Origin of the sequence: Citrobacter sp. Ce006 (assembly GCF_030336535.1) — a bacterium.
Lineage (GTDB): Bacteria > Pseudomonadota > Gammaproteobacteria > Enterobacterales > Enterobacteriaceae > Citrobacter > Citrobacter europaeus.
This window is the reverse complement of record NZ_JAOWDO010000070.1, coordinates 48,321-105,991: the sequence shown is the minus strand read 5'-3', so window position 1 is coordinate 105,991 and position 57,671 is coordinate 48,321. Positions and strand designations below refer to the sequence as shown.

The following is a 57,671-nucleotide window of genomic DNA, read 5'->3' as shown; positions in this document are numbered from 1 at the left end:
CTCAACACGATGACCATATTGTTATCCGTTGCGGCGTTAGCATTGGCGTGGGTTTACCCCTTTATGAAGCGCTATACGCATCTGCCGCAGGTGGTGCTGGGGGCGGCGTTTGGCTGGTCGATCCCGATGGCGTTTGCCGCCGTGAGCGAATCCGTACCGCTGAGCTGCTGGCTGATGTTCCTCGCCAATATCCTCTGGGCAGTGGCCTATGATACGCAATATGCCATGGTTGACCGGGATGATGACCTGAAGATAGGCATTAAATCGACCGCGATTCTGTTTGGTAAGAACGACAAGCTGATTATTGGTGTTTTGCAGGTTGGCGTGCTGGTGTTGATGGCGCTGGTGGGGTGGCTAAACGGGTTAGGGCTGGGTTATTACTGGTCTCTGCTGGTGGCGGGCGCGCTGTTTGTCTATCAGCAGAAACTGATCGTCAATCGCGAACGTGATGCCTGTTTTAAAGCGTTTATGAATAATAATTACGTCGGTCTGGTGTTGTTCTTAGGACTGGCGATGAGCTACTGGCATTTTTGAGTTTGGTCTAGTCTGCAAAATAAAAAACCGGTCAGTTCATTCCGACCGGTTTTTTTATGCTTACTCGCCTTGTGTAGCGCTCTCGATGGTCAGACGCACATCTGACGTGACCAGTTCGGCCAGCATCTGATAGATCTTCATCGTCTCTTCCGGTTCGGCATCTCCGGTGTCGCTGATGAATCCCTCGTCACGCAGCGTCAGCACCAGGGAGCTGAACACGGCTTTATCGAAGAATTCCGGCGCGTTAATGCCGTGCAGCACGGAGAGGCGTTGCGCCACGGTGCGGCTCTCTTTCTCCAGCGTACCACGGTTGATCGACGGATTGGCGCTCAGCAACCAGAAGGTAATGGCGTAGCGTTGCAACGTCTCGCGAGCGCCTGCCGCCAGCAGCTGTAGCGTACGGGAGCGGGCCGGATTGATATGCAGTTCGTCATCGGTCAGGGTGATAAGTCCCTGGCGCTGCATTTCGCTGGCCAGTTCGTCAATCACTCCGGCAAGTTCATCACGCTCCCAGCGTAAGAACAGCTCCGCTTTCAGCATCGGATACAGCGCATCAATATGCTGCTGTAGCGCGGCGCGTGAAATACGACGATGCTGAGTCACGATGGCTGCCATCAACGAAGGCAGAACCAGCATATGCGCAATGTTGTTGCGGTAGTAGGTCATCAATACCGCCTGCTCGCGCGGCAAAATGATGATGTCGCCGATGGTGTCTTTCTCGACCTCAAACTTGTTCATCTGTAAGGCGTGATCGATCAATTCACTGGCGCTCTGCGCAGGAACTGTAGCATCTGCCGCGTACGGCACATTGCGTAGCAGGCTGAGATAGCAGTCAAGCTGCTCGGTCAGCTGTTCACGGGTCAGAGAGCGCTGGCGGGAAGCCAGTAACGCAGTACAGCACAGGTTCATGGCGTTGGCCGCGCCTGCGTTGTTAATGCGCACCATTAGATCGGCGGCAATGTTATTCACCGTCGGCGTCAGCCAGGCCGGGCGGATAGACTCGATAGGATCAATCGATTCACGCCACTCCGGCACGTGCTGGTTAAGGTAAGTCATCAACGGCATTGGTTCACCAAAGTTGACATAGCCCTGACCCAGATTACGCAGCTTGCTTAAGCCACGCAGCATTTGCGGCAGACTCTCTTTTTCTTTCGTCGCGCCACGCAGCTCTTTGGCGTAGGTGCCTACTTCCATTACGTGCTCATAGCCGATGTAGATCGGTACGAGGGTAATCGGACGCGTTCCGCCACGCAGCATCGCCTGAATAGTCATCGACAGCGTGCCGGTTTTCGGGTCGAGCAAACGACCGGTACGTGAACGGCCACCTTCGACAAAATACTCAACCGAGTAGCCGCGGCTGAACAGTTCGCCCAGGTATTCGCGGAAAACGGTGGAATAGAGCTTGTTACCCTTGAAGGTGCGACGAATAAAGAATGCGCCCAGACGGCGGAAAATCGGACCCGCTGGCCAGAAGTTCAGGTTGATACCGGCAGCGATGTGCGGCGGAACCAGACCCTGGTGGTACAGAACGTACGACAGCAGCATATAGTCCATATGGCTGCGGTGGCACGGGACATACACGATTTCGTGCCCATCGTGCGCCAGTTGACGGACACGCTCCGCATTGTGAACGTTAATCCCCTGATACAGCCGGTTCCAGGTAAAGCCCAGAATACGGTCGGTCAGACGGATCATCTCGTAGGAGAAGTTGGCGGCAATCTCTTCCATCAGCGCAATGGCGTTTTGCTGCGCTTTTTCGTGGGAGATTTTTTTACTGCGCGCTTCGTCTTCTACCGCGCGAGCGATAGCTTTTGAGGCCAGCAGCTTATTAAACAGGTCCTGGCGGGCAGGGAGGCGCGGGCCAACTGCGGCCAGACGCTGACGAGCAAAGTGCATGCGCGCCACGCGAGCCAGCTTCTGAGCAATGATCTTATCCGTACCGTGTTCATCCGCCATGCGACGCAGGGAGACTGACGGGGAGAAGCGAACAAAACTGTCGCGTCCCAGCCAGGACACAGCAAAGAATTTCTGTACACCGTTCAGCATGCGCAGCGGCGGATTGACTTCGCCTTTTTCACGCCCTGGCGCACGGCCAAACATCACCGAAACCGGCACCATCTGCACATCCAGGTCTGGATTGCTGCGATGCAGATCGAGATAGTTATGGAACAGCTTGATGGACTCTTCTTTCGGCGTGTAATAGGTGAACACACGCGGGCCGCCGTGAATAAACACGTAGCGCGGCAGCAGAGTTCCGTCTATCTCCAGCGGTTCCAGGGGATCGGGGAGATCGTGCACCAGACATTGGGCACGCAGCGTCAGCAAGTCTGCTTTTGAATTGTACGGTAAGACGTACATAATGGGACGAGAAGTATCGAGTCCCAATTCCGGGGCAGGTTCTGCCGGAATAGACTTGCTTTTTACCAGGACGCTTAATGGTAAATTCAGTAATTTGTAGTAAATTCGTGGCCAGCCGGACATAAACGATGTAAAGCCTCTGGTTAATAATGCAAATGCGCTGCAAGGATATCAGAAAGTTTAGTTAATTTCTGTGGTATCCCGTCATACTTCGCGCTGCTTTGCCACACCCTGAAACAAACGGGGTAACGTTACAATGACATTGACGCTAATAATGTAAAAAGGTTCTTTTTGATGGCCAATAATACCACTGGATTCACCCGAATTATCAAAGCTGCAGGCTATTCCTGGAAAGGTTTTCGCGCCGCATGGATCAATGAGGCGGCATTCCGTCAGGAAAGCGTTGCCGTCCTGTTGGGCGTAGCCATCGCCTGCTGGCTGGACGTCGATGCGATTACCCGCGTGCTGTTGATTGGGTCCGTGATGCTGGTGATGATCGTTGAAATCCTCAACAGTGCGATTGAGGCGGTGGTTGACCGTATTGGCTCTGAGTATCACGAACTTTCCGGTCGGGCAAAAGATATGGGGTCGGCGGCGGTATTGCTGTCTATTTTTGTCGCTCTGATCACCTGGGGCATCCTGTTGTGGTCGCATTTGCGATAAAGATTCCACAACTGCATAAATCTCCTGTTTTTTGTGCAGTTTGCGGTTCCAAAATCACCTTTAGCTGTATATACTCACAGCATAACTGTATATACACCCAGGGGGCGGAATGAAAGCGTTAACGGCCAGGCAGCAAGAGGTGTTTGATCTCATTAGGGATCACATCAGCCAGACAGGTATGCCACCGACGCGTGCGGAGATCGCGCAGCGTTTGGGGTTCCGTTCCCCAAACGCTGCTGAAGAACATCTGAAAGCGCTGGCGCGTAAAGGGGTGCTGGAAATTGTATCCGGTGCATCGCGCGGTATTCGACTGCTGCAGGAAGAAGAAGAAGGGTTACCGCTTGTTGGGCGTGTGGCTGCAGGTGAGCCACTGCTGGCGCAGCAGCACATCGAAGGCCACTACCAGGTCGATCCTTCACTGTTCAAACCGAACGCCGATTTTCTGCTGCGCGTTAGTGGTATGTCGATGAAAGATATCGGTATTATGGACGGTGATTTACTCGCTGTGCATAAAACACAGGACGTGCGTAACGGTCAGGTCGTTGTTGCCCGTATCGATGACGAAGTCACCGTTAAGCGCCTGAAAAAACAGGGCAACAAGGTTGAACTCTTGCCAGAAAACAGCGAATTTAAACCCATCGTTGTCGACCTGCGTGAGCAAAACTTCACTATCGAAGGACTGGCGGTAGGCGTTATTCGTAACGGTGAATGGCTGTAATTTTCTGTTAATGCCCTGTAGGCCGGATAAGACGTTTATGTCGCCATCCGGCAACGTGCCCGATGGCGCTGCGCTTGTTGGGCATGGACAACATTTTTTTCAGTACCTCTAACTTCTTCCAGGCTCTCCTGTATGCCTTTCTTTACCTCTTCTGATAAAGCACTCTGGCACCTTGCCTTACCGATGATCTTTTCCAATATCACCGTTCCCCTGCTGGGACTGGTGGATACCGCTGTGATTGGTCATCTGGATAGCCCAGTCTATCTTGGCGGCGTTGCGGTTGGCGCCACGGCGACCAGTTTTCTCTTTATGTTGCTGCTTTTCCTGCGCATGAGTACCACAGGTCTTACCGCGCAGGCATTTGGCGCGAAAAATCCGCAGGCGCTGGCGCGCGCGCTGGTGCAGCCGCTAATGCTGGCGCTGGGAGCGGGGCTGCTTATCGCACTGTTTCGTACACCGATTATCGATCTGGCTCTGCATATTGTCGGGGGAAGTGAAGCGGTACTGGAGCAGGCCCGACGTTTCCTGGAAATTCGCTGGTTAAGCGCACCCGCGTCTCTGGCGAATCTGGTGCTGCTCGGCTGGCTGCTTGGCGTTCAGTATGCGCGTGCGCCGGTTATCCTGTTGATCGTCGGTAATATTCTCAACATCGTACTCGATTTATGGCTGGTGATGGGCCTGCATATGAACGTGCAGGGAGCGGCGCTGGCGACGGTGATTGCCGAATATGCCACCCTGCTGATTGGCCTGATGATGGTACGTAAAGTCCTGCATATGCGTGGCATTTCACTGGCAATGCTGAAGCAGGCGTGGCGTGGCAACTTCCGTCGTTTGTTGGCGCTCAACCGCGACATCATGCTGCGCTCGCTGCTGCTACAACTCTGTTTTGGCGCTATCACGGTGCTGGGTGCGCGTCTGGGAGGCGATATCATTGCGGTTAATGCCGTTCTGATGACCTTGCTGACTTTTACCGCCTACGCGCTGGACGGATTTGCCTATGCCGTGGAAGCGCATTCGGGTCAGGCCTATGGGGCGCGAGATGGTAGCCAGTTGCTGGACGTCTGGCGGGCGGCCTGTCGACAGTCCGGTATTGTGGCTATTTTGTTTTCGCTGGTTTATGCCCTGTTTGGCGAGCAGATTGTGGCGCTGCTGACCTCGCTGCCGCAGATCCAACTGCTGGCCGATCGCTATCTCTTCTGGCAGGTGGTTTTGCCGCTGGTGGGGGTGTGGTGTTATCTGCTCGACGGGATGTTTATTGGCGCGACGCGGGCTGCAGAAATGCGTAACAGTATGGCCGTTGCCGCAGTGGGATTCGCATTAACGCTGCTCGCTTTACCGTGGCTTGGAAATCATGGTTTGTGGCTGGCATTAAGCGTTTTCCTCACGTTGCGTGGGCTTTCACTGGCCATTATCTGGCGACGCCACTGGCGTAATGGAACCTGGTTCGCCTGAGCAGGATGGTTAAAAATTCCGAATAGTAAATAAAACCCAGAATCCCTGACTACACTTATTCTCACGTCCAGCAAAAACAGCATGTGTCTGGACATGGCACTCTCGCTATTCACAACCTAACGATGAGGACTTGATGATGAATAAAGACGAAGTCGGCGGCAACTGGAAGCAGTTTAAAGGTAAAGTGAAAGAGCAATGGGGCAAACTGACCGATGATGATATGACGGTCATTGAAGGTAAACGTGACCAACTGGTCGGTAAAGTCCAGGAGCGTTACGGTTACGCGAAAGATCAGGCGGAAAAAGAAGTTAATGATTGGGAAAAACGTAATGATTACCGCTGGTAATTAACCCCTCCCTCCTGAGAGTACAAGGATGTACGCTCTCCCCCTTATCTAGCGCCCAACTTTCTTCTTCACCTGAATCGTATGGTCATGCTGGCATTCGCCAGGATGACGGCATGACTCAACCTCCACACAGGCCGGGCACAGCCCGTGGGCTTCAATAACGTTATGCCGCAGGGCAAAGCCCATTTTTGCCGCCAGCGTATGCATGATGTCTTCCACGCCTTCCGCACACTCTTCTTTTACCACGCCACAGCGATCGCAAATGAACATTGCGGAACTGTGGGTTGGCTGATCGAACAGGTGGCAAAGCACATAGCTGTTGGTGGATTCCACCTTATGCACAAACCCTTGTTCCAGCAGAAAGTCGAGCGCACGATACACGGTCGGCGGTTTCGCCTGTGGCTCGGTTTCCCGCAGCAGGTCAAGCAGGTCATAGGCGCTAATTGCGCCTTCCTGCAGGCTCATCAGGCGCAGCACTTCGAGGCGTTGTGGCGTAAGTCGCACGTTGCGTTGCGCACAGAGTTTTTCAGCTTGAGCCAATAACTCCTGCGTAGTGGTTTTGTCCATTTGGCGCCTCGATTTGCGTGGAAGGTTAATCCCTTACTTTAACATGTTCTGCTTAAAACGCCGAGATCCACCGTGGTGTGCTATACCTGACGCATCGCAATACTGGAAAATAAACATGAAAAGACCCGATTGTATTCGCCACTGGCGAGAAGTTGAGGGGGCTGATGACGCCACTTATCCCGACAGCAATGAGTTGTTTTCGATTGGCGCGCCGCTTGCCCGCAAGCTCGGGTTAGGGCGGCTCGGTATTCATCATGAACGCCTGCCGCCGGGGCGGCGCACGTCGTACCCGCACGCTGAAAGCGATGAGGAAGAGTTTATCTATGTGCTGGAAGGATATCCTGAGGCCTGGATTAACGGTTATTTATGGAAGCTGGAACCGGGCGACAGCGTTGGTTTCCCGGCGGGCACCGGCGTGTGTCACACCTTTATCAATAACACCAGTGAAGAGGTGCGTCTGCTGGTCGTAGGTGAAGCGAATAAAAAACATAACCGCATATATTACCCGCTTAACCCTGTCTATGCGGCTACGCGCGAGGATCGCTGGGTCGACCATCCGCCGCAGTTTTTTGGCTCTCATGACGGAAAACCCGGGCGTAAATAGCGCGCGTGGGGGCTACGGAGGGATAACCGCGAGGATGTGGCTCACTATCGTAACGGTCTATGCTATAGTAGCGCCCCTTTTTTAACCGGATGCTTGAATATTCGCCATGCTGCCTGAATCTCAGTCTACCGCTTTTCCCGCTCATCGTTTTTCTATCGCGCCGATGCTCGACTGGACGGACAGACACTGTCGCTACTTTTTGCGTTTACTGTCCAGCCAGACGCTGCTCTATACGGAGATGGTAACCACCGGCGCGATCATTCATGGTAAAGGCGATTATCTGGCGTATAGCGAAGAAGAGCACCCAGTAGCATTACAATTGGGTGGGAGCGATCCGGCAGCGCTGGCGCAGTGTGCGAAGCTCGCTGAACAGCGGGGCTATGACGAAATTAACCTCAACGTGGGTTGTCCTTCCGACCGCGTACAGAATGGCATGTTTGGCGCCTGTCTGATGGGGAATGCACAACTGGTCGCCGATTGCGTCAAAGCAATGCGCGACGTGGTGTCGATTCCGGTTACGGTGAAAACGCGTATTGGTATTGATGATCAGGACAGCTACGAATTCCTGTGCAATTTCATCAACACGGTATCTGGCAACGGCGAATGTGAGATGTTTATTATTCACGCCCGCAAGGCCTGGCTATCCGGGTTAAGCCCGAAAGAAAACCGCGAGATCCCACCGCTGGATTACGACCGCGTTTATCAGCTAAAGCGTGATTTCCCGCATCTGACGATGTCGATCAACGGCGGCATTAAATCGCTGGAAGAAGCAAAAATTCATCTGCAACATATGGATGGCGTGATGGTGGGGCGTGAGGCTTACCAAAACCCAGGTATTCTGGCGTCCGTTGACCGTGAGATTTTTGCTGCCACCACCGAAGATGCCGATCCGGTTGCCGTGGTGCGCGCCATGTACCCGTACATTGAGCGTGAACTGAGTAAGGGAACCTATCTGGGGCATGTGACGCGCCATATGCTGGGGCTGTTTCAGGGGATTCCAGGGGCCCGTCAGTGGCGTCGCTATCTGAGCGAAAATGCGCATAAAGCTGGGGCAGATATTAACGTTCTGGAACATGCGCTGAAGCTGGTCGCTGACAAGCGTTAAGTTTTCGCCAAAAGTTAGTTAATTTCACCACGCCCTGCACTTTGTCGCGGGGCGTTTTCTTTATAAATCAACATATTAATTTTGGCATGTTTCTTGTAAAGCTATGGAGAGTACTTCATTTCGGGAGAGAGCCATGCTGGAACTACTTTTTGTGATTGGATTTTTTATCATGCTGATGGTCACCGGCGTATCTTTGCTGGGGGTGTTGGCCGCATTGGTGGTAGCTACGGCAGTGATGTTTTTAGGCGGACTATTTGCCTTGATGATTAAACTGCTTCCCTGGCTGCTGCTGGCCGTTGCCGTGGTGTGGGTTATTAAGGCGATAAAAGCGCCAAAAGTCCCACAGTATCAGCGCAATAACCGCCGATTTTACTAAGGTATTGAGCGGTGCGTCACAACCTGCAACATTGCCTTTAGAACCAAATAGGAATTGATTATCAAATCTGTCACTATTGCCAGGTTAACGAATTCATCGAGCTGTACCCTACATACAGCCGAACTAAAAAAAGAAAGGGCTTCCTGCGGGAAGCCCTAATTCTTTCTTTCCTCGTCATAATTCAAACTCCAGGTGTGTTGGCTGCTTTCATTCACCCCAGTCACTTACTCCAGTAAGCTCCTGGGGATTCACTCAATTGCCGCCGTCCTGGAGCTTAAATTATTTAGGGGAAAGTGATGGCGTTACGGAATGAGTAAACTCGATCCCTGCGTGGCGCGACTTTCCAGCACTTCATGGGCACGCTTTGCGTCGTGCAGCGCAAATGTCTGACCAGGTGCGACATCCACTTTTATTACCCCACTGGCAATCAATGAGAAAAGCTCATTACTGGCTTCGGTTAATTCGTTGTGGTTGGTGATGTAACCCTGCAGAGAGGGACGGGTCACGTACAGCGAACCTTTCTGATTCAGAATCCCTAAATTTACACCGGTCACTGGTCCGGACGCGTTGCCAAAACTGACCATCAGTCCGCGGCGCTGCAGACAATCCAACGAGGCTTCCCAGGTATCTTTCCCCACCGAGTCATACACCACCCGCACTTTTTTTCCGCCAGTTATCTCTTTTACTCGCTCAGCAATGCTCTCTTCACGATAGTTAATGACCTGCCATGCGCCGGCCTGCAGCGCAATTTGCGCTTTTTGCGCACTGCCGACGGTTCCAATCAGCTTCGCACCTAATGCTTTTGCCCACTGGCAGGCAATCATACCGACGCCGCCCGCAGCAGCATGGAACAAAAACGGTTCATCAGGCTGAATTTCATAGGTTTTACGTAACAGATAAAATACGGTAAGCCCTTTAAGAAATGAGGCGGCGGCTTGTTCAAACGAGATAGCGTTAGGCAGGATGGCGGCTTTATCAGCCGGAACGTTATGCACTGAGCTGTAGGCGCCCAGGGGGGACTGAGCGTAAACCACGCGATCGCCGGCTTTAATGTGCGTCACGTTGCTACCGACTTTGCTGACCACGCCTGCGGCTTCGGTTCCCAGACCGCTGGGCAGAGAAGGCGGTGGATAAAGACCACTGCGGATGTAGGTGTCGATATAGTTGATCCCAATCGCTTTGTTCTCGACCTGGATTTCGTTTTCCGCCGGGTCTACGGGCGTAAACTCCACAGCCTTGAGTACATCAGGGCCACCATGCTTGTGAAATTCAATACGTGTTGCCATGCTTCCTCCAAAAGAAATGTGGTAATCTTTCGACCCAATCATTATCTCGGTAACTCCATTCACTATGGCAGGAAATAAACCCTTCAACAAACAACAGACTGATGCTCGTGAGCGCGATCCCCAGGTCGCCGGGCTGAAAGTACCGCCGCACTCGATTGAAGCGGAACAGTCGGTGTTGGGCGGTTTAATGCTGGATAACGAACGCTGGGACGATGTCGCCGAGCGTGTGGTGGCGGAGGATTTTTATACCCGACCGCACCGGCATATCTTCACGGAAATGCATCGCCTGCAGGAGATGGGAAAACCCATCGATCTGATCACGCTCGCTGAATCGCTGGAGGTTCAGGGGCAACTGGACAGCGTCGGCGGTTTTGCTTATCTGGCTGAGTTATCTAAAAATACGCCAAGTGCGGCGAATATTAGCGCTTATGCTGATATCGTCCGCGAACGTGCCGTGGTTCGTGACATGATTTCGGTCGCGAATGAAATCGCGGAAGCTGGGTTTGATCCACAAGGCCGTTCCAGTGAAGATCTGCTGGACCTTGCGGAATCCCGCGTCTTTAAAATTGCAGAAAGCCGCGCCAACAAAGACGAAGGGCCGAAAAATATCACCGATGTGCTCGACGCAACCGTCGCGCGTATCGAGCAGTTATTCCAGCAGCCGCACGACGGCGTCACCGGGGTAAACACCGGTTATGACGACCTTAATAAAAAGACGGCTGGTTTGCAGCCGTCAGACTTAATTATTGTCGCCGCGCGTCCGTCGATGGGTAAAACGACATTTGCAATGAACCTCGTCGAAAATGCGGCGATGTTGCAGGATAAGCCGGTTCTTATCTTCAGTCTTGAAATGCCCTCAGAACAGATCATGATGCGTTCCCTGGCCTCGCTCTCACGCGTAGACCAAACCAAAATTCGTACTGGTCAACTGGATGATGAGGACTGGGCGCGAATTTCCGGAACAATGGGTATTTTGCTGGAGAAACGAAACATCTATATTGATGACTCCTCCGGCCTGACGCCAACGGAAGTGCGCTCGCGTGCTCGTCGTATCGCCCGTGAACACGGCGGCATCGGACTTATCATGATCGACTACCTGCAGCTGATGCGTGTGCCGTCGCTCTCCGACAACCGTACGCTGGAAATTGCAGAAATCTCCCGCTCGCTGAAAGCGTTAGCGAAAGAACTGCATGTGCCGGTGGTGGCGCTGTCGCAGCTTAACCGCTCTCTGGAACAGCGCGCCGACAAGCGCCCGGTTAACTCGGATCTGCGTGAGTCCGGCTCCATCGAGCAGGATGCCGACTTAATCATGTTTATTTATCGTGATGAGGTTTATCACGAAAACAGCGACCTGAAAGGGATCGCGGAAATCATTATTGGTAAGCAACGTAACGGCCCGATCGGTACGGTGCGCCTGACGTTTAACGGTCAGTGGTCGCGCTTCGATAACTATGCGGGCCCACAATACGACGACGAATAAATCTCCGTCATCCTTCATGCTGCAGATGCGTTGACTACGCCCGTTCATCCCGGTCACTTAGTTTACTGAGCTTCCGGGGATTCTCAGGCTTGTCGCCCTCCAGCAACACGAATGATTTAGAAGATTCTTTTATAAAGGAATACAAATGCAAGCGGCAACTGTAGTCATTAACCGCCGCGCTCTGCGACACAACCTGCAACGTCTGCGTGAACTGGCTCCCGCCAGCAAACTGGTTGCGGTCGTGAAAGCGAACGCCTACGGCCATGGTCTGTTAGAGACCGCGCGAACGCTCCCCGATGCGGACGCTTTTGGTGTCGCTCGTCTTGAAGAAGCCCTGCGCTTGCGAGCGGGAGGGATCACGCAGCCCATCCTGCTGCTGGAGGGATTTTTTGATGCCTCCGATCTGCCGACTATTTCTGCGCAGCGTCTGCATACTGCTGTCCATAACCAGGAGCAACTTGACGCTCTGGAAGCCGCTGAACTGGCTGAACCTGTCACTGTCTGGATGAAGCTCGACACGGGAATGCACCGCCTGGGCGTGCGTCCTGAGCAGGCCGAGGCGTTTTATCAGCGCTTAACGCAATGTGAAAACGTGCGCCAGCCGGTCAATATCGTCAGCCACTTTGCACGTGCGGACGAGCCTGAATGTGGCGCGACCGAAAAACAGCTCGATATCTTCAATAGTTTTTGCGCAGGCAAACCGGGGCAGCGTTCGATTGCCGCGTCGGGGGGGATTTTGCTGTGGCCGCAGTCTCACTTCGACTGGGCGCGTCCGGGGCTGATTTTGTATGGCGTATCGCCGTTGGAAAACCACTCTATCGGCGCCGATTTTGGCTGCCAGCCGGTGATGTCGCTGACCTCCAGCCTGATTGCGGTGCGTGAGCACAAAGCGGGCGAACCGGTTGGATACGGTGGAACCTGGCTGAGCGAGCGCGACACGCGTCTGGGCGTGGTGGCGATGGGCTATGGCGATGGTTATCCGCGCGCAGCGCCGTCCGGGACGCCAGTCCTGGTTAATGGCCGTGAAGTACCGATCGTCGGTCGCGTCGCGATGGATATGATCTGCGTCGATTTAGGCCCCGACGCGCAGGACAAAGCGGGTGATTCGGTGATTCTGTGGGGCGAGGGCCTGCCCGTTGAACGCATTGCTGAAATGACGAAAGTAAGTGCTTACGAACTTATTACGCGCCTGACCTCAAGGGTGGCGATGAAGTATATCGATTAACAGCATGAAGTGCCGGACAGGCGGTTACGCCGCCTTCCGGCAATATTCCTCTCAACATCCTCTCGATCTTCTCCCGCTTCCGGTTTATTGTGTTCTTAACCTCTGCCTGTAAACCTGGAGAACCACACGTGTTTCAAAAAGTTGACGCCTACGCCGGCGACCCGATTTTATCGCTCATGGAGCGTTTCAAAGAAGATTCACGTAGCGACAAAGTGAACCTCAGTATCGGCCTGTATTACAACGAAGACGGCATTATTCCTCAGCTTAAAGCGGTGGCGGAAGCCGAAGTCCGACTTAATGCCAAACCGCATGGCGCTTCGCTGTATCTGCCGATGGAAGGTCTGAACACGTATCGCCATACTATTGCGCCGCTGCTGTTTGGCGCAGATCATCCGGTTCTCCAGCAGCAGCGCGTCGCAACGATTCAGACGCTGGGCGGCTCCGGCGCGCTAAAAGTTGGCGCAGACTTCCTGAAACGCTATTTCCCTGATTCTGGCGTGTGGGTCAGCGACCCGACCTGGGAAAACCACATCGCGATTTTTGAAGGCGCAGGGTTCGAAGTAGGTACTTACCCCTGGTATGACGACACGACCAACGGTGTGCGTTTCAACGACCTGCTGACCACGCTGAATACCTTACCGGCGCGCAGCATCGTACTGCTGCATCCGTGCTGCCATAACCCGACGGGGGCGGATTTAACTCCCGCGCAGTGGGATGGCGTCATAGAGATCCTGAAAGCACGCGATCTGATCCCATTCCTGGATATTGCTTACCAGGGTTTCGGCGGTGGAATGGAAGACGATGCCTATGCGATCCGCGCCATTGCCAGTGCCGGATTGCCTGCTCTGGTCAGCAACTCATTCTCGAAGATTTTCTCTTTGTACGGCGAGCGTGTCGGCGGACTGTCAGTAGTATGTGAAGACGCTGATGCCGCCAGCCGCGTTTTAGGGCAGCTAAAAGCGACGGTGCGCCGTAACTACTCCAGCCCGCCAAACTTTGGTGCGCAGGTGGTTGCCGCGGTGTTGGGGGATGACGCGCTGAAAGCTAACTGGCTGGCGGAAGTCGAAGAGATGCGTACCCGCATTCTGGCGATGCGCCAGGAGCTGGTTAAGGTATTAAATGCGGAGATCCCTGGTCGCAACTTTGATTACCTGCTGCAACAACGCGGAATGTTCAGCTATACCGGGCTTAGCGCCGCTCAGGTCGATCGCCTGCGCGATGAGTTCGGTGTGTACCTGATAGCCAGCGGTCGTATGTGCGTGGCCGGGCTGAATCACGGTAACGTGCAGCGCGTGGCGAAGGCATTTGCCGCCGTCATGTAATTGGCTTTGTGTGTTGCCGGATGGCGGCGTGAACGCCTTATCCGGCCTACAAATGGATATGGATTTTCGTTTGTAGGCCGATAAGTGTAGTGCCATCAGGCGCACTTTCCTGTGTGATCGTGCTCCTTTTCCAGGACAAAACCAGAGAAAATCCTTCCTTTCCCTTCCCCTAAGGGGTAAGGTCAGATAGTTTTTTGACCAGTTGTTAATAAAAAAATGATAACTAACTGACTACTTAGGGAAAAATATGCGCAAGTTTACGTTGGCACTGAGTGCCGTTTGTTTATTGTTCACGCTAAATCAGCCAGCCCAGGCGTTAGTTTCCTCTCCCTCTCAGCTTAATCCAGGCACCAACGTTGCAAAACTCGCTGAGCAGGCACCCATTCACTGGGTCTCCGTGGCACAAATTGAAAACAGTCTGACCGGACGCCCGCCGATGGCCGTCGGGTTTGATATTGATGACACCGTCCTCTTTTCCAGCCCTGGCTTCTGGCGCGGTAAAAAAACGTATTCACCGGATAGTGAGGATTACCTGAAGAATCCGGCTTTCTGGGAAAAAATGAACAATGGCTGGGACGAATTCAGCATTCCAAAAGAGGTCGCTCGTCAGCTGATTGATATGCACGTGCGTCGCGGCGACAGCATTTTTTTCGTAACCGGGCGTAGCCAGACGAAAACGGAAACCGTGTCGAAAACGCTGTCCGATAACTTTCACATCCCGGCTGGTAATATGAATCCAGTCATTTTCGCCGGTGATAAGCCGGGTCAGAACACCAAAACGCAGTGGCTACAGGATAAAAATGTCCGCATGTTCTACGGTGACTCTGATAATGACATCACCGCCGCTCGCGACGTAGGTATTCGCGGTATTCGTATTTTGCGCGCCTCTAATTCCACGTATAAACCGCTGCCGCAGGCCGGTGCGTTTGGTGAAGAGGTGATCGTCAACTCGGAGTACTGAGACCATCGATTGCTGGTTTTTTAAACAAATTTACGTTCACGGCTTTTACCTTTTGCGGACTTGCTGCACACTGAATAAAAGATGTTCTCATTAGGCAATATGCTGGTAAGGGGAATAAAGATGACGAATTCGGAGTTGCTGCAATACTGCATGGCAAAAACGGGCGCGGAGCAGAGCGTTCACAGTGACTGGAAGGCCACCCAGATCAAAGTCGAAGATGTGCTCTTTGCCATGGTAAAAGAGGTGGAAGAACGCCCTGCGGTGTCTCTGAAAACCAGCCCTGAGCTGGCAGAGTTGTTACGTCAGCAGCATAGCGATGTACGACCAAGCCGACATCTCAATAAAGCGCACTGGAGTACGGTGTATCTGGATGGCTCGCTGCCGGATTCGCAAATCTACTATCTGGTAGACGCCTCCTATCAGCAGGCCGTCAACACGCTGCCGGAAGATAAACGCCGGATACTGGCGCAGCCCTGATCCGTTTCGCCGGATGCGGCGCAAGCGCCTTATCCGGCCTACAAGCAATTATGCATATTCTGTAGGCCAGACAAGTGTTGCGCAATTACAACAACGGTTTGAGGAAGCGTGCCGTGTGTGAGGCTTCACACTCAGCGACCGTTTCTGGCGTACCGGAGACGAGAATTTCTCCACCGCCGCTTCCGCCTTCCGGACCAAGATCGACAATCCAGTCTGCGGTCTTAATCACGTCCAGATTGTGCTCAATCACCACGATGGTGTTGCCCTGATCCCGGAGCTGGTGCAGCACGTCCAGCAGTTGCTGAATATCCGCAAAATGCAGACCGGTGGTCGGTTCGTCGAGAATATACAGCGTTTGCCCGGTACCGCGTTTGGAGAGCTCGCGCGCCAGCTTCACGCGCTGCGCCTCACCGCCTGAGAGCGTGGTAGCGGACTGACCCAGTCGAATGTACGTCAGGCCAACGTCCATCAGCGTTTGCAGCTTACGCGCCAGCGCCGGAACGGCATCGAAGAACTCACGCGCTTCTTCAATCGTCATATCCAGCACTTCGTGGATGGTCTTGCCCTTGTACTTAATCTCCAGCGTTTCGCGGTTATAGCGCTTGCCTTTGCACTGATCGCACGGCACATAGATATCCGGCAGAAAGTGCATTTCGACTTTGATCACCCCGTCGCCCTGACAGGCTTCACAGCGTCCGCCGCGAACGTTAAAGCTGAAACGACCCGGCGTATAACCGCGCGCACGCGACTCCGGGACACCGGCAAACAGTTCGCGCACTGGCGTAAACACACCGGTGTAGGTCGCCGGGTTAGAGCGCGGCGTACGGCCAATCGGGCTTTGGTCAATGTCGATCACTTTGTCGAAATGTTCCAGACCCTGAACGTCGCGATATGGCGCAGGTTCAGCCAGCGTAGCGCCGTTCAGCGCTGTCTGCGCAATCGGGAACAGTGTGTCGTTAATCAGCGTCGATTTACCCGAACCGGAAACCCCGGTAATGCAGGTAAATAAACCAACCGGCAGCGTCAGGGTGACATCTTTCAGGTTGTTGCCGCGCGCGCCGGTGAGCTTCAGCACTTTTTCCGGATCGGCTGCCACGCGCTGTTTCGGCACTTCAATTTTGCGCTTACCGCTCATGTACTGGCCGGTCAGCGACTCAGGCACCGCCATGATATCTTTCAGCGTACCTTCGGCAACCACCTGGCCGCCGTGAACGCCAGCACCGGGGCCGATATCGATAACGTGGTCAGCGGCGCGAATCGCGTCTTCATCGTGCTCGACCACAATAACGGTATTACCCAGATTACGCAGATGGATAAGCGTACCCAGCAGACGTTCGTTATCGCGCTGATGCAGACCAATAGACGGCTCATCCAGTACGTACATTACGCCGACCAGACCTGCGCCGATCTGGCTTGCCAGACGAATTCGCTGGGCTTCGCCGCCGGAGAGCGTTTCCGCTGAACGCGACAGCGTCAGGTAGTTGAGGCCGACGTTGACCAGGAATTTCAGACGATCGCCAATCTCTTTAAGAATTTTTTCTGCAATTTTCGCCCGCTGACCCGCAAGCTTCAGATTGTTGAAGAAATCCATCGCATGACCGATGCTCATGTCGGAAATCGCGGGCAGCGGCGTATTTTCAACAAATACGTGGCGGGCTTCCCGGCGTAAACGCGTCCCTTCACAGCTGGCGCATGGTCGGTTGCTGATGAATTTGGCGAGTTCTTCACGTACCGCGCTGGACTCCGTCTCTTTATAACGACGCTCCATGTTGTGCAATACGCCTTCAAACGGATGGCGACGTACGGATGTATCGCCGCGATCGTTCATATATTTAAATTCGATATTTTCTTTACCGGAACCGTACAGCACCACTTTATGCACGGCAGGGTTGAGGCTGGCCCATGGGGCTTCGACGTCGAACTTATAGTGTTCCGCCAGTGACTTAAGCATCTGGAAGTAATAGAAGTTACGACGATCCCAGCCGCGGATAGCACCGCCGGCCAGCGACAGTTCCGGATTTTGGATCACCCGGTCAGGATCGAAATACTGCTGCACGCCGAGACCGTCACAGGTCGGGCATGCGCCAGCCGGGTTATTAAACGAGAACAGACGAGGTTCCAGTTCGCGCATGCTGTAGCCGCAGATCGGGCAGGCGAAGTTGGCGGAGAACAGCAGTTCTTCCGCTTTTGGATCGTCCATATCGGCGACCACCGCCGTACCTCCGGACAGTTCCAGCGCGGTTTCAAAGGATTCCGCCAGGCGCTGGGTGAGATCGTCGCGTACTTTAAAGCGGTCAATCACCACTTCAATCGTGTGTTTCTTTTGCAACTCAAGCTTGGGCGGATCGGAAAGGTCGCACACTTCACCATCGATACGGGCGCGGATATAGCCCTGGCCTGCCAGGTTTTCCAGCGTTTTGGTGTGCTCCCCTTTACGCTCTTTAATTACCGGCGCCAGTAGCATCAGACGCTTGCCTTCCGGCTGCGACAGGACGTTGTCCACCATCTGGCTAACGGTTTGCGCCGCCAGGGGGACGTCGTGATCCGGGCAGCGCGGCTCGCCAACGCGGGCAAACAGCAGGCGCAGATAGTCGTGAATTTCGGTAATGGTACCTACCGTGGATCGCGGGTTGTGGGACGTCGATTTTTGTTCAATTGAGATGGCGGGAGACAGCCCCTCAATGTGGTCGACATCCGGCTTTTCCATCAGCGACAGAAACTGACGCGCGTACGCGGAAAGGGATTCAACGTAACGACGCTGCCCTTCGGCATACAAGGTGTCGAAAGCGAGCGAAGATTTGCCTGAGCCCGAAAGCCCGGTGACGACAATCAGCTTGTCGCGCGGGATGACGAGGTTGATGTTTTTGAGATTATGGGTGCGGGCGCCCCGAACTTCGATCTTATCCATTCATCTTTCCCGGATTAAACGCTTTTTTGCCTGGCTGCATGGTGCTACCGGCGATCACAAACGGTTAATTATGACACAACCTGACCTGAATGGATATACAGTATTGGAATGCAAAATGCAGATGCCTGTGCAACAATGTCCGTCCGGGGTTGTTTACTGGAATCGATCTCGCAACGTAGTAAAAGCGCTATTGGAAATGCTACAATCCCGCGCTTACACTTATTCAGTAACGTTTTTCAGGAGACACGATCATGGCCAGCAGAGGCGTAAACAAGGTGATTCTCGTCGGTAATCTGGGCCAGGACCCGGAAGTACGCTATATGCCGAATGGTGGCGCAGTCGCCAACATTACGCTGGCTACTTCCGAATCCTGGCGTGATAAAGCGACCGGCGAAATGAAAGAGCAGACTGAATGGCACCGTGTTGTGCTGTTTGGCAAACTGGCTGAAGTGGCCAGCGAATATCTGCGTAAAGGTTCCCAGGTCTATATCGAAGGTCAGCTGCGTACCCGCAAATGGACCGACCAATCCGGCGTAGAAAAGTACACCACTGAAGTTGTGGTGAACGTTGGCGGCACCATGCAAATGCTGGGCGGTCGTCAGGGTGGTGGTGCTCCGGCAGGTGGCGGCCAGCAGCAGGGTGGTTGGGGTCAGCCTCAGCAGCCTCAGGGCGGCAATCAGTTCAGCGGCGGCGCGCAGTCTCGTCCGCAGCAGTCAGCTCCGGCGGCGCCTTCTAACGAGCCACCGATGGATTTCGACGACGATATTCCGTTCTAATCCCTCTGCATTTCGCTGACAATTATGGCTACCTCAGGATTGGGGTAGCCATATGCAATTCCGTTATTAGTTCAACACCATCGGCCAGTCTGGCGGTGTATGGCTCATCACTTCAACCATCACGGTTTCAATGTTCTTCCAGATTGCGGACATATCCACCAGGGTTATGCCGAGTAATCCGGTTGCAAACCAGCAGGCAAAAACCAGCCCTAAACCGCTGCTAATGACGGCCAGGCCAATATAATCTGATTTACGAAAACGGATATTGAGCGTACTGGCTAAAAACATCAGCACCGCGCTGAGTAATTGCCACCGCAGTAGAACCACACCAGTTGTTATCGTTGCCATGAAAAACGTCCTCAGAAAGTCTGGATGCCCAGGACAGCGCGGGGGTGTTCACCGAGGGTGTAGTACTCTGGCTATCGACGGGCAATAACATGAATGAAACATTGTTTCTGTTACATAATTTTTGTGAACTATATCACATATGCTCGTTTGTTCACCAGTACTGGACGTGATTTTTGCAAGATGAAAACCATTCTTACTGTGTGGTTATATTCAACCAGGTAATGATACTAAATAACTAATCTTAAAGTTGCATTTACATTACCTGTTTAATTTATCCTAAATTAATCGTTAAAAAAATTTAATGAATTTCTTAAATCTTACCAGGATAATGCTCATAAAAAATTACTCCTTGGGGATAATAACGTTATGAAATAAGCATAACTTTAAGTTTGCCTTACGGAAAAATAATATCATCATCAACTATTATCAGACTTTTACATAGAGAAGTCTGTTGCTAATACTGATAGATTCATGCAACTTAATCAGTCGGTGTTTATTGCATCTTGCCTTAATGGGTTCTGGCATATACGAAACAGGGAAATTGGGCTGACATGAATCACAGTGCGCGTCGCAAGATGCTGAAGTTCCTGGGAACATTCATGGTGGTATTGCTCCCCGTGGTACTGGCGTTATGGTTTGCTCAAATCAGGGCAATGTCCGAAACCCGTAATCAACTTCGTTCTTTTGCTCAACTGGTGTTAAATAAAACTGAACTGGTGATCCAACAAGCCGATTTAGCGCGTGATATGGCCCAGTTGTATCAGGGTAAGATGTGTACCCCGGCACATCAGAAAAATATGCTAAATATTATTCGTGGCCGTTTATATATCAGCGAGCTAATTTATGCGCAGGGCGATCATTTTTTGTGCTCTACGTCGATGGTGCCGCCTGTCACCTATATTATGCCGACCGCCGACTATAAACGTACGCCGGATGTCTCCATCTATTACTATCGCGATACCCCCTTTTTCGCTGGCTACCGAATGACGTATATGCAACGTGGAAACTACGTTGTCGTCATCAACCCATTATCATACAGCGAAGTCATGTCAGAGGATCCGGATCTGTCCTGGGGCGTGTACGACACGGTAACGGATACCTTTTTCTCTACCAGTGAAGGGGCGCATATTGCGCAATTACTGCCGTTGGTGCGCGGTGAAGCCTCTACCTTCCAACTGGACGATCGCTTCTATACCATCGTGCATTCAGAAAAACGTCCGATTGCGATTATTGCCTCGACCTCAGATAAACGCATAAATTCGATTTTCTATCACGAGGCTGCAGTAACGATTCCTTTCGGGGTCATCTGCAGCATCCTGATGCTGTTAATATGGTGGCGCACGCGCCAGGAATACTTATCTCCTCGCCGCTTGTTAAAACGCGCAATCAAAAAACGTCAACTGCGTCTGCACTACCAGCCGATCATTGATATCAAAAACGGTCAGTGCGTTGGGGCTGAGGCTCTGCTGCGCTGGCCTGGCGGTAATGGTGAAGTGATGAGCCCGACCGAGTTTATTCCGCTGGCTGAACAAGAGGGAATGATTGAGCGGATCACGGATTATGTAGTTGAAGAGGTGTTCAACGATTTAGGATACTTTCTTGCCGCGCATCCTCAACTTTATATCTCGATAAATCTCTCGGCTTCTGACTTTCATTCATCCCGACTCATTGCCCTGATTACCGACAAAAACCGTGAGTACTCTGTGGCGCCCCGGCAAATTAAAGTCGAGGTAACGGAGCGCGGGTTTATTGATATAGATAAAATGACCCCGGTAATCCAGGCGTTTCGCCAGGCCGGTTATGAAGTGGCGTTTGATGATTTTGGCACGGGATATTCCAATCTACATAATTTATCCGCGTTGAATATCGATATCCTGAAGATCGACAAATCGTTTATTAGCACACTGTCCACTAACAGCACCAGTCACCTGATTGCCGAACATATCATCGAAATGGCGCAAAGCTTACATCTGAAGATGATTGCGGAAGGGGTAGAGACGAGTGAGCAAATCGAGTGGCTGCGCGAACACGGCGTACAGTATTGTCAGGGCTGGTATTTCGCGAAAGCACTGCCGTCGCAGGCGTTCATGCAGTGGATACAACGGTCGCCCGCTATACTGACGCAGAGCGGGCAATAATCTTACAGGCGATGGCGGTAATCGCTGGGGGTACGATCAAACTCGCGGCGAAACACGCGCGAGAAGGTTTGTTGCGATACATAACCAAGATCCATCGCGATATCGAAAATAGGTCGCTCAGTCGTTCGCAGTTCAACAGCGGCCAGTAAAAGTCGACGCTGACGGATGTAGTCACCCAACGTCTGGCGCATCACCGTGCGGAACATTCTCTGTAAATACCACTTCGAGTAACCTGATTTTTTCGCCACCGCCTCAATGTTCAGCGGCTGATCGATATGGTCGTCAATCCATTCAATAAGGGTCTGAATAATCTGCTGATGGGACATAGGGCTGCCTCTTTCTCAGTATTCGATTCGTCGTTTTGTCTGCGGGCGAGTATAATTCCTCAAGTTAACTTGAGGTAAAGCGATTTATGGAAAAGAAATTACCCCGGATAAAAGCGCTCCTCACGCCAGGTGAAGTCGCCAGGCGTAGCGGCGTGGCGGTATCAACCCTGCATTTCTATGAAAGCAAAGGGTTAATCAGCAGTATGCGCAACAGCGGCAATCAGCGCCGATATAAACGTGATGTGTTGCGTTATGTGGCGATTATCAAGATTGCTCAACGCATCGGGATCCCTCTGGCCACGATCGGTGACGCGCTCGGCGTATTACCTGAAGGACATTCACTCAGTGCTAAAGAGTGGAAGCAACTCTCTTCGCAATGGCGTGAAGAGTTGGACCGACGCATTCATACTTTGGTGGCGCTACGCGATGAGCTGGATGGGTGTATTGGTTGCGGTTGTTTGTCACGCAGTGATTGCCCGTTGCGTAACCCTGGCGATCAGCTTGGCGAGCAGGGGACCGGGGCGCGCCTGCTGGAAGATGATTGATTGGTTCAAAAATGTGACGGGTATAAAACTAAAGCGCCACAGAGGGCGCTTTAGTTTGGTTCCGGTCTTTGTCTTTCACTCTATCCCGCTGGTTCACGGGAGGGTTTCCCCCGACATCAACACCCCTCAGTCGAGCACATTAGGGGAGGTTCCGGCCTGTGTTGATAATGTAAGTGTAAGCCACCTCTCTCCATTTGCCAGTGAAATGCTGTTTTTTTAGCCAAAAAATTTCCCGCATCTTCACCGATTTTCTTGCGCAAGTTTGCGCGACAAAGGAACTCTGATGTTGTAATAACTCCGCGAAATTTGTTGCCAGATTGCGCATTGACGATAACGTTTGCGCATCGACTGATTATTTATTGCGCGTTATAAGAAGAAATGAGTAAAAAGCGGCAAAGTTCAGTTGAAAACCAGCGTATGATCGCTGGATAATCGTTTGCTTTTTTTTACCACCCGTTTTTTATGCGCGGAGCTAAACGTTTGCTTTTTTGCGACACCCCTATTGACGCAAACCTGGCACATGGAGAAAACGTTTAGCAGGCAGTGGATTGTCCAGCACGCATAATGACGAAAAAATAAACTCTCAGGGGATGTTTTCTATGTCTACGCCTTCAGCGCGTACCGGCGGTTCACTCGACGCCTGGTTTAAAATTTCGCTTCGCGGCAGTACCGTTCGTCAGGAAGTCGTTGCCGGATTAACGACGTTCCTGGCCATGGTTTACTCCGTTATCGTGGTTCCGGGGATGCTGGGTAAAGCCGGATTCCCGCCTGCCGCCGTATTTGTGGCGACCTGTCTGGTCGCGGGCGTCGGTTCTATTGTGATGGGCCTGTGGGCAAACCTGCCGCTGGCAATTGGCTGCGCCATTTCTCTGACGGCGTTTACCGCATTCAGCCTGGTGCTGGGGCAGCATATCAGCGTGCCCGTTGCGCTGGGCGCAGTGTTCCTGATGGGTGTCCTGTTTACCATTATTTCCGCGACCGGTATTCGTAGCTGGATCCTGCGCAATCTGCCGCAAGGTGTTGCGCACGGTACGGGGATTGGTATCGGCCTGTTCCTGCTGCTGATTGCGGCAAACGGTGTTGGTCTGGTGATTAAGAACCCGCTGGACGGCCTGCCGGTTGCGCTGGGCGACTTCGATACCTTCCCGGTGATTATGTCGCTGATTGGTCTGGCGGTGATTATTGGTCTCGAAAAATTGAAAGTGCCGGGCGGCATTCTGCTGACCATTATCGGTATTTCCATCGTCGGCCTGATTTTTGACCCAGCCGTGCATTTCTCCGGTATTTTTGCCATGCCGTCGCTGAGCGACGAGAACGGCAACTCGCTGATTGGCAGCCTGGATATTATGGGCGCACTGAACCCGATCGTACTGCCGAGCGTGCTGGCGCTGGTCATGACCGCTGTCTTCGATGCGACCGGAACCATCCGCGCGGTGGCTGGACAGGCGAACCTGCTGGATAAAGACGGACAGATTATTGATGGCGGCAAAGCGCTGACCACCGACTCACTGAGCAGCGTGTTCTCTGGTCTGGTGGGCGCTGCACCGGCTGCGGTTTATATTGAATCCGCAGCGGGTACGGCGGCAGGCGGTAAAACCGGCCTGACGGCGATCACCGTTGGCGTACTGTTCCTGCTGATCCTGTTCCTTTCTCCGCTCTCTTATCTTGTACCTGTGTACGCAACGGCGCCTGCGCTGATGTATGTGGGTCTGTTGATGCTGAGCAACGTCGCGAAAATCGACTTTGCTGACTTTGTTGACGCTATGGCTGGACTGGTAACAGCCGTATTTATCGTGCTGACCTGTAACATCGTTACCGGCATTATGATTGGCTTTGCTACCCTGGTGATTGGCCGTATCGTCTCTGGCGAATGGCGCAAACTGAACATCGGCACTGTGGTCATCGCCATCGCGCTGGTGGCCTTCTACGCAGGTGGTTGGGCTATCTGATCCTCATCCGCTGAAGATCCTTAAAACGGGTGGCTTTGGCCGCCCGTTTTTATTTTCAGAACACACTCGTTGTCTTTTGCGTTACTCTCAAGTAGATAGAATTAAGGCACGACGCCTTTATCACCAATCATAAGAAACATCGCAAACAGGGAACGCATGGAAATCTTTTTCACCATACTCATCATGACCCTTGTGGTCTCGCTGTCGGGGGTATTTACTCGCGTATTGCCCTTCCAACTCCCTTTACCCCTTATGCAGATCGCCATCGGCGCCTTGCTGGCGTGGCCGACGTTTGGTTTGCATGTGGAATTCGATCCTGAGCTGTTTTTGGTTCTGTTCATCCCGCCGTTGCTCTTTGCTGATGGCTGGAAGACGCCAACGCGTGAGTTTCTCGAGCACGGGCGAGAGATCTTCGGCCTTGCGCTGGCGCTGGTTCTGGTTACGGTGGTCGGGATTGGCTTTATGATTTACTGGCTGGTGCCGGGGATCCCTCTCATCCCGGCCTTTGCGCTGGCCGCCGTTCTGTCGCCAACCGATGCCGTGGCGTTATCCGGCATTGTGGGGGAGGGACGCATACCGAAGAAAATCATGGGCATCCTGCAGGGCGAAGCGTTGATGAACGATGCGTCCGGCCTGGTCTCGCTGAAATTTGCCGTAGCCGTGGCGATGGGCACGATGGTATTTACCGTCGGCGGCGCGACGGTTGAGTTCTTCAAAGTGGCGATTGGCGGCATCCTGGCCGGTTTTGTCGTCAGTTGGCTGTACGGGCGCTCCCTGCGTTTTCTTAGCCGCTGGGGCGGTGATGAGCCCGCAACGCAAATCGTTCTGCTGTTTCTGCTGCCGTTTGCGTCTTATCTGATTGCGGAACACATTGGTGTTTCAGGCATCCTCGCGGCGGTCGCTGCCGGGATGACGATTACCCGTTCTGGAGTAATGCGCCGTGCGCCGCTGGCGATGCGTTTGCGCGCTAACAGCACCTGGGCGATGCTGGAATTTGTGTTTAACGGCATGGTGTTCTTGCTTTTAGGGCTGCAGTTGCCGGGCATTCTGGAGTCATCTTTGGCGGCGGCAGAAGTCGACCCGAACGTTGAAATCTGGATGCTGTTTACCGATATCGTGCTGATTTACGTGGCGCTGATGCTGGTACGTTTTGGCTGGCTGTGGACCATGAAGAAGTTCAGCCTGCGCTTCCTGAAGAAAAAACCGATGGAGTTTGGATCCTGGACGACGCGTGAAATCCTGATTGCCTCCTTTGCGGGGGTGCGTGGGGCTATTACCCTTGCCGGTGTGCTCTCCATTCCGCTGCTGCTACCGGATGGTAGCGGCTTCCCGGCGCGCTATGAGCTGATCTTCCTGGCTGCGGGCGTGATTCTGTTCTCGCTGTTTGTTGGCGTGGTGATGCTGCCGATTCTGCTACAGCATCTGGAAGTGGCAGACCACTCGCAGCAGCAGAAAGAGGAACGTATTGCCCGCGCAGCTACGGCGGAAGTGGCGATTGTCGCCATCCAGAAAATGGAGGAACGTCTGGCTGCGGACAGCGAAGAGAACATCGACAACCAGTTGCTCACCGAGGTGAGTTCACGCGTCATCGGTAACCTGCGTCGACGTGCCGACGGACGCAATGACGTGGAAAGCTCGATGCAGGAAGAAAATCTCGAACGGCGTTTCCGCCTGGCAGCGCTGCGCTCAGAGCGCGCGGAACTTTATCATCTGCGCGCCACGCGGGAAATCAGCAATGAAACGCTGCAAAAACTGCTGCACGATCTGGATTTGCTGGAAGCGCTGTTGATCGAGAACCAGTAAACGAGCGTGCCTGATGCGCTACGCTTATCAGGCCTACAAAACCGGCAACAGCGATGTAGGCCGGATAAGGCGCTAGCCGCATCCGGCGAAGGGTGTGCCAAATGGCGCGCAACTGGCTGCAAGAAATTATTCATCGTGTAATTTGCGAGCGGCTTTCCTGAACGAATCCATCCCTCTTGTCGATTCCCTCTTTTCTCCATACGGTTGAGGAAAGGGGGAAACATGTCCAACTATCGACGAAATTACATTAATGGGGGAACCTGGTTTTTTACGGTAAATCTGCAGGACCGTCGAAGCCATCTTCTGACTGCCAACATTCACGCGCTTCGGTGTGCAATCGCTGCGGTCAAAAAGGTTAGGCCTTTTCGCATTAATGCGTGGGTCGTTTTACCCGAGCATATGCATTGCATATGGACGTTACCTGACAATGATGCGGATTATTCCTCTCGCTGGCGGGAAATTAAGAAGCATTTCACCCACTCATTGTCTTCCCGACATATCTGGCAATCTCGCTTTTGGGAGCACACCATCCGTGATGAACATGATTATCGCCAGCATGTTGATTATATTTACATTAACCCGGTGAAGCACGGCTGGGTAAAACAGGTACAGGACTGGCCTTTTTCAACATTTCATCGTGATGTGATGCATGGTTTGTACCCGCAAGATTGGGCAGGTGAAATCATGGATTTTAATGCGGGTGAACGTGCCTGATGCGCTACGCTTATCAGGCCTACAACACTGGCATACCGATGTAGGCCGGATAAGGCGTTAAGCCGCATCCGGCATTTTACACCTCTTGGGTTAGCCAAAACCCTTCACAGCATTTGAGCCACGCCTTGGCGCTGTGCGACAGATATACACCGTCGCGCCAAATCATACCCAACTGCCAGCGTAAATCGCTCTCCAGGGGGATCCAGCGCAGCGTCTGCTTATCCAGGCGCTGGCAAATCGGCTCCGGTAAAATAGCAATCCCGACACCGGCTTGCACCATCGCCGCCAGAAAATCCCACTGCCCGCTGCGAACCGCGATGCGGGGCTTGACGTTGTGTTGGCTAAACAGCTTAAGCAATTGGCGGCTCAATGCGAAATCTTCGTTATAGATAAGCAGCGGATGCTCCGCTAATGCCTCGGGGGAAATAGATTCGCACGTTGTCCACTGACCGGAGCGGGGGACCAGCACGCAGAGCGGATGACTAAAAAGCGGTAAGGTCGCCAGACCGCTCTCTTCCTCAACTGGCAACGCAGTCATCGCGACATCCAGATCGCCGTTTATCACCGCCTGCTGAACGGTTAAGCCGCCAAATTCAGATATCTTCAGCTCAACGCCGGGATAGCGCTGGCGAAACAGGCCGATCGGCCCGGCCATCAACATACCCACCATGGGCGGGATACCGAGGCGCAGCACGCCCTTGTTGAGATGATTAATGTCGCTAAGTTCGGCTTCGAGCTGGCGAAACTCGGCAAGGATCGCCAGGCCACGTTCGAAAACGACCTGCCCGGTGTCGGTTAACAGCAGCCGCCGACCGTCGCGGATTAACAGCGTGCAGTTAAGCTCGTCTTCAAGGTTCTTCAACATCTTGCTGATGGTGGGTTGGGTGACAAAAAGCTTCTCCGCTGCGCGGGTAAAGCTCTGCTGACGAACCACCTCAACAAAATAGCGCAGCGTTCTGATATCCATGATTATTCCTTAAGACTATGCCTGCAATGAGTTTAATTCATTTCAGTCCTGGATGGGGGCTCTCTATACTGGCGCTCTCTATTTTTTAAGGACATACCCTCATGGCTGTGGCGATAAGCCGCGTGACGCCTGCCGTTATTCATCGACTTCAGATACCCGTTCAGGTTCTGTTGTACGCAGGTCTATTTGTATTTGCTCAATATCTTGTCTCCTGGCTGCATTTGCCGCTTCCTGCCAACCTGGTGGGGATGGTGCTGATGTTGGCGTTGATTGTCTGTCGGGTTATCCCGCTGAACTGGATCCGCGCTGGGGCTCGCTGGTTACTGGCTGAAATGCTGCTATTTTTTGTCCCGGCGGTGGTGGCCGTCGTCAACTACACGCAGCTGTTGTTGGTCGATGGCTGGCGCATATTTTCCGTCATTGCGCTAAGTACGGTGATGGTGCTTGGCGCAACGGCGTGGGTGGTGGATAAAGTGTATCGCTATGAAATGAGCAGGCTAAACCGTGAGTAATTTCCAGCTAAGCGTGCTGTGTCTGGTGATTACGCTGGGCATCTATTTTGCCAACAAGCGCCTGTATCGCCGATTTCGTAAATTACCGCTGATGCCATTGGTGCTCACTCCGGCGCTGCTGGTGCTGATGCTGGTCTTTGGGCACATCTCCTGGCAAAACTATATTGGTGAATCGCACTGGCTGCTGTGGCTGCTGGGACCTGCAACCATCGCCTTTGCCGTGCCGGTTTATGACAACCTTGCGGTGATTAAGCGCCATTGGATGTCGCTGACGGCGGGCGTAGTGACGGCTACGCTGGTGGCTGTCACCAGTTCCGTTTGGTTGGCGCGTCTGTTTATGCTGCCTGATGAAATCCAGCGCAGTCTGGCGGTGCGCTCCGTCACTACGCCGTTTGCGCTGGCGGCGGCAGAGCCGTTGGGCGGGCAGCCGGACCTGGTGGCATTGTTCGTGGTGGTGACCGGTGTATTCGGTATGGCGGTCGGCGATGTGCTGTTTTTACGACTTTCCATTCGTGAAGGGATGGCGAAAGGCGCAGGATTTGGCGCCGCATCGCATGGCGCAGGCACGGCACGCTCATATGAGCTCGGCCAGCAGGAGGGCGTGGTTGCCAGCCTGGTGATGATGCTTTCTGGCGTGGTGATGGTGCTGGTAGCGCCGCTGGTCGCAAGGCTGATGTTCTGACCAGCGGCGGTGTGCTATTTCAAGCGTGAAATCAGCGAGAATTCTTTAAAATTCACCGGCCGCTGTTGCTGCATGGAAATATTCCCGGCGATACCGGTCAAAATCGACATGGCGCCGGCGCGATGGTCGGCGGCACGCTGCAACGGATCGTGCCGCGGCTCGCCAAACAGATCCGCCAGCATGGCGTTATCACCGCCACCGTGACCGCCTTCGCCGAGGGTAAAATCAGCCTGCCACGGCGCGGCAAACATCGGGAAAACAGTGATGTCACAGGCTTCAAGGCTGCCTTCGTTGTCCCGCTCCCCTCCGGCGTTGACGTAGGATTTCTCAACGATTTTCATCTCCAGGCGGCCTTCGCTACCGTTAAACACCACGTTCAAGCCTTCCCATGGCAGCCAGGTGTTCAGTGAATAGGTAAGCTGCACCTGATTCTGATATTTCACCAGCACCGACATGGTGTCTTCAATGGTGATACCGTCGCTGAACACGCTCTGGTCGCGAAAATAGTTATCTTCGTGTTCGGCATCCAGATAGAGCGCTTTAAGCTGAGGATTCTCGGCCATATGCAGCGCAAACGGATCGTCTTTGGCCTGCGCATAGCCGTGAGTGCGCGGGTAAAATTGCGTCACGCCCCGGCGTTCGGCGTTCTCTTTTCCGTAGAAACGCAGGCTACCTTCGGCATACACCCGCTCCGGATAACTGCCCAGCCAGAAGTTCATCAGATCAAAATGGTGAGTGGATTTATGTACTAATAAGCCGCCGCTATTCCGTTTTTCGCGATGCCAGCGGCGGAAATAATCGGCACCGTGCTCGGTATTGAGCAACCATTCAAAGTGAACCGAATAAACTTCGCCAATCGTACCGTTCATCAGCAGTTCGCGAACTTTGCTGTGGTGCGGCGCATAGCGATAGTTAAAGGCGACGCGTACCTGACGTCCGGTCTCTTCAATGGCGTCCAGAATCCGCAGGGCGCGTTGCTCATCGATGGTCATCGGTTTTTCGGTGATTACATCGCAGCCCGCGCGTAGCGCACGCACGATGTAGTCGTCGTGAGTCCGGTCCATGGTGGTTACAATGATGATATCCGGGCGAGTTTCTCGGATCATCTCTTCAAACTGCTGCGCTTTCCATGTGGAGACAGGGGCTGCGCCTTCGTTCTTCAGAAGCTGGTTAGCGTAATTCATACGCGTTTGATTGGTGTCGCAAAAGGCAACCAAACGAGCATTTTCCTTCCATTGCCCGCCAATCGCGCTGATGTAAAGTCCCGCGCGCCCGCCGGTTCCTACCAGGGCATATTTCTTCATAACATCCTCATCCTTCAAAAATGAATTGCAGTATCGATGTAATAAAAACAATGTTTCAATTTGATTTTTGTACAATAGCGCTAATGCGGAAGATGGATACAACGTAGAGGGAAAAATGTGATCCCGACCAAAATGATCGGCGGAGGGGGCGACATTCTTATTTTCTTAGAGGCTATGTTTAAATTTATATTCACGCCTTAGAATAGTGATAAATGTTACTCGCCATTGTAAGGACGCGCAGCGTGAAATATTTGTGGTTATCTGCTCTCTTGTTCAGTCATGCCGTTTTGGCCTGGTGTCCTGATGAAGACCAACGGGTGACATTGCAGGGAACATTAATACAACAGACGTTACCCGGTCCGCCAAATTACGAAAGCATTAAAGATGGCGATGAGGCGGTAACTTATGATTATCTTAAATTGGATCAACCGTTTGAGTGCGATGTTACTGGTGAGCGTGAAAGTGTGCCGCTAGTACAGCTTATTTTGATGGGCAAAAATAAGCCTGGTTACGCCGATCTTGCTCCTTCTCTGGGAAAAGATGTCATCCTGACCGGGAAAACGATGTATGCCCAGACAGGTCGTCACTTTACTTCTGTGCTGCTTATTCTTGATAGCGCCAAAAACGTTACTCCCATCACCACGCCAGAACAAAAGAAAAGCGCGCTAATTCAGTTTCAACAGTTCCAACAGGCGTTGCGAGAGAAAAATGTTGTCGCGTTGAAAACATATTTTGTCTTTCCTTTGCAGGGGACGCTATTTGACTTTATTGCTTATGACGAAAATCGTCAGGAAGAAGTACTTACCGAGGCTGTATTTGACCAAAATTCGCAGCAGATTATGGCGCATCTGCAGATGCTGACCAATATCGGCGTTGATGCTGAATCACTGATGATAAACGAGTACAGAATTAACACACTTTCGGAACGTGAGCAGCAACGTCGCTATTTTCCAGCTGATGAAGATGGCATGTTTTATTATGAAGAAAACGGTAAACGTCATACCGTTACAGGAACATGCGATACCATCGCTCAAGGGGAACTTACAGACGGTATTCTTTTTACTTCGCAGGGGACAAGTGCAAATGAGCAACTCCCCGGTCTTTCAGAAAATTGTGACGGCGCGACGTCATATATGTTCAAGCTGGTTGATGGCAAACTGCGACTGACGGGGAGTTTTACTGCAGACTAATGACGTATTACAGATGGAATGGAATAAAAATAGAAAAGGATGTTAAAAATGCTTAATGATTTATTTATGGGCTGGCAGTGGCTAAATCTTGTGTGTGCGATTGTTTTCCTGTTGCTTATCGCTGTACCTGCTCGTCGCTTTATAACGGATGAGAATCCTGGATGATTTGCTGAATGTCTTCCCCGGCCAAAATGACCGGGGAAGAGAAGGAGTTAGTGTGCGCGACCTTGTTCTACGCCGTACCCGGTCTGGGAACGGATGAACTGAGCACGGAACTGCTCGCGTTCGCGATTGCCTTCTTCTGAGTTGTCGGTAGCAGAGAAGAACCAAATCCCGAGGAATGCTACGCTAATGGAGAACAGCGCCGGATACTCATACGGGAAAATAGCTTTTTCGTGACCGAGGATCTGGACCCAAATCGTCGGGCCAAGAATCATCAGCACCACCGCCGTCAGCAGACCTAACCAGCCGCCCAGCATCGCGCCACGCGTGGTCAGTCTTGACCAGTACATGGAGAGCAGAATGATGGGGAAGTTGCAGCTGGCCGCGATAGCAAACGCCAGGCCTACCATGAAGGCGATGTTCTGGTTCTCAAACAGCACGCCGAGCAGAATAGCAATCACGCCCAACACCAGTACGGTGATTTTCGAGACTCTCAGCTCTTCACGTTCGGTTGCGCCTTTGCGGAACACGTTGGCGTACAGGTCATGAGAGACTGCCGATGCACCCGCCAGCGTCAGGCCGGCAACCACCGCCAGGATGGTGGCAAATGCCACGGCTGAGATGAAACCGAGGAACAGGTTACCGCCCACCGCGTTCGCCAGGTGAACCGCTGCCATGTTGTTACCGCCAATCAACGCACCTGCAGCGTCTTTGTACGCCGGATTAGCCCCTACCAGCATGATTGCGCCAAAGCCGATGATAAAGGTCAGGATGTAGAAATAACCCATAAAACCGGTGGCGTAGAACACGCTCTTACGCGCTTCGCGGGCATCGCTTACCGTGAAGAAACGCATCAGGATGTGCGGCAAGCCTGCCGTACCAAACATCAGGCCGAGACCTAACGACAGCGCGGAGATCGGATCTTTAACCAGTCCTCCCGGGCTCATAATGGCTGAACCTTTCGGGTGTACCGCCATCGCTTCGGTGAACAGGTTGTTGAAGCTAAAGCCGACGTGCTTCATCACCATAAAGGCCATAAAGCTGGCGCCGAACAGCAACAGAACGGCTTTGATGATCTGTACCCAGGTGGTCGCCAGCATGCCGCCAAACAGAACGTACATCATCATCAATACGCCAACCAGCACGACGGCGATGTGATAGTTCAGACCAAATAGCAGCTCAATCAGCTTACCTGCGCCGACCATCTGGGCGATCAGGTACAGCGCGACCACCACAAGGGAACCACAGGCCGACAGAATACGGATTGGGCCTTGTTTCAGACGGTAGGAAGCAACGTCTGCAAAGGTGTAACGACCCAGGTTACGCAAACGCTCAGCAATCAGGAACAGGATAATTGGCCAGCCAACCAGGAAGCCGAGGGAATAGATCAGCCCGTCATAACCCGAGGTAAACACCAGCGCGGAAATCCCGAGGAACGATGCCGCCGACATATAGTCGCCCGCAATCGCCAGCCCGTTCTGGAAACCAGTGATGTTACCGCCAGCGGTGTAGTAGTCATTCCGCGAACGTACGCGCTTAGACGCCCAGTAGGTAATGCCGAGCGTAAAGATGACGAAAATCAGGAACATAACAATCGCCTGCCAGTTGGTTGGCTGGCGTTGGACTGCACCACTAATAGCATCCGCCGCGTTTGCGGCGAAGGGCAGCGTGGCGGCAAGCGCCGTCAGGACTCTCTTCATGATGCTTTAACCTCGTGCAGAACCGCATTGTTCAGGCGATCGAATTCACCATTTGCCCGCCAGATGTAGATCCCGGTCAGGATGAAAGAGATGAGGATCACACCGACCCCAATCGGAATACCGCGGGTGACGCTGGTTCCCGCGTGTAGCGGAGTACCCAGCCAGCCCGGCGCAAAGGCAATCAATAATATAAAGCTGATATAAACTGCCAGCATGATGATGGACAGAATGGTGGCAAACCGTTGCCGTTTTTCAACTAACTCCCTGAAACGCGCACTGTCTTCTATCCGCTGATAAATATTGTCATTCATCACAGAGCTCTCCAGAGGTCCCCCTGCGTCTTTCGTGCTACAGGTTCGTTGGCCGCACTCGCCCACCCCAGTCACATAGTGAACTATGCTCCTGGGGATGTGCTCGCTTGCCGCCTTCCTGTAACACGAAATCCTTTGGGGGAGGTTTTTTATATTTCCCTCCCGGATGAAGAGAGGGTAGGGTCAGATTTGTAGGCCGGATAAGACGCTTTCGCGTCACCATCCGGCATTTTCAGGACTTTGTTATGATGGCATCGCGATGGCCTGCTTCTCTTCGAGCAGTTTCTCTACCACGCCCGGATCGGCGAGGGTCGAGGTATCGCCCAGATTGCTGGTATCGCCCGCCGCGATTTTACGCAGGATACGGCGCATGATTTTGCCGGAGCGGGTTTTCGGCAGTGAGTCGGTCCAGTGCAGCACGTCTGGCGTTGCCAACGGACCAATTTCTTTACGCACCCAGTTGCGAACCTCGGCGTACAACTCAGGTGACGGCTCTTCGCCGTGATTCAGCGTGACGTAGGCGTAGATCGCCTGGCCTTTAATATTATGCGGAATACCGACTACCGCGGCTTCGGCAATCTTCGGATGCGACACCAACGCCGATTCGATTTCTGCCGTTCCCAGACGGTGACCAGAGACGTTCAGCACATCGTCCACACGGCCGGTGATCCAGTAATAACCATCTTCATCACGGCGTGCGCCGTCGCCGCTGAAGTACATATTCTTGAAGGTGGAGAAATAGGTTTGCTCAAAGCGTTCGTGATCGCCAAACAGCGTTCTCGCCTGGCCCGGCCACGAGTCGGTAATTACCAGGTTGCCTTCGGTCGCGCCTTCCAGTGGATTACCTTCGTTATCGACAATCGCAGGCTGTACGCCAAAGAACGGACGGGTTGCGGAACCGGCTTTCAGCTCGGTGGCGCCCGGCAGCGGGGTGATCATGAATCCCCCGGTTTCAGTCTGCCACCAGGTATCGACGACCGGACATTTTTCGTTGCCGATCTTCTTCCAGTACCACTCCCATGCTTCCGGGTTGATCGGCTCGCCAACGGAACCCAGGATACGCAGCGACGAACGGTCAGTACCTTCAATCGCTTTATCGCCTTCTGCCATCAGGGCGCGGATGGCGGTCGGTGCGGTATACAGAATATTGACCTGGTGCTTGTCCACAACCTGCGACATTCGTGCCGGAGTAGGCCAGTTTGGCACGCCTTCGAACATCAGCGTGGTTGCGCCGCAGGCCAGCGGACCGTACAGCAGGTAGCTGTGTCCGGTTACCCAACCTACGTCAGCGGTACACCAATAAATATCGCCCTGATGGTAGTCAAACACGTACTTAAAGGTGGTTGCGGCGTAGACCAGATACCCGCCGGTGGTGTGCAGCACGCCTTTCGGTTTGCCAGTTGAACCGGAGGTATACAGGATAAACAGCGGATCTTCCGCGTTCATTTCTTCTGGCTGATGTTCCGGGCTGGCTTTCTCGATAAGATCGGACCACCACAGGTCACGGCCTTCTTGCCATTCCGTTTTACCGCCAGTACGTTTGAGGACGACTACATGTTCAACGGTTTTCACGTTCGGGTTTTTCAGCGCATCATCGACGTTCTTTTTCAACGGGATAGCGCGTCCGGCGCGCACGCCTTCGTCGGCTGTGATAACCAGGCGTGAATTAGAGTCGATAATACGTCCGGCGACGGCCTCCGGTGAGAAACCACCGAAGATGACCGAATGCACCGCGCCAATGCGGGCGCAGGCCAGCATGGCGACCGCAGCTTCCGGCACCATCGGCATATAAATTGCCACCACATCACCTTTTTTAATGCCTAAATCCAGTAATGTATTGGCAAAACGACAGACATCGCGATGCAGCTCGCGGTAGGTAATATGTTTGCTTTGGGTGGCGTCGTCGCCTTCCCAGATGATGGCGGTACGATCGCCATTTGCCTGCAGATGACGGTCGAGGCAGTTCGCTGCCAGGTTTAGCGTGCCGTCTTCGTACCATTTAATAGACACGTTGCCTGGCGCAAACGAGGTGTTCTTCACCTGGCTGTACGGTTTGATCCAATCAAGAATCTTTCCCTGTTCGCCCCAAAATGTGTCGGGTTCGTTAACAGATTGCTGGTACTTCGCTTCGTACTGCTCCGGATTTATCAGGCAACGATCCGCAATGTTTGCGGGAATAGCGTGTTTATGTATTTGGCTCATGGCTTTTGTTCTCCTTGTAGGATGTTAATAATATGTCTCATAAACGTTAAATGTAGGGGCATTGAGAGTTTTGTTTAGTATTTGCGCGGCAGATCACGCAATAAACGAATTGTGCAAATTAGCGACAAACTGAATTTTGAAGGGAACTAGCAAAAATTGATTAAATCTCGCGATAACATGTAGTTATCTAAAGGATTATTGAAAAGGTGATCTGTCTCTGAATTAGACCAAAGAGTGAGAGGTTTGAGGGGTGTTATAACTCTAAAGTGGTATTTTACATACACTTACAATTGATTAAAGACAACATTTTCAGTGTGGTTTCTTGTTACAAATAGGGTGGAGCAATGTCATGACAGTATCGTGTGGTTGCTGTTGTGGAAAACAATAAAAGAACCGCCATTGCAGATAATGGCGTCATCTGGATGAGACCCCTATGGCAAGGATAAAATCACGCGTACGCCGTTTCTTCAGCCTGTTATTACCTTTATTATTTATTTCTGCTGTTCACGCTGAACAAACTTCTGTACCCGCAAAAACCGTCACCGTTGAAGCGAAAAATGAAACCTTCGCTCCTCAGCATCCCGATCAATATCTCTCCTGGAAAGCCACGTCTGAGCAATCAGCCCGTGAAGATGCGCTGGCAGAAGATCCGCGTCTGGTGATCCTGTGGGCGGGATATCCATTCTCGCGCGATTACAACAAACCGCGTGGACATGCGTATGCCGTGACCGATGTCCGTGAAACCTTACGTACCGGCGCACCAAAAACGGCAGAAGACGGCCCGCTGCCGATGGCTTGCTGGAGCTGTAAAAGCCCGGACGTAGCGCGTCTTATCCAGAAAGACGGTGAAGATGGCTACTTCCACGGTAAATGGGCGCGCGGCGGTCCGGAAATTGTTAACAACCTCGGTTGTGCAGATTGCCATAACACCGCGTCACCCGACTTCGCCAAAGGCAAGCCAGAGCTGACCCTGTCGCGTCCTTATGCAGAACGCGCGATGGAAGCGATCGGCAAACCGTTCGAGAAAGCCGGTCGCTTTGACCAGCAATCCATGGTCTGCGGCCAGTGTCACGTGGAATACTACTTCGACGGTAAAAACAAAGCCGTTAAGTTTCCGTGGGACGACGGCATGAAAGTCGAGAACATGGAGAAATACTACGACAACATTGCTTTCTCTGACTGGACCAACTCCCTGTCTAAAACACCCATGCTGAAAGCGCAGCACCCGGAGTATGAAACCTGGAGCGCAGGTATTCATGGCAAGAACAACGTGACCTGTATCGACTGCCACATGCCAAAAGTGCAAAACGCGGAAGGCAAGATCTACACCGACCATAAGATTGGTAACCCGTTCGATAACTTCCCTCAGACCTGCGCGAACTGCCATACCCAGGACAAAGCGTCCCTGCAAAAAGTGGTCGCCGAGCGTAAACAGGCCATTCATGACCTGAAAATCAAGGTTGAAGATCAACTGGTACATGCGCACTTCGAAGCGAAAGCCGCATGGGATGCGGGCGCAACCGAAGCGGAAATGAAACCGATTCTGGAAGATATCCGCCACGCGCAATGGCGCTGGGACCTGTCTATCGCCTCACATGGTATTCACATGCACGCCCCGGAAGAAGGTCTGCGGATGCTGGGTAGCGCAATGGATAAAGCCGCCGATGCGCGTACCAAACTGGTCCGTCTGCTGGCGACCAAAGGCATCACGCATGAAATCCCGTTACCGGATATCTCTACTAAAGAGAAAGCTCAGGCAGCGATTGGTCTGAACATGCAGCAAATCAATGCTGAGAAGCAGGAGTTCATCAAGACGGTGATTCCGCAGTGGGAAGATCAGGCGCGTAAAAACGGTCTGTTAAGCCAATAACCCCATTTCGCCCCGCAAGGGGCGGATAACTCAACGGAGTGAATATGAGCGTATTACGTTCGTTATTAACTGCTGGGGTGCTGGCGTCAGGCTTGTTATGGAGCCTGAGTGGAATCACTGCCACGCCAACGCCGCAGGAGTCGGATCAACGCTGGACGGTTACCCAACAGCGTAATCCGGATGCCGCTTGTCTGGACTGTCACAAGCCGGATACCGAGGGCATGCATGGTAAGCATGCGGAAGTCATCAACCCGAATAACAAACTGCCGGTCACCTGCACCAACTGCCACGGCCAGCCGTCACCGAACCACCGTGAGGGGGTGAAGGATGTGATGCGCTTTAATGAGCCGATGTACAACGTGGAACAGCAGAACAGCGTCTGTATGTCTTGTCACCTGCCTGAGCAGTTGCAAAAAGCGTTCTGGCCGCACGATGTCCACGTAACCAAAGTGGCGTGCGCCAGCTGTCACTCACTGCATCCGAAGCAAGACACGATGCAGACGCTAAGTGATAAAGGACGGATCAAAATTTGCGTCGATTGCCACAGCGATCAGCGTAACAATCCGAACTTTAACCCGGCGTCGGTTCCGTTGCTTAAGGAGCATCCATGAGTTGCTCTCGTCGCCAGTTTATCACCGGCGTCGGCGCGCTGGTGGCAGTGAGCGGGACGGCGGGACGCGTTGTGGCGCAGACGCTGAACATCAACGGCGTGCGTTACGGTATGGTACATGATGAGTCATTATGCATCGGTTGTACGGCCTGCATGGATGCCTGTCGGGAAGTCAACAACGTGCCCGAAGGCGTATCGCGTCTGACGATTATTCGCAGCGAGCCGCAGGGAACGTTTCCTGATGTGAAGTATCGCTTCTTTCGCCACTCATGCCAGCATTGCGACCACGCTCCCTGCGTTGACGTCTGCCCGACGGGGGCATCGTATCGCGATGCAGCCAACGGTATTGTGGATGTGAACCCGGACCTTTGTGTTGGCTGTCAGTACTGCATCGCCGCGTGTCCTTATCGCGTGCGCTTTATCCATCCGGTGAGCAAAACGGCGGATAAATGCGATTTCTGCCGGAAAACCAACCTGAAAGCGGGCAAACAGCCCGCCTGCGTTGAGTCATGTCCGACGAAGGCGCTGACGTTTGGTAATCTGGACGATCCCAACAGCGATATCTCCCGTTTGTTGCAGCAGAAAACCACCTACCGTTACAAGCTGGCGTTGGGTACAAAACCGAAGGTCTACCGCGTTCCCTTTAAATTTGGGGAGGTGAGCCAATGACATCCGCTTCTGCATTTCATTTTGAATCACTGGTGTGGGACTGGCCCATTGCCATCTATCTGTTCCTGATTGGCATCTCTGCCGGACTGGTCACGCTGGCGATTCTGCTACGTCGTTTCCATCCGGAGGCGGGCGGTTCGGACAGCACGCTGCTGCGCACTACGCTGGTGTTAGGGCCGGGGGCGATAATCTTCGGTCTGTTAATTCTGGTGTTCCACCTGACGCGTCCATGGACCTTCTGGAAACTGATGTTCCATTACAGCTTCACCTCGGTGATGTCGATGGGGGTTATGCTGTTCCAGTTGTACATGGTGGTATTAGTATTGTGGTTGGCAAAAATCTTTGAAAAAGAGGTGATTGCCCTGCAACAGCGCTGGCTGCCGCGGTTAGGAGTCGTGCAGAAAGTGTTGACGTTGATAACGCCATTTCATCGCGCGCTGGAGACGTTAATGCTGGTGCTGGCGGTCCTGCTCGGGGCGTATACCGGGTTCCTGCTGTCGGCACTGAAATCCTACCCGTTCCTGAATAACCCGATCCTGCCGGTGCTGTTCCTGTTCTCCGGGATCTCCTCCGGCGCGGCGGTGGCGCTGATCGCCATGGCGTTACGACATCGTAGCAATCCCCACAGCACTGAAGCGCACTTTGTGCATCGCATGGAGGTCCCGGTGGTATGGCTGGAGATCTTCCTGCTGGCGGCGTTCTTTGTTGGTCTGGCGCTGGGCGATGACGGTAAAATGCGCGCGCTGGCGGCGGCATTGGGCGGCGGATTCTGGACCTGGTGGTTCTGGCTTGGCGTAGCTGGGCTTGGGCTGATACTGCCGATGCTGCTAAAACCCTGGGCCAACCGCAGTTCGACGTTTCATGGCGTGCTGGCAGTGTGCGGTGCCAGCCTGACCGGCGTACTGCTGCTGCGCTTTTTTATACTCTATGCGGGTCAGCTAACCGTTGCGTAAGGTGATATCTGGACGTTCTCCTTCCTGAAGCCGGTTTTCTGGCGTTGTTATTAAGCCTCGGGGTCAATGTGTTGACCCCGCTTGCCGTGTTGGTGGGTGTCCGCCAGCGCTGGCAAGGGGTGATGCGTCTGGCAAGCGTGGGAGTATGGGCGCAATTTGCGCTGCTGCTGCTGGCTTTTGCCATTCTGGTATTCTGCTTTTTGACCAGCGACTTTTCGGTGGTCTACGTTGCTCAGCACAGCTACAGCCTGCTGCCGTGGGGATTAAAACTGGCGGCGGTGTGGGGCGGTCATGAAGGATCGTTGCTGCTGTGGGTGCTGTTTCTTTCCGGCTGGAGCGCGCTGTTTGCTTTTCGCTATCGGCGTGATTCCGACGCGCTGTTTCCGCTGACGCTCAGCGTCCTCTCAATGATTACGGCCTTGCTGCTGCTGTTTGTGGTGGTATGGTCCGATCCGTTTGTGCGCATCTTCCCGCCGGCCATTGAAGGGCGCGACCTTAATCCGATGCTGCAACATCTCGGGTTAATCCTCCATCCGCCGCTGCTGTACCTGGGTTACGGTGGTTTAATGGTGGCGGCAGGCGTGGCGCTAGCCTCGCTGCTACGTGGTGACTTTAATGCGCAGAGCGCCTGGGTGTGCTGGCGCTGGGCGCTGCCCGGCTGGTGCGCGCTAACGCTGGGGATTATCCTCGGCTCCTGGTGGGCCTACTGCGAGCTGGGCTGGGGCGGCTGGTGGTTCTGGGACCCGGTAGAAAATGCCTCCTTATTACCCTGGCTTTCCGCCAGCGCGCTGCTGCATAGCCTTTACATCACGCGCCAGCGGGGGATCTTCCGCCATTGGTCGCTGTTGCTGGCGATCGTCACGCTGATTTTATCGCTGCTCGGGACGCTGATTGTGCGCTCCGGCATTCTCGTTTCGGTGCATGCTTTCGCGCTGGATAACGTTCGCGCCGCGCCGCTGTTTGCGCTGTTTACCGTATTGAGCCTGGCGTCGCTTGGGCTGTACGCCTGGCGAGGCCAGCAAGTCCGCCAGAGTGGGCGTTTTGGCGGCTGGTCGCGCGAGATGCTGATTCTGGTCGCGTTATTACTTTTTTGCGCGGTGCTGCTGATTGTGCTGATTGGTACCCTCTATCCGATGATTTACGGGTTGTTTGGCTGGGGGCGGCTCTCCGTGGGCGCGCCGTACTTTAACCGCGCCACGCTGCCTTTTGGCCTGCTGATGCTGCTGGTTATCGTGCTGGCAACGATCAGAAGCCGCAAAGTGTCTGTGCGTTGTCAACTTCCGGCGCTGCTGGCGCATGCCGGGGTGCTGGTGTTTGCTGCGGGGATCGTTTTCTCCAGCGGCAGTCGTCAGGAGATAAGCCTGAATCTGAGCCCGGGGCAGCAGGTGGAACTGGCGGGATACACTTTTCGTTTTGAGCGTCTCGACCTGGAAGCAAAAGGTAACTACACCAGTGAAAAAGCGCAGATCACGCTGTGGCAGGATGAGAAACGCATTGGCACCCTGCAGCCAGAAAGACGCTTCTATGCCGCGCGCCGTCAACAGATGATGGAGCCGGGGATCAACTGGAACCTGATGCATGACTGGTACGCGGTAATAGGCGAAAAAACCGGAGCGGACCGTTATGCCATGCGCTTGTACGTGCAGACCGGCGTGCGCTGGATCTGGGGAGGGGGATTGTTGATGGTGTTTGGCGCGTTGCTGAGCGCATGGCGAGGGAGGAAGCATCCTGAGTTATTGCCTGATGGCGCTGCGCTTATCAGGCCTACGAGTGAAAAGCAGGGTAGGCCGGATAAGGCGTTCACGCCGCCATCCGGCAAAACGATGTTACTTATGGCTTTACTGATTTTTCTGCCTTTTGCCACCCATGCCCAGGTTGTGGACACATGGACGTTTGCCAACCCGCAACAGCAGGAAAAAGCGCTGTCTATTGCCAGCCAACTGCGCTGTCCACAGTGTCAAAACCAAAACTTGCTGGAATCCAATGCGCCGGTAGCGGTCAGTATGCGCCATCAGGTTTATAGCATGGTGGCGGAAGGGAAAAGTGAAGCCGAGATAACGACGTGGATGACCGACCGTTACGGTGATTTCGTGCGCTACAACCCGCCGTTGAATGAGCAAACGCTGCTGCTGTGGGCGCTGCCGTGCCTGCTGTTATTACTGGTGGGCGTGGTGGTCTGGCGGGTGAGAAGTCGTCAGCGCGTAGAGGAGGGTGAGCAATGAACCAGAGCGAACACTCCACTGCGCCGTTACGCCCAATGCCTGTGAAGCGGCTGACTGCTGTAGCGGTGCTGATGGTTGCGGTCTGCATAGGAGGTTACCTGTCGACGCCAAAATGGCAGGCGGTTCGTCAGGAGCAGGCGCGGCTGGCGGACCCTTTACATGCGTTCTCCGATGAGAACCTTCAGGAAAAACAGCTGCTTTTGCTGCAATCGCAAATTCGCACCAATCCACAGGACGGTGTGAAATGGGCGCAACTTGGGGAGTACTATCTTTGGCAAAACGCGTACCATAATGCACTGCTGGCCTATGAGCAGGCGCTGCGTGTAGGTGGTGAAAATGCTGAGATCTATTCAGCGATGGCAACGGTATTGTACTACCAGGCCGGACAACATATGACGCCGCCCACTCGCGAGATGATTGATAAGGCCCTGGCGTTGGACCCGGCAGAGGTCACCGCCTTGATGCTGTTAGCTTCAGATGCGTTTATGCAGGCAGAATACGCCCAGGCTATATCAGTGTGGCAAAAAGTTATGGATTTAAACTCGCCGAGGGTGAACCGGGCGCAGCTCATTGACTCTATTAATATGGCGAAGTTGTTGCAGAATCGGCAAAAATAAATTTGTTTTTTTTGTGATTTGTATCATTTTGTCTGTTTAAAAAATAGGCAAACGAACAATTGAGCAAAAAAAAATCATGCCATGACTTCTTCATTTTTGAACATATTAAAATTCTTTTATAACAAAAAGTTATTCATTGTTACCGCGATAAAATCGCATTTTTATGCATAAATTCAGCCAAAGGCCCTGTTCTTAGAGGGTTGCGCGGAATGCCATGCAGATGATAATGATAATAAGCGTTAAAAAACTCCATAAACGAACGCAACACAATTCATACCCTTTCAGTATGTACTATTCCCACACACCGCATGTGGAATAGCGCTCCATCGAGGAAGTCCGTTGTTATGAAAAATTTGAAAGTCAGCCTGGCATGGCAGATTCTAATCGCCATGGTGCTGGGCATTCTGCTAGGGAGTTACCTGCATTACCATAGCGACAGCCGTGAATGGCTGGTTGTAAACCTGCTGTCACCGGCGGGCGATATCTTTATCCATCTGATCAAAATGATCGTTGTGCCCATTGTCATCTCTACGCTGATTGTCGGTATTGCCGGGGTCGGTGATGCCAAACAGCTGGGCCGCATTGGCGCCAAAACAATTCTCTATTTCGAAGTGATCACCACCGTGGCGATTATCCTTGGGATCACGCTGGCCAATGTGTTCCAGCCGGGTTCCGGGATTGATATGTCGCAACTGGCGACCGTGGATATTTCGAAATATCAAAGCACGACCGCAGAAGTACAGAGCCACGCGCATGGTCTGATGGGGACAATTTTGTCACTGGTGCCGACCAATATCGTCGCATCGATGGCAAAAGGCGATATGCTGCCGATTATCTTCTTCTCAGTGCTGTTCGGTTTAGGTCTGTCGTCCCTGCCGGCAACTCACCGCGAGCCGCTGGTTACCGTGTTCCGCTCTATTTCCGAAACCATGTTTAAAGTGACTCACATGGTGATGCGCTACGCGCCAGTCGGCGTTTTTGCGCTGATTGCCGTTACCGTCGCGAACTTCGGTTTTGCCTCCCTGTGGCCGCTGGCGAAGCTGGTGCTGTTGGTGCATTTCGCCATCCTGTTCTTCGCGCTGGTGGTGCTGGGGATTGTCGCGCGTATCTGCGGTTTGAGCATCTGGATCCTGATCCGCATTCTGAAAGATGAGCTGATTCTGGCTTACTCTACCGCCAGCTCCGAGAGCGTACTGCCGCGTATTATCGAGAAGATGGAAGCCTATGGCGCGCCAGCTTCAATCACCAGCTTTGTGGTGCCGACCGGCTACTCATTCAACCTTGATGGTTCAACGTTGTACCAGAGCATCGCTGCTATCTTTATCGCGCAGTTGTACGGTATCGACCTGTCGCTGTGGCAGGAAATCGTGCTGGTGCTGACGCTGATGGTGACCTCAAAAGGGATTGCGGGCGTGCCGGGCGTATCATTCGTGGTGCTGCTGGCTACGCTTGGCAGCGTGGGGATCCCGCTGGAAGGACTGGCGTTTATCGCTGGTGTTGACCGTATCCTCGATATGGCGCGTACCGCGCTGAACGTAGTGGGTAACGCGCTGGCGGTGCTGGTTATCGCCAAGTGGGAACACAAATTTGACCGCAAAAAAGCGCTGGCCTACGAGCGCGAGATGCTGGGTAAATTTGATAAGACTGCCTTGTAGGCCGGATAAGGCAACGCCGCCATCCGGCAACCTGCTCCGGGTTGCCTGATGGCGCTACGCTTATCAGGCCTACAGCGACTACGTTCATCCGGCAATGCAAACCATTACCCGTTTGTTAACTTATCAAACTCTTCGCAGCCGGTATCGAACCCTTCTATACAGCTCAGATTCAGCCAGTGCAACGCCTTCTGTTTATTCTTCACAATAAAACCCTGTTCACCGTTTAAGAACATCATTCCGGCCCAGTACTCGGAATAACCGGTGCGGGAAATGGCAGAGCTACGCTTGAAATACCACGTCGCTTTCTCATCATCTGCGGGAATACCCACGCCGTTGGCGTAAATCAGTCCGAGCAGCATTTGCGCGTCGACGGCGGAATCATTTTCCAGGTCTTCGGAGGCGTTTTGCAGCAAGGTAATAGCTTTAGGATAATCTGTGTGTCCTGCCTGGGTGTTGACCAGAATCCGCGCCAGGGTCAGTTCTCCCGCTTTACTGCCCGCTTTGGCTGCCTTTTCCGCCAGCGTTTTGGCCTGGGGGTAATCCAGACTGACCGGATTCGTAATTTTGATTTGCGCCAGTAGCGCGCAGGCGTCGGCATCGCCGTTGTCGGCGGCTTTTTGCGCCCAATACTCGGCTTTGCTCAAATCGCCTGAACTGAACCAGCTATCGGCAAGAAAGTACTGTGCGCGACGGTCCCCTGCCTCAGCGGCCTGTAAGTACTGGCTTCCTGGCTCAGTATCACTGGCATGGGCAAAGAATGTCATAAAGAACATCAATGCAATGAGTTGTTTCATTTTGAGTTTTATTTAGGGTACGGAATGAACAGTATAAAGAGATCGTATGGATAAAAAAACAGCCTCCGGGCGGAGGCTGTTGCAGAACAGGTACGTAAACGGACTAACCCATCGCGCTTTCGCGCAGGCTGGCTTTCAGCTTAGTGTACTCATCAATGACATACTGCTCGGCAGCGCGCTGATCGGCAATGCGTTCAACGTTAACGGCACAGTACTTATACTCCGGCGTTTTGGTAATCGGGCTTAAGTTCTCGGTTACCAGCTCATTACATGCGCCAATCCACCACTGGTAGGTCATGTAAATCGCGCCTTTGTTTGGACGATCGCTGACTGCCGCACGGGTAATGACCCGGCCTTTACGCGAATTAACCCATACCAGTTCTTCATCCTGGATGCCCAGGCGTTCTGCGTCGGCGGTGTTGATCTGGGCATAGCCCGGTTCATCCGCCAGCGCGGCCAGCGCCGCACAGTTACCGGTCATCGAACGGCAAGAGTAGTGGCCGACTTCACGCACTGTAGACAGCACCATCGGGTACTCCTCAGTGAGTTTGTCGATTGGCGCTACCCAGTCGCAGGTGAAGAACTGCGCCAGTCCGTTCGGGGTGTCGAACTTCTCTTTGAAAAGATAAGACGTACCCTGATCGGCTTCTGAGGTATCGCGACAAGGCCACTGGATATAACCCAGTTCGCCCATTTTCTCGTAAGTTGCACCGTAGAAATCAGGGCACAGATGACGCAACTCATCCCAGATTTCCTGGGTGTTGTTGTAGTGCATCGGGTAGCCCATACGGGTGGCGATTTCACTGATAATCTGCCAGTCCGTTTTCAGATCCCACTTCGGCTCAACGGCTTTAAAGAAGCGCTGGAAGCCACGGTCAGCCGCAGAGAAGACACCTTCATGCTCGCCCCATGACGTAGACGGTAAAATAACGTCTGCGGCAGCGGCAGTTTTGGTCATGAAGATATCCTGCACGATGACCAGTTCCAGATCCTCAAAGCCTTTGCGCACTGCGGAGAGTTCAGCATCGGTCTGTAATGGATCTTCACCCATAATGTACGCCGCGCGTACTTCGCCATGCGCCGCACGGTGCGGCAGTTCGCTGATGCGATAACCGGTATGCGCAGGCAGACTTTCCACGCCCCAGGCTTTAGCGAATTTCTCGCGGTTTTCCGGGAACTTAACGTACTGATAGCCCGGATAGGTATCCGGCAGCGCGCCCATGTCGCATGCGCCCTGAACGTTGTTCTGGCCACGAACCGGGTTAACGCCCACGCTTGGCTTACCGAGGTTACCGGTCAGCATTGCGAGGCTGGTCAGTGAACGCACGGTTTCCACGCCCTGATAGAACTGGGTAACACCCATGCCCCACAGGATGGCCGCGCTTTTTGCCGTGGCATACATACGTGCAGCCTGACGAATATCCTGCGCGCTAACGCCAGTAATATCTTCGACGGACTCCGGCGTGTAGCCTTCGACAATCTTGCTGTACTCTTCGAATCCTTCTGTACGGGAGGCGACGAACGCCTGGTCGTACAGTTTTTCTTCGATGATGACATGACCCATGGCGTTAAGCAGCGCGATGTTCGAGCCGTTTTTCAACGCGATGTGCATGTCGGCAATGCGCGCGGTTTCAATTTTGCGCGGATCGCAGACGATGATTTTCGCCCCGTTACGTTTAGCATTAATCACGTGATTCGCCACGATCGGGTGGGAATCCGCCGGGTTATACCCGAAGATGAACACTAAATCTGTGTTATCAATTTCATTGATAGCATTACTCATTGCGCCGTTACCGACCGATTGGTGCAGACCTGCAACCGATGGGCCGTGTCAGACGCGAGCGCAGCAGTCAACGTTATTGGTACCAATAACGGCGCGCGCGAATTTTTGCATTACATAGTTGGTTTCGTTACCCGTACCGCGAGATGAACCGGTCGTCTGAATAGCGTCCGGGCCATACTTCGCTTTGATGGCGCTCAGACGAGTGGCGACGTAATCAAGCGCTTCATCCCAGGAAACAGATTCCAGTTTGCCGCCACGCTGGCGACGGATCATTGGGGTTTTCAGACGAGGGGTCAGGATCTGGGTATCGTTGATAAAATCCCAGCCATAGTAGCCCTTCAGACACAGGGTACCCTGGTTGGTTTTCCCCTGCGCCGCTTCAGCCCGGACGATTTTGCCGTTATCGACCACCAGGTTGATTTTGCAACCTGATGCGCAATATGGGCAAACCGTGACGACTTTTTTCATCGGTCTCGCTCCAGTTAATCAAATCGCGCATACGCGCTTGTCGCTTTAGTTATGCATCTTTTATGCCATGTTTTTATCAGGGGCATTAGTTGATATTACGGGCGAATTTTGCGCAAAACCCTGACGAAAAACAGGCTGTCGTCATATTTGACGTGACGAATCTCCAATACGTGACGGCCCGGCAGTGTGACCGAGGTTATGTTTCCCACACATCCTTGTGCCTTATCGCTGTCACTCTGTGCAGAATCAATCACACTCATTTAAGTTGGCCAGAAATGGGGAAAAACAATGAAGCCAGCCATACTGGTTGTGGATGATGACATCGCTGTCTGCACACTTTTACAGGATGTGCTAAGCGAACACGTCTTTGCGGTGACCGCTTGTCACACCGGGCAGGAGGCGCTGCGCTGCATTGAGACTCAGCCGGAAATCGCTCTGGTATTGCTGGACATGATGTTGCCTGATATTAACGGTCTGATGGTGCTGCAGCAGGTGCAAAAGATGAGACCCGGATTACCGGTGGTGATGCTGACGGGGCTTGGCAGCGAGTCGGATGTGGTTGTCGGGCTGGAGATGGGCGCTGACGACTACATCGGTAAACCGTTCAATGCGCGGGTGCTGGTGGCACGGGTAAAGGCGGTGCTCAGACGCGTCGGCGTGTTAATGGCAGAGAGCGGCGGCCCGCAAACTTCGGGGCTTTCTTTTAACGGCTGGCATCTCGATACTGCCGGTTGCCAGCTACATAATCCCCAGCAATTGAAGGTGGAGTTGACGCAGGGGGAATACAGCCTGCTGCTGGCGCTGGCCCAAAACGCCCGCCGGGTGCTGAGTCGGGAACAACTGCTGGAACTGACGCGCAGCGACAGCGTCGAGGTGTTTGACCGCACCATTGATGTGTTAATCATGCGGCTGCGGCGAAAAATAGAGATCAACCCGCACCAGCCAATGTTGATCAAAACCCTGCGCGGGCTGGGTTATGTGTTTGCCGCCGACGTGCAGCATCACGATAAGGCGGCGTAAACGCCTTATCCGGCCTACAAAAGTGATAACGACCCCGTAGGCCTGATAAGCGCAGCGCATCAGGCATCAGCCATCCCGGCTTCTAACTCTGCCAGCGTTTTCGCGCCGTCTATCGCGTTGGCGCACAGCAAACTGGCCCGCGCGCAGGCGTGCGCCAGTCTGACGCTGTCCGTCAGCGACCAGCGCTCATGGCAGCCATACAAAAATCCGGCGCAAAACGCATCTCCCGCCCCAACGCTGCCAACGATCTCCTCCTGCGCCAGATAGTGTGACGGGATCCAGACGCCCGGCAGGTCCGGCGCTTCTCCCCAGGCACCTTCCGGACAGTGAATAACCACCCGCTGGCGTACGCCTGCATTCAACAGCTCGCGCGCAGCGGTGGCGATGTGTGCAATATGCAGTTCGCCGTTGGGCTGGCGGATCTCCAGCCCGCTGAACTCCCCGGCTTCCAGTTCGTTAATCACCAGATAGTCGAGATGGCGTAACGCTGGCATCACCAGCGGCTGGTAACGCGGGTCACCCTTGCGTGAGACCAGATCCAGCGACGTTTCAAAGCCATTGTCGCGCATTTGTGCCAGCAGCCGGGCGCTACGCGTCCCGTACTCCTCATCCGGCATGTCCAGACTGTCGAGCAGCAGCAGATACCCCAGATGGAAGATTTTCATCGAGGTATCCAGTTGCTCAAAAGCGGGCAGATCCAGCAGTCGGTTGGCGCCAGGCGAGTGGAAAAAGGTGCGCTGACCGCTGGGATCGGTCATTACCTGCGACATCGACGTGGGGGCGAATGTTGTGCGCTGCACGTGTTGGCGATTAACGTGATACTGCTCCAGCATCGCCATGATGTAGTCGCCGTCGCTGTCCTGACCGATTAACCCCACCGCCTGTAGCGGCAGTCCGGCGTGCATTTTCGCCAGCGTCAGCAGCACGTTGAGCGGCGCACCGCCCGTGGCGCGTTCGCTACGGGTGATTTCCGCCAGCCAGCCGCGTTCCGGCCACTGCACAATTTGATGTACATGATCGACCAGCATGTTGCCTGCAGCGATAACGCCTTTGCGTTCCATCAGACCCGTCCCGCGCTGCCAAAAATGCGCATCTGTTCTGAAACGGTATCGGTAATGGCTTCTTCAATACCGAGTAGCAGTTCGGCGAATTCGTCGTACAGCGGCTGACGATTCGCCATCCGCGTCTCTACTGCCGACAGCGCCGCCTGCGACATGCCGGTATAGAAGTTGATTTTATGAATGCCGAGTTCAATCGCGCGCTTGAAATCGTCGTCGCTGATGCCGGAACCGCCGTGCAGTACCAGCGGGATTGCCGCCTGCTGGCGAATAGCGTCCAGACGCGGGAAGTCGAGCACCGGTTCGCCTTTATATTTTCCGTGCGCATTGCCAATGGCGACCGCCAGTGCGTCAATCCCGGTTCTGTCGACGAAATCACGCGCCATCATCGGGTCGGTAAATAACGACTCGTCGGCATGACCGTACAGCGCGCCGCCTTCATCACCGCCCACCGCGCCCAGTTCGGCTTCCACCGACACGCCGACGGCATGGCACATCTTTACCACTTCGCGGGTCTGGCGGACATTTTCTTCATACTCCAGCGTGGAGCCATCGAACATCACTGAACTGAACCCTAAGCGTAGTGCCCGAACCACCGACTCAAAGTGCAGGCCGTGGTCAAGGTTCAATACCACCGGAATGTCATGCCGCGCGGCTTCGAATTTGACCGCTTCGACCAGTGAATCCAGCGAGATATATTTAAAGTGCACCTCGGCGATGTTGATGATAAACGGCGAACGTTCCTGCTTTGCCGCGGCAAACAGCGCGCGCAGGAAGTGGGAGTCCAGAACGTTAAACGCCCCTAAGGCATAGCGATGCTCACGGGCATGGGCAAGGCCATCAGCGAGAGATATCAACGGCATAATGCGCTCCTTGGTTAGCGGAACAGGCGATATTCGTTACACAGCACCAGCTGCGCAGGTTCGTCTTCTTCAATGTCGTTATAGCGGGCGATCGGTTGCAGAAAGTGGTTATCGTGGTCGTCGTCATTAACAGACGAAACCTCGCCGACCAGCACGTCGCCAAAACCTTTTTCCGCCCAGAAGCTGTGATACAGGCCCGGTGGCAGGCAGATGCTTTCACCCGGCGTCAGGCGCAACTGACTGCCTGCCGCATGGGTTTGCCGACAGCCGTCAATCACCACGCTTACGTCGGTCTGCTCCGTTTGCTCCCGGATCCCCGCATTCCACAGTTCCACTATTAAATTGCCGCCGCCGCGATTGATAATGTCTTCGCGCTTGCGCCAGTGAAAATGCATCGGCGTGACCTGTGCATCGCGAACATGCATGATTTTCTCGGCGTAGCATTTTTCATAAGGCATACCTTTCGGCGAGCCGTTACGCAGAGTGAACAGCGTTAACCCTTGCGCGGCGAAATTGTTGCCGCCAAACGCGGTGACATCCCAACCGAGCTTTAGGTCGAACACTTCGCCCCAGGCAGAGGCATCAAGCTTGTGCCATTGGGTCGGCGGGAAACTGGCAAAAGGGGGGAGATGCACGTCGTGCTGAGAGAAAAACTGGCGCGTGTGGCCAAGGATCTCGTTTATTGCGGAGCGTTTCATTGATTCTCCTGTGGCTGATAAGATGACCTTTATGCGGCCCTCTCTCAAGGGGAGAGGGAGAAAACCAAAATCTTTCCTGGTGAATACATGGGCATAATCCAGTTACCTCTCCCCTCACAGCAGAATAGGGAATAGTTATATTTTATTGTGTTTTTTTATGGAAGGATGTGATTTATTCAATAAAATAATAAATAAAAAGGCTGTTTTTATAAATGTTATTAAAAATCATTGCCTTAATACTTGGTTTTTTAGTCGCGCCTCAGTTTTTGGAACCATTTGGATGTGATTATTGGATTGTTGCCTTACGATGAAAAAACGAATACTGGGCTATATAAACCGTTTTGTTAGAAAATGATGTCATTGAATCTAAATTCGCGCCAGTTAATCGTTTATTTATATGTCAGGATTATATTACACGTTTAACCAATAATAATTAATTCACTTTCCAGATTTGTTTCCAGTAAAAAAATAACCTTTTTTTTATTATTGTTGATATGCTGACTGGACTTTATTTCTTATGTATTACTTTCTTTTGGTAAGGGATGCGATAATGAAAAAAGGATCAGGGTTCTATAATCTGGAAGGTATAGTTTCAGAGGAGAGTATAAATAAGTATTTATTCTCTGTTAGGGACGAGGGTAAGTTAGGGTTGCTGGATGTTGAAACAATTGAAGGTCATGAAAATTTAAGTAAACCATACAGTTATAAAATTAGATTCACATCAAAACAAAAAAACATCCCTCCTGACTCACTTCTTAACATTGAAGGCTCGCTGAAAATCAGAGCACCTAATCATAACTGGAATAAATATATTCAAGGTTCTGAGAAGTGGCTATATGAACGGCAAATTGAAGGCGTCATTACGTCATTTTCGCTTATTAGCACATCAGCGGATGAGTCACTGTACGAAATCAGGTTAGAGCATAAGCTGGCATTACTCTCACGATGCAAGCGTTCGGCTATTTACCTGAACATAAATGTGCCGAAACTGGTCACGCAGATCCTCAAAGAACATGCTTTTGCCGATTATGAAATCGACTTTGATAATCTTGTTTGTATCTATCCCAACCGGGAAATGATTGTTCAGTGGGAGGAGTCAGATTTAGCGTTTATCAGCCGCATCCTGTCAGAAGTTGGGATCTGGTTCAGGATCGCAAATCATCATGCTGTTTCGCACATTATGGTGGTTATCTTCAGTGATTCACAATGCCAATACCTCTTTGATCAAAAGATTATGCACTCATCCCATGCCGGGCTGACATCAAATGAGTATTCGATCGATCAGCTGGTATCAAAGCACAACGTTGTCTCCGCTGGCGTTAAAGTGAAGAACTTTGATTACAGGCTGGCAAACTCGCAGATGCTAAACGCTGACGCCGATGTGTCTGCGGAAAGGGCTACGGCATATGGCACAGAGTATCGCTATGCGGATATCCATCATCAGCCAGGATCGCAATTTGCCGAGGCGCAGCCAGGCGAGTCCAGCTGGTTTTACGCCAAACTGCATCACGAAATTATTCTTAATAATCAATCCATTTTAACCGGTGTGACCACCAGTCCGTCGATCGTGCCGGGGATGGTGCTGGAAATTGACGGCGCCATTCCACATGCCTTCGCCTCTGGATTTGTGGTAACGGCAATGCAGGTGACGGGGAGGCGCGATGCAGCGCTCCAGTCCCGGCTTATCGGTATTCCCTACAGCCAGAACGTTTGTTTTCGACCGCAGCCGCTACCCCGGCCACGTATTGCAGGTACTGTTCCCGCGATCGTTTCATCACCAATAGACAATGACCAATATGCTCATATCGATGTGCAGGGTCGCTATTGGGTGAAGTTTGATTTTGACCTCGACCAGCACAGGCAAGGTTATGAAAGCATGCCCGTTCGTCTGGCGCGGGTTTATGCCGGTGATACTTATGGTCATCACTTTCCGTTAATCCAGGGCACAGAGGTCGCCATTGCGTTTGAAGGCGGCGATCCGGAAAGACCTTTTATTGCGCACGCTCTGCATCATGCTCCAAAGCCTGATCCCGTTACCAGCCGCAACAATACTCGTAACGTCATCCGCACTGCGGGTCTTAATAAGCTGCGGATGGAGGACCGGCGCGGGCAGGAACACGTCAAACTGAGTACCGAGTACGGCAAAACGCAGTTGAACATGGGCCATCTTGTAGATGCTGGCGGTAAACCTCGCGGCGAAGGCGCAGAACTGCGCACCGATGACCGCGCGGTCCTGAGGGCGGCAAAGGGGATACTACTCACGACTGAGGCGCAGCCAAAAGCCCAGGGTAAGCAGCTCGATATGAGCGCAGTGGTTCAGCAGCTTCAGGCCGCGCTTACGCTGGCAACGTCGCTTCAGCAGAGCGCGCTGACGGCGCAGGCGTTAAATGTCGAACTGGGACCGCAGCAGCAGCTTAACGCCGCGCTTGAACAGCTTACCCGCTCGGGGCTGGTGGCCTATGCCGATCACGGTATGGCCCTGCTGACACCGCAAACGATGGCATTATCAGCAGACAAAGATTTGTCGCTAAACGCCGCCAGCAACGGCAGTTTTAACGTCTTTAAAAAACTCTCAATGGCCGTTGGGCAGGGCCTGTCACTTTTCAGCAGAGCTATCGGAATCAAAATCATCGCCGCAAAAGATGATATTTCCGTCCAGGCGCAGCGCGGGGAAATGGGCCTGCTTTCTGATAAGCATTTTCATATTCAGAGTATGAACGGCAACGTGACCATCAGCGCCAGGAAGAATATCCAGCTTTTGTGCGGTGGTGGCGGTATCAGAATAAATGAAGACGGCTCAGTAAAAATATTCTCTCCCGCAAAAGTGCAGTTGAAAGGCACCACTCTTGACTGGAGCGGACCGGAGTCGGCAAAAGATAAAACCCCTGTCTTTCAGGAAGAACAGTTTCATCGCCGCATTAAATTACATGGCTCTGGCAACCCAGACGATGTTCTAAAAAATACAAAATTCAGACTGACTAAGGCATCAGGCGAAACCATTGAAGGCGTCACAGACGATGAAGGAATGACGCCGTTATTGGATATGACTGAAATGGACGAAATGAAAATGGAGATTTTGCCAAATGAGTAACAGTCCCTTTAATCCGCAGGTGGTGGCGACAGGTGTACAGGGCGTGCCTAAATCTACGGGCGGAAAAATGGCGGTCTGCGACGTGCCCGTTAAGTATTCCATGCCCTGCATTGTGATCCTTGTGCACGGCGTCAACGATGTGGGCGAGGCCTATCAGAATCAGGAGGAGGGTATTATCGCTGGCCTGAATGAACGTATGGGTCGCACGGATATGTATCCGCATGAATGGCAGCAGTACAAAATGGATATGGGCGATGGCGAGCAGCAGAATATAAAAATGCCCGGACGCAGCCCGGTCATTCCATTTTATTGGGGGTATAAACCCGTCGATCATGCGACGTATATAGAAGACCAGCGGCGTTATCGTGAAGAACGGGCTAAATCAGGAGACGCCGCAAAACTGCCTTACAACGCCTATCAGGAAGATGACCACGCAAAGCTGGAAAAACTGGGGCATATTCCCCAAACCACGTTGAAATATCAGAATGATAATTTCGGTAATGTTCTCGATGATGTGTACGCCAAAGGCGGGGGTACCTTTGCCAATGCGACAACCACTATTCCGGATATGTTAGGCCCTGGCTCCGGCGGCCTGGCGAACGGTGCGGCAGGATTTGCATCACTGTATATGAATGTCGGGGATTTTACGCACCCTATTTATGACAATCCGCACCGTATTTATCAGTTTTTTGCCGCGCAGCGGCTGGCTGATTTAATCCTGATGATTCGAAGAGAACCGGCAACAAAGTTCGATCCCATTAATATCATTGCGCACTCCCAGGGAACGATCATTACCATGCTGGCTAATATGCTGGTTATGCAGGCTAATGAGAAACCCGCTGACTGTGTGATACTTAACCATTCTCCCTACGCACTGGAAAAAACGGCTGCTGAAAGTGTCACACCTGGACATCACCAGACGGATCGCGCCCGACAGCAGACGTTTAAAAATTTCTGTCATTTGATGGCGACCAACGCCAGATATGGCAAGGGGCAATATCACACGCAGGCCGAGATTGATGAATTAGAAGGCGCGCTGTGCCTGAGTAAAACCAATTCACAGTGGCGCAAGAATAAACTTTATACGCGTAATAACTTTGGCAAGGTATATAACTATTTTTGCCCCAATGACAGTGTGGTTTCATTACTTAACGTCCAGGGTTTGGGCTGGCGGGGAGTCCCCCATAACATTGCCAGCGGCATAGAAAATCTGCGCCAGCGGGTTTTCTGTGAAAATGGTCCGGAAATAGGCGGCAGCCCGCTGAGCGTGCCTTTTGAAATGCCGGCGTTAAAAAAGGATTGTTTTGATCAGGATACGGGCGCGACCAGACAATATACGTTTGCGGATGTGGTTGTTAACGGCGAACAGCTCCCCGTTACCTTCAGACACCAGTTACAGGGCGCGGGAAGTCAGTATAAATATTCGATAGCGCCAGGTTCACCCGATCAGGACATCTCATTTTCTGCAAAAGCCACGGTTATTGCGCGCACTGAGACAGATTTCAAAAATCTCAGCGGCGCAGGTTTCGATTATTTACAGCCGGGCCAGGAATTAACGCCCACTGAACTTGCGATATTCTCCAAAAAATATGGCAAGCCTTATACCAAAGGCGTTGTTCTGGGCGGGGGATACAATAAGACCGTTCAGTTGATTTATGAAAAAACGCCGGATGAGCTGCAAAAAGAATGGATGCAATCAGAGAAGGTTGGTTACAGCCAGCATTCCTCTATTGTTATGTCGAAAGATGCCCCCGCGAAAGCGATGCCTTTCGATCTGGCGGTGGGAATATGCAGGGCATTTGATCACCGCTGCGGAGAATTCTGGACCGAGCTACTCCTGCGCGGAGACTGGCGTATGAAGCGTAATGGTTTCAAGGATACAGTTAATTATTATAACTCGGGGGTATTGAATAAAGCAGATACAAAAGAACATATGAATAGACCGGATGATATTTTACCGACAGGAGAGTTTGGCGTGGTTAACGAATATTGTCATTCAACAACGGTTCAACCTGCCAGACACAATGAAATATACAATGCCGAGACTCCAAATCTGCAATGGGATATGCCCAAACCGCTTAACGTTTAAGGATGAATTATGAAACCAGGAATTAGGGTAAGAGTAATCGTTGGGGCAATTTCACTATGCGCCATCGCTGCCTGTACAGAAAAAATACCATCACAAGTAATTTACCGGTTTGATGATAATCGCTACCTGGAGTTGATCGGTTATGATTGTGAAGGATATGTTGTTTACCATGACATAAAAAGAAAGGTCCACAAATCAATTTATGGCAATCCAATCTATAGGGTTTTCTCGGGTGAGTTTATCCATCCCTCAGAACAGTACATACTTGTGCCTGAGTGGGAGCCTGGGGCATATAAAATATCTAAAGATTACGGACAAACGTGGCAGGTCGCAAAATATATGGCTCCTTTCCCGGCGCTGGAGAGAAACTCAGACGGTGTTATGCGTGACAGACCTGAAGGAAAAGAAATAAAAAGAGTGGTGGTAGTTAATAATCAGGCATTTATTTCCACTGCACAAGGACATTTGTATATGAGCTCATACCCTTTTGACGACCCGCGTCTGGCGCCGGGTGGACCGGGTATAGATTATCAATACTTTGATGACACGTATTATCTCTACAAACCGGGCAAGCATAAATCCAGTGGCGAGTATGTGGACGGTCATACCAGTCCTGAGTTTCCAGGTGCTGCGTGGGGAACGGTGGTGTTTATGAAAGCATCTTTAGCCCATTTAACGGAAGGTTATAAGGCCAACTATCAAAACCTGCCGGACAAAGAGCCGGAGGTGGTGGGCTATAAGGGCTGGACCCGGATGCACTGCGATATGGATGCGGGGAAATAATCTGCAATGGGATATGCCCAAACCGCTTAACGTTTAAGGATAAATTATGAATAAGGGAAGTGCGTTAAAAATAATAATCGGAACTATTTCGCTATGTGCTATCGCTGCCTGTACAAAAAAAGCACCCTCACAGGTTATTTATCGCTATGATGATAACCGATATCTGGAATTAAAAGGCTATAATTGTGAGGGAGCGCTTTGGTATCATGATACCAGGCGGAATATACATAAAGAATTAGTGAATGGCATTTATTCAACGTATCAGATATTTTCCGGAGTATATATTCATCCGTCAGATAAGTATATTCTGATACCGCGATGGGAGCCAGGGGCATACACAATATCTAAAGACTATGGACAAACGTGGCAGGTCGCAACGTATATGTCCCCATCTCAGGGGCAAGAGAAAAATTCTGA

At 52.7% G+C, this 57,671-nt stretch carries 50 protein-coding genes (1 of these 50 only partly in view); 34 read left to right on the top strand and 16 right to left on the bottom strand.

All coding sequences use genetic code 11. From position 1 onward, the window contains the following. Positions 1–534, top strand: the 3' portion of a protein-coding gene (ubiA, locus tag OGV94_RS13055; protein ID WP_048227490.1) for a 4-hydroxybenzoate octaprenyltransferase. The gene continues 339 nt to the left of window position 1, outside the view; the window shows 534 of its 873 coding nt (coding positions 340–873); the start codon falls outside the window, past its left edge; its stop codon occupies positions 532–534. Positions 535–594: 60 nt separating this feature from the next. Here the strand turns inward: ubiA and plsB are convergent, their stop codons facing one another. Continuing rightward, positions 595–3,015, bottom strand: a complete 2,421-nt coding sequence (gene plsB, locus OGV94_RS13050) for a glycerol-3-phosphate 1-O-acyltransferase PlsB (RefSeq protein ID WP_003826592.1) — start codon at positions 3,013–3,015, stop codon at positions 595–597. A 171-nt stretch (positions 3,016–3,186) separates the two neighbouring features. Between plsB and OGV94_RS13045 the strand changes: the two genes are divergently transcribed. The 4 genes from OGV94_RS13045 to OGV94_RS13030 all read left to right on the top strand — a co-directional run bounded on the left by OGV94_RS13045 (position 3,187) and on the right by OGV94_RS13030 (position 6,071). Further along, positions 3,187–3,555, top strand: a complete 369-nt coding sequence (locus tag OGV94_RS13045) for a diacylglycerol kinase (RefSeq protein WP_003826594.1) — start codon at positions 3,187–3,189, stop codon at positions 3,553–3,555. A gap of 109 nt (positions 3,556–3,664) precedes the next feature. Then, entirely contained in the window at positions 3,665–4,273 is a 609-nt protein-coding gene (gene lexA / locus OGV94_RS13040) for a transcriptional repressor LexA (RefSeq protein ID WP_003826596.1), read from the top strand. Positions 4,274–4,405: 132 nt separating this feature from the next. Continuing rightward, positions 4,406–5,725: an MATE family efflux transporter DinF gene (gene dinF / locus OGV94_RS13035; RefSeq protein WP_075145353.1), complete on the top strand. Its 1,320-nt coding sequence runs from the start codon at positions 4,406–4,408 to the stop codon at positions 5,723–5,725. 136 nt (positions 5,726–5,861) lie between these two features. Further along, complete coding sequence (locus OGV94_RS13030) at positions 5,862–6,071, top strand: CsbD family protein (protein ID WP_003031706.1); 210 nt, start codon at positions 5,862–5,864, stop codon at positions 6,069–6,071. Positions 6,072–6,119: 48 nt separating this feature from the next. Here OGV94_RS13030 and zur read toward each other — a convergent pair whose 3' ends face one another. Beyond that, the gene (zur, locus tag OGV94_RS13025) at positions 6,120–6,638 is read right to left on the bottom strand and encodes a zinc uptake transcriptional repressor Zur (protein WP_003031709.1); all 519 of its coding nucleotides are present in this window, start codon (positions 6,636–6,638) and stop codon (positions 6,120–6,122) included. Between the two features lie 115 nt (positions 6,639–6,753). Between zur and OGV94_RS13020 the strand changes: the two genes are divergently transcribed. The 3 genes from OGV94_RS13020 (at position 6,754) to pspG (ending at position 8,723) form a co-directional block, all read left to right on the top strand. Next, the gene (locus OGV94_RS13020) at positions 6,754–7,242 is read left to right on the top strand and encodes a cupin domain-containing protein (protein ID WP_043018078.1); all 489 of its coding nucleotides are present in this window, start codon (positions 6,754–6,756) and stop codon (positions 7,240–7,242) included. Between the two features lie 106 nt (positions 7,243–7,348). Continuing rightward, positions 7,349–8,347 carry a tRNA dihydrouridine(20/20a) synthase DusA gene (gene dusA / locus OGV94_RS13015; RefSeq protein ID WP_043018079.1) on the top strand — a complete coding sequence of 333 codons (999 nt, stop codon included), beginning with the start codon at positions 7,349–7,351 and terminating at the stop codon, positions 8,345–8,347. 133 nt (positions 8,348–8,480) lie between these two features. Beyond that, complete coding sequence (gene pspG, locus OGV94_RS13010; RefSeq protein WP_003031713.1) at positions 8,481–8,723, top strand: envelope stress response protein PspG; 243 nt, start codon at positions 8,481–8,483, stop codon at positions 8,721–8,723. 302 nt (positions 8,724–9,025) lie between these two features. Here pspG and OGV94_RS13005 read toward each other — a convergent pair whose 3' ends face one another. After that, positions 9,026–10,009 carry a quinone oxidoreductase gene (locus tag OGV94_RS13005; RefSeq protein ID WP_286523513.1) on the bottom strand — a complete coding sequence of 328 codons (984 nt, stop codon included), beginning with the start codon at positions 10,007–10,009 and terminating at the stop codon, positions 9,026–9,028. Between the two features lie 64 nt (positions 10,010–10,073). Here OGV94_RS13005 and dnaB point away from each other — a divergent pair, with 64 nt between their 5' ends. The 5 genes from dnaB (at position 10,074) to OGV94_RS12980 (ending at position 15,474) form a co-directional block, all read left to right on the top strand. Continuing rightward, positions 10,074–11,489, top strand: a complete 1,416-nt coding sequence (gene dnaB, locus OGV94_RS13000) for a replicative DNA helicase (RefSeq protein ID WP_003826610.1) — start codon at positions 10,074–10,076, stop codon at positions 11,487–11,489. 145 nt (positions 11,490–11,634) lie between these two features. Then, positions 11,635–12,714 (top strand): alanine racemase, encoded by a 1,080-nt coding sequence (gene alr / locus OGV94_RS12995; RefSeq protein ID WP_075145350.1) that lies wholly within the window; start codon positions 11,635–11,637, stop codon positions 12,712–12,714. 128 nt (positions 12,715–12,842) lie between these two features. After that, positions 12,843–14,036: an aromatic amino acid transaminase gene (gene tyrB, locus OGV94_RS12990; RefSeq protein WP_087052812.1), complete on the top strand. Its 1,194-nt coding sequence runs from the start codon at positions 12,843–12,845 to the stop codon at positions 14,034–14,036. Positions 14,037–14,283: 247 nt separating this feature from the next. Continuing rightward, positions 14,284–14,997 carry an acid phosphatase AphA gene (gene aphA, locus OGV94_RS12985; RefSeq protein ID WP_043018082.1) on the top strand — a complete coding sequence of 238 codons (714 nt, stop codon included), beginning with the start codon at positions 14,284–14,286 and terminating at the stop codon, positions 14,995–14,997. Between the two features lie 120 nt (positions 14,998–15,117). After that, positions 15,118–15,474 (top strand): MmcQ/YjbR family DNA-binding protein, encoded by a 357-nt coding sequence (locus OGV94_RS12980; RefSeq protein WP_006688292.1) that lies wholly within the window; start codon positions 15,118–15,120, stop codon positions 15,472–15,474. An 85-nt stretch (positions 15,475–15,559) separates the two neighbouring features. On the opposite strand, the gene uvrA is transcribed toward OGV94_RS12980, so the two are convergent. Further along, positions 15,560–18,382, bottom strand: a complete 2,823-nt coding sequence (gene uvrA / locus OGV94_RS12975) for an excinuclease ABC subunit UvrA (protein WP_016155358.1) — start codon at positions 18,380–18,382, stop codon at positions 15,560–15,562. Positions 18,383–18,633: 251 nt separating this feature from the next. On the opposite strand from uvrA, the gene ssb1 reads away from it, so the two are divergent. After that, entirely contained in the window at positions 18,634–19,158 is a 525-nt protein-coding gene (gene ssb1 / locus OGV94_RS12970) for a single-stranded DNA-binding protein SSB1 (RefSeq protein WP_003826621.1), read from the top strand. Between the two features lie 66 nt (positions 19,159–19,224). Here ssb1 and OGV94_RS12965 read toward each other — a convergent pair whose 3' ends face one another. Then, positions 19,225–19,506, bottom strand: coding sequence for a YjcB family protein (locus tag OGV94_RS12965; RefSeq protein WP_016155360.1), 282 nt, complete (start codon positions 19,504–19,506; stop codon positions 19,225–19,227). A gap of 551 nt (positions 19,507–20,057) precedes the next feature. On the opposite strand from OGV94_RS12965, the gene pdeC reads away from it, so the two are divergent. Further along, on the top strand, positions 20,058–21,644 hold the full coding sequence (gene pdeC, locus OGV94_RS12960; protein WP_043018084.1) for a cyclic di-3',5'-guanosine monophosphate phosphodiesterase PdeC: 1,587 nt from the start codon (positions 20,058–20,060) through the stop codon (positions 21,642–21,644). A gap of 2 nt (positions 21,645–21,646) precedes the next feature. Here the strand turns inward: pdeC and soxS are convergent, their stop codons facing one another. Then, positions 21,647–21,970, bottom strand: coding sequence for a superoxide response transcriptional regulator SoxS (gene soxS, locus OGV94_RS12955; RefSeq protein ID WP_016155362.1), 324 nt, complete (start codon positions 21,968–21,970; stop codon positions 21,647–21,649). An 86-nt stretch (positions 21,971–22,056) separates the two neighbouring features. Here soxS and soxR point away from each other — a divergent pair, with 86 nt between their 5' ends. From soxR to OGV94_RS12935, 4 genes are all read left to right on the top strand, one after another. Continuing rightward, positions 22,057–22,515: a redox-sensitive transcriptional activator SoxR gene (soxR, locus tag OGV94_RS12950; protein WP_043018085.1), complete on the top strand. Its 459-nt coding sequence runs from the start codon at positions 22,057–22,059 to the stop codon at positions 22,513–22,515. A 599-nt stretch (positions 22,516–23,114) separates the two neighbouring features. Beyond that, positions 23,115–24,464, top strand: coding sequence for a guanine/hypoxanthine transporter GhxP (ghxP, locus tag OGV94_RS12945; protein WP_043018086.1), 1,350 nt, complete (start codon positions 23,115–23,117; stop codon positions 24,462–24,464). Positions 24,465–24,620: 156 nt separating this feature from the next. Beyond that, complete coding sequence (locus tag OGV94_RS12940) at positions 24,621–26,267, top strand: Na+/H+ antiporter (RefSeq protein WP_043018087.1); 1,647 nt, start codon at positions 24,621–24,623, stop codon at positions 26,265–26,267. A 222-nt stretch (positions 26,268–26,489) separates the two neighbouring features. Next, the gene (locus OGV94_RS12935) at positions 26,490–26,981 is read left to right on the top strand and encodes an REP-associated tyrosine transposase (protein WP_043018088.1); all 492 of its coding nucleotides are present in this window, start codon (positions 26,490–26,492) and stop codon (positions 26,979–26,981) included. A gap of 76 nt (positions 26,982–27,057) precedes the next feature. Here the strand turns inward: OGV94_RS12935 and OGV94_RS12930 are convergent, their stop codons facing one another. Next, the gene (locus OGV94_RS12930) at positions 27,058–27,948 is read right to left on the bottom strand and encodes a LysR family transcriptional regulator (RefSeq protein WP_043018089.1); all 891 of its coding nucleotides are present in this window, start codon (positions 27,946–27,948) and stop codon (positions 27,058–27,060) included. A gap of 101 nt (positions 27,949–28,049) precedes the next feature. On the opposite strand from OGV94_RS12930, the gene OGV94_RS12925 reads away from it, so the two are divergent. Next, a complete protein-coding gene (locus OGV94_RS12925; protein WP_043018090.1) occupies positions 28,050–28,460 on the top strand; it encodes a CidA/LrgA family protein in 411 nt (136 codons plus the stop codon). Beyond that, entirely contained in the window at positions 28,453–29,142 is a 690-nt protein-coding gene (locus OGV94_RS12920) for an LrgB family protein (protein ID WP_003031745.1), read from the top strand. The genes OGV94_RS12925 and OGV94_RS12920 overlap by 8 nt, the downstream gene beginning before the upstream one ends. Positions 29,143–29,156: 14 nt before the next feature. On the opposite strand, the gene OGV94_RS12915 is transcribed toward OGV94_RS12920, so the two are convergent. Further along, positions 29,157–30,446 (bottom strand): Gfo/Idh/MocA family protein, encoded by a 1,290-nt coding sequence (locus OGV94_RS12915; protein WP_043018091.1) that lies wholly within the window; start codon positions 30,444–30,446, stop codon positions 29,157–29,159. Between the two features lie 242 nt (positions 30,447–30,688). Between OGV94_RS12915 and OGV94_RS12910 the strand changes: the two genes are divergently transcribed. Next, positions 30,689–31,636, top strand: coding sequence for a DUF4431 domain-containing protein (locus OGV94_RS12910; RefSeq protein ID WP_051642778.1), 948 nt, complete (start codon positions 30,689–30,691; stop codon positions 31,634–31,636). A gap of 212 nt (positions 31,637–31,848) precedes the next feature. Here OGV94_RS12910 and actP read toward each other — a convergent pair whose 3' ends face one another. The 3 genes from actP to acs all read right to left on the bottom strand — a co-directional run bounded on the left by actP (position 31,849) and on the right by acs (position 36,011). Continuing rightward, a complete protein-coding gene (gene actP / locus OGV94_RS12905) occupies positions 31,849–33,498 on the bottom strand; it encodes a cation/acetate symporter ActP (protein WP_043018092.1) in 1,650 nt (549 codons plus the stop codon). After that, positions 33,495–33,809, bottom strand: coding sequence for a DUF485 domain-containing protein (locus OGV94_RS12900; protein WP_006688274.1), 315 nt, complete (start codon positions 33,807–33,809; stop codon positions 33,495–33,497). The genes actP and OGV94_RS12900 overlap by 4 nt, the downstream gene beginning before the upstream one ends. Before the next feature lie 243 nt (positions 33,810–34,052). Continuing rightward, positions 34,053–36,011: an acetate--CoA ligase gene (acs, locus tag OGV94_RS12895; protein WP_043018093.1), complete on the bottom strand. Its 1,959-nt coding sequence runs from the start codon at positions 36,009–36,011 to the stop codon at positions 34,053–34,055. A gap of 433 nt (positions 36,012–36,444) precedes the next feature. Between acs and nrfA the strand changes: the two genes are divergently transcribed. From nrfA to gltP, 7 genes are all read left to right on the top strand, one after another. Continuing rightward, positions 36,445–37,881, top strand: a complete 1,437-nt coding sequence (nrfA, locus tag OGV94_RS12890) for an ammonia-forming nitrite reductase cytochrome c552 subunit (RefSeq protein WP_043018094.1) — start codon at positions 36,445–36,447, stop codon at positions 37,879–37,881. A gap of 44 nt (positions 37,882–37,925) precedes the next feature. Next, entirely contained in the window at positions 37,926–38,492 is a 567-nt protein-coding gene (gene nrfB, locus OGV94_RS12885) for a cytochrome c nitrite reductase pentaheme subunit (protein WP_043018095.1), read from the top strand. Continuing rightward, the gene (gene nrfC, locus OGV94_RS12880; RefSeq protein ID WP_043018096.1) at positions 38,489–39,160 is read left to right on the top strand and encodes a cytochrome c nitrite reductase Fe-S protein; all 672 of its coding nucleotides are present in this window, start codon (positions 38,489–38,491) and stop codon (positions 39,158–39,160) included. The genes nrfB and nrfC overlap by 4 nt, the downstream gene beginning before the upstream one ends. Then, complete coding sequence (gene nrfD / locus OGV94_RS12875) at positions 39,157–40,113, top strand: cytochrome c nitrite reductase subunit NrfD (protein WP_220772162.1); 957 nt, start codon at positions 39,157–39,159, stop codon at positions 40,111–40,113. The genes nrfC and nrfD overlap by 4 nt, the downstream gene beginning before the upstream one ends. 8 nt (positions 40,114–40,121) lie before the next feature. Continuing rightward, positions 40,122–42,335, top strand: coding sequence for a heme lyase NrfEFG subunit NrfF (gene nrfF, locus OGV94_RS12870; RefSeq protein WP_087051808.1), 2,214 nt, complete (start codon positions 40,122–40,124; stop codon positions 42,333–42,335). Then, positions 42,332–42,952, top strand: a complete 621-nt coding sequence (gene nrfG / locus OGV94_RS12865; RefSeq protein ID WP_286523509.1) for a heme lyase NrfEFG subunit NrfG — start codon at positions 42,332–42,334, stop codon at positions 42,950–42,952. Before nrfF ends, nrfG begins: the two co-directional genes overlap by 4 nt. Positions 42,953–43,296: 344 nt before the next feature. After that, positions 43,297–44,607 carry a glutamate/aspartate:proton symporter GltP gene (gltP, locus tag OGV94_RS12860; protein ID WP_043018099.1) on the top strand — a complete coding sequence of 437 codons (1,311 nt, stop codon included), beginning with the start codon at positions 43,297–43,299 and terminating at the stop codon, positions 44,605–44,607. Positions 44,608–44,711: 104 nt separating this feature from the next. Here gltP and yjcO read toward each other — a convergent pair whose 3' ends face one another. After that, positions 44,712–45,401, bottom strand: a complete 690-nt coding sequence (gene yjcO / locus OGV94_RS12855; RefSeq protein ID WP_043018100.1) for a Sel1 family TPR-like repeat protein YjcO — start codon at positions 45,399–45,401, stop codon at positions 44,712–44,714. A gap of 103 nt (positions 45,402–45,504) precedes the next feature. Beyond that, positions 45,505–47,652 carry a formate dehydrogenase subunit alpha gene (fdhF, locus tag OGV94_RS12850; RefSeq protein ID WP_080625853.1) on the bottom strand — a complete coding sequence of 716 codons (2,148 nt, stop codon included), beginning with the start codon at positions 47,650–47,652 and terminating at the stop codon, positions 45,505–45,507. Between the two features lie 288 nt (positions 47,653–47,940). On the opposite strand from fdhF, the gene OGV94_RS12845 reads away from it, so the two are divergent. After that, positions 47,941–48,672 (top strand): response regulator, encoded by a 732-nt coding sequence (locus OGV94_RS12845; RefSeq protein ID WP_043018102.1) that lies wholly within the window; start codon positions 47,941–47,943, stop codon positions 48,670–48,672. Positions 48,673–48,731: 59 nt separating this feature from the next. Here OGV94_RS12845 and OGV94_RS12840 read toward each other — a convergent pair whose 3' ends face one another. From OGV94_RS12840 to OGV94_RS12830, 3 genes are read right to left on the bottom strand one after another with little or no spacing between them, the layout of a single operon-like run. After that, the gene (locus tag OGV94_RS12840; RefSeq protein ID WP_087051810.1) at positions 48,732–49,736 is read right to left on the bottom strand and encodes a carbohydrate kinase family protein; all 1,005 of its coding nucleotides are present in this window, start codon (positions 49,734–49,736) and stop codon (positions 48,732–48,734) included. After that, on the bottom strand, positions 49,733–50,593 hold the full coding sequence (locus OGV94_RS12835) for a ketose 1,6-bisphosphate aldolase (RefSeq protein ID WP_075145344.1): 861 nt from the start codon (positions 50,591–50,593) through the stop codon (positions 49,733–49,735). Before OGV94_RS12835 ends, OGV94_RS12840 begins: the two co-directional genes overlap by 4 nt. Before the next feature lie 14 nt (positions 50,594–50,607). Beyond that, complete coding sequence (locus tag OGV94_RS12830) at positions 50,608–51,291, bottom strand: D-lyxose/D-mannose isomerase (protein WP_043018105.1); 684 nt, start codon at positions 51,289–51,291, stop codon at positions 50,608–50,610. A 517-nt stretch (positions 51,292–51,808) separates the two neighbouring features. Between OGV94_RS12830 and OGV94_RS12825 the strand changes: the two genes are divergently transcribed. From OGV94_RS12825 to OGV94_RS12810, 4 genes are all read left to right on the top strand, one after another. Then, on the top strand, positions 51,809–54,382 hold the full coding sequence (locus tag OGV94_RS12825; RefSeq protein WP_353622572.1) for a type VI secretion system Vgr family protein: 2,574 nt from the start codon (positions 51,809–51,811) through the stop codon (positions 54,380–54,382). Beyond that, positions 54,375–56,471 (top strand): T6SS effector phospholipase Tle3 domain-containing protein, encoded by a 2,097-nt coding sequence (locus OGV94_RS12820; protein WP_286523505.1) that lies wholly within the window; start codon positions 54,375–54,377, stop codon positions 56,469–56,471. The genes OGV94_RS12825 and OGV94_RS12820 overlap by 8 nt, the downstream gene beginning before the upstream one ends. 9 nt (positions 56,472–56,480) lie before the next feature. Continuing rightward, complete coding sequence (locus OGV94_RS12815) at positions 56,481–57,254, top strand: T6SS immunity protein Tli3 family protein (RefSeq protein ID WP_220772474.1); 774 nt, start codon at positions 56,481–56,483, stop codon at positions 57,252–57,254. Between the two features lie 46 nt (positions 57,255–57,300). Beyond that, positions 57,301–57,671: T6SS immunity protein Tli3 family protein (locus OGV94_RS12810; RefSeq protein ID WP_502874132.1), on the top strand; the 371-nt coding region annotated here is incomplete at its 3' end.

What these genes read in the sequence shown, in the direction of transcription:
- uvrA (WP_016155358.1), bottom strand. Translation starts at nt 18,382, where the DNA reads ATGGATAAGATCGAAGTTCGGGGCGCCCGCACCCATAATCTCAAAAAC.
- zur (WP_003031709.1), bottom strand. Translation starts at nt 6,638, where the DNA reads ATGGACAAAACCACTACGCAGGAGTTATTGGCTCAAGCTGAAAAACTC.
- soxS (WP_016155362.1), bottom strand. Translation starts at nt 21,970, where the DNA reads ATGTCCCATCAGCAGATTATTCAGACCCTTATTGAATGGATTGACGAC.
- soxR (WP_043018085.1), top strand. Translation starts at nt 22,057, where the DNA reads ATGGAAAAGAAATTACCCCGGATAAAAGCGCTCCTCACGCCAGGTGAA.
- OGV94_RS12825 (WP_353622572.1), top strand. Translation starts at nt 51,809, where the DNA reads ATGTATTACTTTCTTTTGGTAAGGGATGCGATAATGAAAAAAGGATCA.
- dusA (WP_043018079.1), top strand. Translation starts at nt 7,349, where the DNA reads ATGCTGCCTGAATCTCAGTCTACCGCTTTTCCCGCTCATCGTTTTTCT.
- OGV94_RS12930 (WP_043018089.1), bottom strand. Translation starts at nt 27,948, where the DNA reads ATGGATATCAGAACGCTGCGCTATTTTGTTGAGGTGGTTCGTCAGCAG.
- OGV94_RS12965 (WP_016155360.1), bottom strand. Translation starts at nt 19,506, where the DNA reads ATGGCAACGATAACAACTGGTGTGGTTCTACTGCGGTGGCAATTACTC.
- OGV94_RS13045 (WP_003826594.1), top strand. Translation starts at nt 3,187, where the DNA reads ATGGCCAATAATACCACTGGATTCACCCGAATTATCAAAGCTGCAGGC.
- nrfA (WP_043018094.1), top strand. Translation starts at nt 36,445, where the DNA reads ATGGCAAGGATAAAATCACGCGTACGCCGTTTCTTCAGCCTGTTATTA.
- OGV94_RS12815 (WP_220772474.1), top strand. Translation starts at nt 56,481, where the DNA reads ATGAAACCAGGAATTAGGGTAAGAGTAATCGTTGGGGCAATTTCACTA.
- alr (WP_075145350.1), top strand. Translation starts at nt 11,635, where the DNA reads ATGCAAGCGGCAACTGTAGTCATTAACCGCCGCGCTCTGCGACACAAC.
- aphA (WP_043018082.1), top strand. Translation starts at nt 14,284, where the DNA reads ATGCGCAAGTTTACGTTGGCACTGAGTGCCGTTTGTTTATTGTTCACG.
- OGV94_RS12925 (WP_043018090.1), top strand. Translation starts at nt 28,050, where the DNA reads ATGGCTGTGGCGATAAGCCGCGTGACGCCTGCCGTTATTCATCGACTT.
- nrfG (WP_286523509.1), top strand. Translation starts at nt 42,332, where the DNA reads ATGAACCAGAGCGAACACTCCACTGCGCCGTTACGCCCAATGCCTGTG.
- ssb1 (WP_003826621.1), top strand. Translation starts at nt 18,634, where the DNA reads ATGGCCAGCAGAGGCGTAAACAAGGTGATTCTCGTCGGTAATCTGGGC.
- OGV94_RS12845 (WP_043018102.1), top strand. Translation starts at nt 47,941, where the DNA reads ATGAAGCCAGCCATACTGGTTGTGGATGATGACATCGCTGTCTGCACA.
- OGV94_RS13005 (WP_286523513.1), bottom strand. Translation starts at nt 10,009, where the DNA reads ATGGCAACACGTATTGAATTTCACAAGCATGGTGGCCCTGATGTACTC.
- nrfC (WP_043018096.1), top strand. Translation starts at nt 38,489, where the DNA reads ATGAGTTGCTCTCGTCGCCAGTTTATCACCGGCGTCGGCGCGCTGGTG.
- OGV94_RS13030 (WP_003031706.1), top strand. Translation starts at nt 5,862, where the DNA reads ATGAATAAAGACGAAGTCGGCGGCAACTGGAAGCAGTTTAAAGGTAAA.
- OGV94_RS13020 (WP_043018078.1), top strand. Translation starts at nt 6,754, where the DNA reads ATGAAAAGACCCGATTGTATTCGCCACTGGCGAGAAGTTGAGGGGGCT.
- OGV94_RS12935 (WP_043018088.1), top strand. Translation starts at nt 26,490, where the DNA reads ATGTCCAACTATCGACGAAATTACATTAATGGGGGAACCTGGTTTTTT.
- OGV94_RS12830 (WP_043018105.1), bottom strand. Translation starts at nt 51,291, where the DNA reads ATGAAACGCTCCGCAATAAACGAGATCCTTGGCCACACGCGCCAGTTT.
- OGV94_RS12835 (WP_075145344.1), bottom strand. Translation starts at nt 50,593, where the DNA reads ATGCCGTTGATATCTCTCGCTGATGGCCTTGCCCATGCCCGTGAGCAT.
- dinF (WP_075145353.1), top strand. Translation starts at nt 4,406, where the DNA reads ATGCCTTTCTTTACCTCTTCTGATAAAGCACTCTGGCACCTTGCCTTA.
- nrfD (WP_220772162.1), top strand. Translation starts at nt 39,157, where the DNA reads ATGACATCCGCTTCTGCATTTCATTTTGAATCACTGGTGTGGGACTGG.
- plsB (WP_003826592.1), bottom strand. Translation starts at nt 3,015, where the DNA reads ATGTCCGGCTGGCCACGAATTTACTACAAATTACTGAATTTACCATTA.
- nrfB (WP_043018095.1), top strand. Translation starts at nt 37,926, where the DNA reads ATGAGCGTATTACGTTCGTTATTAACTGCTGGGGTGCTGGCGTCAGGC.
- gltP (WP_043018099.1), top strand. Translation starts at nt 43,297, where the DNA reads ATGAAAAATTTGAAAGTCAGCCTGGCATGGCAGATTCTAATCGCCATG.
- acs (WP_043018093.1), bottom strand. Translation starts at nt 36,011, where the DNA reads ATGAGCCAAATACATAAACACGCTATTCCCGCAAACATTGCGGATCGT.
- dnaB (WP_003826610.1), top strand. Translation starts at nt 10,074, where the DNA reads ATGGCAGGAAATAAACCCTTCAACAAACAACAGACTGATGCTCGTGAG.
- OGV94_RS12820 (WP_286523505.1), top strand. Translation starts at nt 54,375, where the DNA reads ATGAGTAACAGTCCCTTTAATCCGCAGGTGGTGGCGACAGGTGTACAG.
- OGV94_RS12915 (WP_043018091.1), bottom strand. Translation starts at nt 30,446, where the DNA reads ATGAAGAAATATGCCCTGGTAGGAACCGGCGGGCGCGCGGGACTTTAC.
- OGV94_RS12940 (WP_043018087.1), top strand. Translation starts at nt 24,621, where the DNA reads ATGGAAATCTTTTTCACCATACTCATCATGACCCTTGTGGTCTCGCTG.
- lexA (WP_003826596.1), top strand. Translation starts at nt 3,665, where the DNA reads ATGAAAGCGTTAACGGCCAGGCAGCAAGAGGTGTTTGATCTCATTAGG.
- ghxP (WP_043018086.1), top strand. Translation starts at nt 23,115, where the DNA reads ATGTCTACGCCTTCAGCGCGTACCGGCGGTTCACTCGACGCCTGGTTT.
- OGV94_RS12980 (WP_006688292.1), top strand. Translation starts at nt 15,118, where the DNA reads ATGACGAATTCGGAGTTGCTGCAATACTGCATGGCAAAAACGGGCGCG.
- pspG (WP_003031713.1), top strand. Translation starts at nt 8,481, where the DNA reads ATGCTGGAACTACTTTTTGTGATTGGATTTTTTATCATGCTGATGGTC.
- actP (WP_043018092.1), bottom strand. Translation starts at nt 33,498, where the DNA reads ATGAAGAGAGTCCTGACGGCGCTTGCCGCCACGCTGCCCTTCGCCGCA.
- OGV94_RS12900 (WP_006688274.1), bottom strand. Translation starts at nt 33,809, where the DNA reads ATGAATGACAATATTTATCAGCGGATAGAAGACAGTGCGCGTTTCAGG.
- pdeC (WP_043018084.1), top strand. Translation starts at nt 20,058, where the DNA reads ATGAATCACAGTGCGCGTCGCAAGATGCTGAAGTTCCTGGGAACATTC.
- yjcO (WP_043018100.1), bottom strand. Translation starts at nt 45,401, where the DNA reads ATGAAACAACTCATTGCATTGATGTTCTTTATGACATTCTTTGCCCAT.